Below are 44,605 nucleotides of genomic sequence, written 5' to 3'. Positions count from 1 at the left end.
GCTTCTTTTCAATCGCATCAATCTTGGCCTTATCGGCCGGATCTCGTCTTGTCACAGTAGTCATTCTGGCTTATCTCCTTATGCGGGATCGGTTCCCACACACAAACCATCAGACACTCTCCCTTGCGGTGGGTGCATTGGTGGAACACCAAGCGGCTTCATGAAGCTTTGGACTACGCCACCCCACAGGAAGTAGAAATCGACTACTATCTCACGCAGCCCGTCAGTACGGGGTAGTAAAAGAAGCGGAACTAAACCCAGGACGCTTCATGCAGCTAAAGAAGATGAGCCAACAAGGACACCTCTTTGCCTACCTCGCCGAAGCTAAAGAAGGCCAACGGTTGGAACGCACGACCAACAAGCTAGAAGGCGGGGTGAACTCACAAATTAAGCAACTCCTGCACACCCACCGCGGACTGCGCGACGAACAACAGCGCATCGCCTGCGACTGGTGGCTGCATCTACATACGCAGCTGCCTGACGATCCTGTAGAGATCGCCAGGCAGCAAAACTGGGGCCAGGACGCACTCGCCAAAGCACAAACCCTAGCCAACCAGGAAAAACAAGCCACCAGCGGCCACGAAGACGGCCGACCAGCAACCTACGACAGTGCCATCGACACTGCCTACAACCACTCTATGGGAATACGCAAAGGTCATATACGCTAAACCCCACCAACACAAAATGTCGTTTAGCCCGACACGCCGCAAAACAACACATTCTGTCGTTTAGGCCGAAGGCGCTGGTGCGCCTAGGCATAGAAAAAGCTCGCCCTCTACATCGCGGTAGAGAGCGAGCTTTATTCGTTAAGATTAATCGACGGAGAATTCGCCCATCTTGTCCCAGATTAGGATGGTGTGCACGGGTGCATCTATGCAGATTACGTGCAGGAATTTGAAGTCTTGGCAGGCGCCATCCATGACTATGACGCGTAGATTTTCCGTAAACTTTTGACGCCTGCTAAGCAGCGGATGTTCCCAGAAATGTTTGAACAACAAACCATGCCGTTGTCTTCGCTTACGAAAGCGGTCCCGGGGCTTTGATGGATAAAGAGGTCTTCTTGCTTTTCCTAAAACATCGGGGGCAACCTCCAGATACGGTTGCCAACATTGGTTACTCGCACACCGGGGCGAATCTTCATCATAAAGTTATCGTCTTCGGGCGAGCGCGGGACATAAGCGAAACCGGGGCCGTTAACCACACCCGGTATCGGGGGATAATCAGGGTCAAAGTCAATCACCTGATTGTAGACGGTTAGACGCTTAACAAAGCTTCGTACCTTGCGTTTACTAGATGGAGAGTTAACGAAAGCTTTTTCACCTTCGAGGTTATAGGTGGCGGTCAACCGGAACACCTGATACAAGGTGTTCTCTTGGTATTCCGAAGTATCAAACTCCCACGGTAGGTGGTCGTTAATGATGGTCATGCTGGAAACGTATCCGCCCTGCTTAGCTAGGCGGTTAACGTACTGTCGCGTTACACCGTACTGCCTAGCAATATCAGACTGCCTCATACCTTGGTCAATGAAATAGAGTACGAGCTCTGGGGTTAACCTCATGTTGTTTAGTGGGGCTCACCTAAACCCCGCTATCCTTCCTGCTAAACGGGCAACCGGTTTACATCTTCAGTTTATCGTGCGAGCTACCCAACAAACAAAGCCAGCACACCAAAGCTCGGTAAAGCGAATAACACTCCAGCCCGTGCTGCTAGACCATAGTTTCTACCGACGACGATACAGTAGCGCATAACAACGGAGAATCCGACCCTGTTTCGTGCAAACATTCAAATCATCGGTAACCAAGGCTGCCAAACCTGGTAGTGGAGTCTAGAATCTGGCCGTCACAATTGGCGTCATGGGGCCAGTTCACATGAATTGCTCCCCACTAGTAGGTAACTGATTTCTCAGCCCAACTAATGGGGAGCAGTTCAATCGGGGGGCGAGGTTTTTGCGCTCACCTTGAGTTATAAGAAATTTATACTTGATACTCAGCCATCTTGTCCCAACCGGTGCGGCCTTCGATGTGAACGTTAACGATGTCCGGGGTTTCCACGAGGTACTTCGGGAATTCCTCGCAGGAGCGCTGGAAGTGCTCGCTCTGGACGTGCTCTACGTCCTTGCCGTCTGCGTAAGACTCCAGCAGCAGGAAGCGCTGGCGGTCTTCTGGATCGCGGAACCACTTGAAGTCGATGCAGCCCGGCTCCGCATTGCAGGCCTCGGTGTACCAATTGATTTCATCGAGGAAGGTCTCTGCGTATTCAGGCTTGACGTGGAACTGTACGTTGATCAAAATCATGCCCCGATTCTACCGGTACCGTGCAGCTTCGTCATCGTCGCAGATGGAGGCCACGAGTGCGGTGAAATCGGGGCTGGTGGAAAGCGGTTTAGTTGAGGAAGAACTCCGCAACGTAGATGTAGGTTCCGTCATAAGCAGTTGCTACGCCAAAGCCGTGTGGGGAACCAGCGTTGACTGGTACATCGCGATTGAACCAGTTCAGGCGGTCTTGTGCCTGTTGTTCGGTCAGGCGGTGAACAGAACCTTGGCCTTCGTCCTTGTGATTCAGGCCATGGGCTACCCCGCCCTTGTAGTCGAGCTTGCCGGCGGCACCCTGGTTGGCCCATTCCTGGGCGATGGCGGTCGCGCGGGCGTCCTTACGGTGCCCAGCCTTCTCGAGGTGGGCGGTGGTGGCGGCCCCCAACTCACCAGCGACCTTGGGCGCGTGGCCCGCCGGCTTGGCCAAGAATTCTGGCAGCGAGATATTGAACTTCTCGGCCAGCTCATAGGCCTGCGGTGGCAAGGTGACGCGGAAATCCTTCACAGCAGCGAAAGGATCAGAAGAAAGCTGCTGAGCCTGCGAAGAAGCCTGCTGAATCTGCGGCGGCAAGGCCGGCTGAGCAGAGGCCACGGTGGAAGTACCAGTAAGGACAAGAGCGGTGGACAGGGCGGCTACGGTTGCACGGTGAGAAAGCTTCATGCCCTCCACCGTGCCATAAGTGGCCGGCAGTTCGGAAGGAGTTTCCGGGCTGCGCAGGCAATTCGATACAACTTTGTTATGGTCCCTGTGTTCTTGAGCAAATACGGATGGTGGGACAATATCCTCACCGCGCATTTTTGGAGTACTGCGAAAGGTTGTTGACTGTTGCTGGACGTATTGACCGGGTTTGCGATTATTTTCGTAGTCATCGGCGTCGGGTTTGTGCTAGCCCACAGGGGTGTTATTGGCAAGGGCGAGGCGCGCTTGCAATTCAATCGCACGGCCTTCTGGGCGGCCACGCCGGCACTTATCTTCTCCAGCGTGGCTACATCCGATACCTCCGCGTTTGCGTCCCCAGTGGTGGCCGTGATCGCCGCTGCGTCCGTCGCCACCATGCTGTTGTATTGGCTGTGCAGCCGGCTACTCTTTCCACGCAGCGGCGCCGAAACCATGGCGGGTGCCGCGGCGGCGAGCTATTACAACTCGGTCAATATTGGCCTGCCCATTGCCACCTATGTCATTGGTGATGCCACCTACGTCATCCCGGCATTGGTTCTCCAGATGGCGGTGCTCTCCCCGTTTATCATTGCGGGGCTTAATGCGCAGGGGACGAGCCTGCGATCGATTTGGAGTTCCGTGGTCTCGGGGGTTACCGCGCCGGTGGTGTTGGCTGCGGTGGCCGGATTTATTGTCTCCGCGGCGCAGTGGCAAGTACCGGATGTGGTGATGAAGCCGCTGGAGATTTTGGGTGGCGCCTCTATTCCTATGATCCTGATGAGCTTTGGTGCCTCGTTAAAGGGCGACGGGCTATTGGAAGAAGACCGTCTGGCCACCATTACCGCGACGGTGTTGAAGTTGGTGGGCATGCCCGCTTTTGCGCTGGCCGTGGGCGCAGCGCTGGGCCTCGACGGCGCGGAGCTATACGCGGCGTTGATTTTGGCGGCGTTGCCCACGGCGCAGAATGTGTATAACTATACCGCCACCTATGAGGTAGGAGAAACCGTGGCCCGAGATACGGTCTTTCTCACTACCTTCCTGTCGCTGCCTGCGATGCTGGTCATCGCTGCCTTATTTGGCTAAACACCTAGTAGATGCCGACGTCGAGCGCGGCAAATTCGCGCTGCAGCTCATCGGGGTCAATGGCTCCCGCCACGTCCGGACCAGCGATGGCGGCAAAGCCGTCGAGCACAGATGCCCCGTAGTTATGACCGCGACCATCGGGTACGTCCTTTGCGCCGGGCAGATCGGCGGCTACTTGGAGGGACGAGATGATGGGCATCCACTGCATCACGCGCTCGGCAGAGTACGGGGTCCGCTCGCGCATCCAATCCGGCTCCTTAAAAGCCATCTGTGGCGACCACCAGGCCACCGGGTCCGAGGGGTGTTGGATATAAAGCATGCGGGTGCGCCCCCACTCCTCTTCTGGCACCGTGCCCCATTGGCGCACCTGCGCGTCATCGTTGGCAAAGCGCACGACGAGGCCGCCGGCGTATTCAGGGGAAATTTCAGAAGAGCCAGGGTCGCGGCGCTCCACAAACTGAGTGCGCAAGCGATTAAAGTGCGGCGGCCCAGTCAATAGGATGCCGTCGACGGAATTGGCGATATCGCGCACCCCGGAAAAGGCCGCTTCAATGCCCGTGGTGCCTAAGGATTCGCCGTACAGGTAGAGCTTCGGGCGCTTGTCCTCCGGCAGGCCGTTCCACCAGTCCACGATGGGGTTGATGAACTCCTGCCCGGCGCGTTCTACCTGACCACCGCCGGACAGGAAATGCAGGGCCGAGGGCATGGCGGAGTATTGGGCGGCCGCGATGGCGGTGTCGCCGCCGTAGAGCAGCTCGAAGGCCTGGGCGGAATAGGACGACACCCATCCCGTTCCGGTAGTCATAATGAGAAGCAGGGCCTTGCGGTCTTGGGCGTGGGTGCGCTCGAGTTCGTCGATAAGCAGCTGCGCTCGCTCCTCATTGGAGGCGCGATTGCCCAGGCCGGCATAGGCGCGAATGGGTTCTTTAGCGGGCTTTCCGGTAACCTCTTCCAATTCCGCGCGGTGCGCACCGGAGGAGAGGAAACGCGAGCCTTGCAGTCCCACCCCATTCCAGTCCACGCGGGAGTCTGGGGAGCCACTGCGCTCAGCAGACGTGGGACGCTGCGTTGCGGGATCGGGTTCGGCGTTTTGGGCGGTAAAGATCCTCTCGCCCACGCCCACAATGGCGCCGGGGATGAGGTTTTCCACGGTATACGTGCCCACCAAGGCCACGATGAGTACCGCACCCACAACGCGGTAGGCGGCGCGGAAGCGCTGGGGGAAGTGGCTGGAAAGCCAGCGCACGCAAAAGCGCAGCACGCGCAGGATGAAAAGGAAGGCGGTAAATACCGCAAGTGCCAACGGAACCACCAGCACATAGCTGGCAATGGTGGGCGCCGGTGCGGACAGGGCATCTGCGAGTTGGCGTTGCCACCGCACGGCAAAGACCGCAAAACCTATCATCCACACCACAAAAGCGGCGGTGGCGATGCGGGAGACGAGGCGGTAGCGCCGAGCTGGCCACGTGGTGGCATCGAGCCAGGCATGCCGGGGCGCCACATAGCGCACCACCAGCCGGTACCACACGAGCTTGAGGGCGATGCCCAGCGTATAGCCAAGCCCAGCGGCGATGCCGGAGACGAGCCCTTGGTAGAGCCAATCGCGCGGCAGAATGGATGGGGTAAGCCCCAGGGTAAAAAGCGCTGCGGCGCCGATAATGCCCCACAGGTCAAGGTGGCTGACAATATCGGCGATGCGGGCTTCTACCCTTCGAGCTTCTCCCCCAACTCCAGCCATTCCATCTCCAATTCCTCGTAGGCGCTGCGGTTTTCCTTTAGCTCTCCATCCAATTCGGTCAAGGCCTGGGTATCAACCTTTTCCGCAGCGGTGGCCATCTTCTCATTGATCTGCGCGGCCGCCTTTTCCAGCTTCTGCATCTTGCGCTCAAGGGCGTTCATCTTTTTGGTAATTTCGCGCTCTTGCTGAGACGAGAGCTTCTTTTCTGGCTTCGGTGCAGCGTTGTCTGCCTTCTTTTCTCCCAGGTTGAGCACACCGGAACTCTGCTGGGCCTCAAGTGCGGCGCGCTTGCGCAGGTACTCGTCGATGCCGCCGGGAAGGTTGGTGAGCTTGCCATCGCCAAAGAGCGCGTAGGTATTATCCGCGATGCGCTCAATGAGGTAGCGATCGTGCGAAATGACCACCAGGGTGCCTGGCCAGGAGTCTAGGAGGGACTCCAGCTCCTGCAGGGTATCGATATCGAGATCGTTGGTGGGCTCGTCCAGCAGCAACACATTGGGCTCGGCCATCAGTACGCGGGTGAGCTGCAAGCGGCGGCGCTCGCCGCCGGAAAGGTCGCCTACCGGGGTGCGCTGACGCTTGGCGGAAAATCCTAGGCGTTCGGCCAGCTGGGAAGCGGAAAGCTCCTTCTTGCCGAGCTGAACGTAAGTGGCGACGTCCTCGACGGAGTCGATAAGCCGGCGCTGCGGATCTAGGTCATCGAGCTCCTGGCGCAACCAGCCAAGGCGCACGGTTTGGCCTTCGATGCGCTTGCCGGCCGCCAGCTCGTACTCGCCGGCCAGGGTGCGCAGCAAAGTGGTCTTTCCGGAGCCATTAACACCCACCAAACCGATACGCTCGCCGGGGGCTAGGCGCCAAGTGAGGTGATCTACCAAGGTGCGACCGTCCGGGGACTGCACGGTGGCATCCTCTAGCTCGATGACCACCCGGCCTTGGCGCTGCTTGGAAAAAGCCATGAGCTCGACCTTATTGCGCGGCTCCGGGACGTCAGAGATCAGCGCCTCGGCGGCCTCGATGCGGTAGCGCGGCTTGGAGGTACGCGCCGGTGCGCCGCGGCGCAGCCAAGCCAGTTCCTTGCGGGCGAGGTTCTTGCGGCGCTGTTCCATGGCATCGGCCTGGCGGGCACGCTCGGCGCGGGCAAAGGTCCAATCGTTGTAGCCACCCTCGTAGGTATCGACCACGCCATCGTGTACCTCCCAGGTCCACGTGGCCACGGTATCGAGGAACCAGCGATCGTGAGTGACCACGACCACGGCCAGGTTGCGCTTGAGCAGGTGGTCTGCGAGCCACTGCACGCCTTCCACGTCGAGGTGGTTGGTTGGCTCATCGAGCACCACGAGGTCCAAATCTTGCACCAGCGCGGCGGCCAGGTTCACGCGGCGGCGCTCGCCACCGGAGAGCGAACCCACCGGAGTATCGAGCCCCAGATCTACGATGCCCAGCCCGCCTAAGACATCGCGCACTTTGGCATTGGAGGCCCACTCATAGGTCTCCAATTCCAGCGGCTCAATGATCACTTGGGCAATGGTGAGCTCATCGGGCAGGTCAAAGCGCTGCGTAACCACAGCCATGCGCAAATCAGAGGTATGGGATACGCGGCCGGCGTCGGGTGGCTCGATGCCGGTGAGCACCTCCAGCAGGGTGGTTTTGCCACCGCCATTAACGCCGACGATGCCGATGCGATCGCCGCTTTGCACACCTAGGGATACCCCGTCTAGGAGGGTTTTTAATCCATAAGTTTTGCTGACTTGCTCGAGGTTAATCAGGTTTGCCATAACGAGTGTCCATCTTAATACCTCCCTGCACATACCCCCGCATTTCTCCAAACTATTGCTATTGATTTTCACGTCCAATAGTGTGTCTATGTATGAAGTATTACACACTTTCCCTCTGCGCGGTGCTCTCTGCCGCGGCAGTAGCCATCGCCTCCTGCTCTGCTCCTACCGAGGAAGAAAAGGACTCTCTGCACTCCCACGAGCACGCGCACAGCGAGGAGGACCACGCCCACGAACACGACCATGAGCATGACCACGAGCACGGCCATGACCACGCCGGACACTCGCACGAAGGCTTCGAAGCCGAAGAGGGCGAGACCGAGGTAGCCCAGCTGCCCACCCGCATTGTCATTTCCCACGCGGACGGACTGCGCGCCTATGACGCCAAGACCGGCAAGGTAATCGGCGAGGACAAGATGAATGCCTTCCTGCGCTTGAGCGATGCCGGCGATAACCGCCATGTCATGGTCACCAAAGGCGATAGCTTCCTTACCTACGACACCGGGCGCATTACCAAGGGCCACGGCGATCACAACCACTACTACACCGCTGAGCCCTCGCTTGGCGACGCCCGCATCAAGGCCCCGCACGCCGGCCACGTGGTCCACCACGACGGCTTTACCGCACTGTTTTCCGATGGCGATGGCGTAGCGAAAATTTACAAGACCGAAGACATGGGCAAAGACGATGCCGAGCCGGTCAATACCGTAGACACCGGCGCCGCCCATCACGGCGTGGCCGTACCACTGAAGGATGGCTCGGTGGTTATCACTAAGGGAACCGAGGACGAGCGCCACACCATCCAGCATCTGGATAAGGAGGGCAAGGTCCTTACTGAAACCACCGAGTGCCCTGGCGTGCACGGCGAGGCCGCAGCTGGTAACGGCAATATCTTCTTCGGCTGCGAGGACGGCCCTGTAGTCTTTGATGGCACCAAGTTCCACAAGGTGGATGCCTCCGCCTATGCCGGAGCAGGCGGCTACCAGCGCTCCGGCAATGCTGCCGGTTCGGAGGAATCCGATGTCATTCTGGCCGATAATAAGACCGACAAGGACGCAGAGCTCGAGCGCCCCACCTCGGTGACCTTGGTAGATACCAAGGACTTTTCCGCGAAGAAGGTTGACCTCGATGCTTCCTATTGGTTCCGCTCCCTGGCCCGCGGCCCACTAGGCGAGGCGCTGGTGCTCACTACCGACGGCAAACTCAACATCATCGACCCAGATTCCGGCGAAATCACCTCCCAGATCGATGCCATCTCCCCGTGGAAGGAAAATAAGGAATGGCAGCAGCCGGGGCCCATCCTGCAGGCCGCCGATGGCTACGCCTTTATTACCGACGCTCAAAAGAAACAGCTCGTTGTCATTGACCTCCTCCAAGAAAAGGAAGTCAACCGCTTCGACCTCGACATCGAGCCCACCGAGATGACGGTGCTCTAGCTACAGCGCCACAGCACCACTAGCGGGTCCATGGGTAGCCACACCTTTGGTTCCGGAAATTTCCACCGTCACCTGGGAGACCACTTCCCTAGCCTCCTCTGCCCCGGCGCAGAGGAAGGCACAGGTCGGACCACTGCCGGAGACGATGCCCGCGAGGGCTCCGGCGGCCACACCCGCCTCCAGCGTCTTGCGGAGGTCCGGGCGCAGGGAAAGCGCTGCCGGCTGCAGGTCATTGTGCAAGTGCTGCGCCACGCGGTGCGGGTCGCCCGAGATAAGCGCCTGCGATACCGCCGCGGTATCCATGTGCGGCTCACCGCCGCGACCCTTTTCTCGCATCTCATCCAGCTTGTGAAAGACCTGCGGGGTAGATAGCCCTCGGTCCGAGGCGATGAGCGCCCAATGGTAGGTTCCGCGCGCCATCATCGGGGTAAGCTGCTCGCCGCGCCCCGTACCGAGCGCGGTGCCACCCAACAGGGTAAAGGGAACATCCGAGCCCAACGCCGCGCCCAACGCGTCCAGAATCGGCTCGCCCACCGAGTCGATGCCGTAGTAGCCGCCATAGCAGCGCTCAGCAAGGCGCAGCGCGGCGGCCGCATCAGCAGAGCCACCCGCCATGCCGCCGGCGGTAGGGATGGCTTTGTGGATTTCCAGCGCTACCTCCGGCAGCGCCTTCGGCCCATGGGTGGTGTAGAGGTACTGCATGATGCGGTTAACCGCGGTCCACGCCAAGTTTGTGTAGTCCTCTGGAACGCCCTGCGCATGAGGGCCCGTAACCTTTAAGCCTTGAATTCGCGGCTTATCTACCTCGGGATTACCCAAGTCCGTGAGCGTCACGGTGTCATGCAGCTCCAAAGACTGAAAGACGCTGGCGAGCTCATGGAACCCATCCTCGCGCGGTTCCTCCACGCCGAGGTGAATATTGACCTTGGAGTGAGCGCGCGCGGTATAGACGAATGGATCGCTATCTAGTGGTGCACTCATTTAGATCCCTGCCAATCGTACGAAGTCCTCCACGGCGAGTTTCTCGCCGCGCTGCTTCGGATCGATGTCCGCCGCTCGCAGGGCCTCCTCGGCCGCGGCACCCGAACCAAAGTGGCCGGACAATGCCGCGCGCAGGGTCTTGCGGCGTTGAGCAAAGGCGGCGTCGATAACCGGCCACACCTTAGCCCGCGATTCATCAGTAACCGGCCAGGGGGCGTCCGCAAAGACGTCGATGCGCACCAGCCCAGACTCAATATTGGGCGCGGGCCAAAAGACGTTCTTGCCAATCGTGCCAGCCTTGGAGACCTTGCCATAAAAGCCCGCCTTGACCGAGGGCACGCCATAAACCTTGCTGCCGGGCTGCGCGGCGAGACGATCCGCCACCTCGAGCTGGACCATCACCAGCACGCGGCGAATGGAGGGAAATGTCTCCAACAAATGCAGCAGAACCGGTACGGCGACGTTATACGGCAGGTTGGCCACGAGGGCGGTCGGCTCCGTGACGTCAGAAGCCGTCACGCGCAACGCGTCCTTTTCCACCACACGCAGGCGCTGCGCATACTCAGGGGCGCGCTCGGCCACGGTATCGGGCAGCTGCGCTGCCAGGCGGGAATCGATCTCCACCGCGGTAACGTCCCCCACTGCCTCTACGAGGCCAAGGGTCAGCGATCCCAATCCGGGGCCTACCTCGAGGACGCGATCTGTGGGATCCAACTCCGCCGCGGCGACGATGCGCCGGATGGTATTCGGGTCATGCAGAAAGTTCTGCCCCAGCTTCTTAGTGGGCACGATGTCGAGCTTCTCCGCGAGGGCGCGAATCTCTACGGGACCCAAAAGCGCGGCGCCGGTGGAATCAGTCATGCCTTCTAACTTAGTAGAAGAGACAAAAAGGCCGCACACCACAGTGGGTGTGCGGCCAAGAAGCGCTGCGGTTTAGCGCAGGCCCAGCTTGGAAGTACATGCCGGCCATGCGCCCCAACCCTGCGCTGCCTGCACCTTTTCTGCCACGGCAATCTGCTGCTCGCGGGAAGCCTGCCATGCCTCCGGTGCGTACTCGGTGCCACCGAACGCGGCCCAGGTGGATGGGGTGAACTGCAGACCACCGGAGAAGCCGTTGCCGGTATTAATAGCCCAGTTACCGGTGGCCTCGCACTGCGCGATGGAATCCCAGACGGAGCCATCGGCTACCGCTGGGGCAGCAGCACCGGAGTTGCCGCCCTCCTCCGGCTTTTCTTCCTCGGCCTTCTTGGTGCCGCGGGCAATGGTGGCAGCCTTAGGCTCGACGGTCACCTTTTCCTTGATGACGTCATTGGATTCCTTAGCGCCGTCCTTCATTACCAGCTTGTGGGTAATAACGCGCTTGCCCTTAACGCCTTCCTCGCGGACCTCTTCGGTACCCTCTTCCAGCTCCGGGTCATCGACAAAGTTGGGCTCAGCGTCAAACTCTTCTTCCGAGTCATAGGTAGTGGTGGACACCTGGTCCACCTTGATGGACATGCCCTCGGTAACCTTGGTGTCCTTGGACGGGAAGACGCGGTCATCGTCATCAACGTCGATATTGCGAGCCTTGAGGACGTCCTCAACGGTCTTAGCGGCAATCTTGGTGTAGGTTACCTTGCCGCCATCATTAATCTTGACGATCTTCGGGGACACAACCTCAAGGTCCATGCCCTCTTCCAGCTGGGCGTCCTCGTCCACGTCAGCATCACCGGACTTCACAGAAGCACCCTTGACTACGCCGTCGAGGTTACCCAGCAGGTCAGATACGGTCAGGTCGGTGGTGGACAGCTGCTGCTGCACACCATCGATGGTCACGGCTACTGGCTTGGCGGTGCGCACGGAAATCTCATCGCCGTCGCCCACGGATTCGGACGGGGCTGGTGAGACGATGTCCTCCTCGCTCACCTGCACGCCGGCTGCCTCCAGCGCGCCGTCGACATCCTTGGCAAAGGTAGCCAACTCCACCTTGTCACCGTTGATGTCCACGGTGACGTCCTTTTGTGCCGCAACGGCTACCACGCCGCCGACGGCCAGGGTGCCCAATACGCCACCCGTTGCCAGGCGCAGTGGCAGCGAGCGGGAGTTATTGAGGCGCTTGATCTGATGAGGTGACATGCTGAATAAATCTCCGGTTGTGCAGGTTTCAACAATTACAAGAGTTTAGGCCAGCAGAGTTGTCCACGCAGGCGTTTGCTCTACTGAGATCCGCTGCTGCCGCACCGAGGGTGGCGCTGCAGGACCCTAAAACCTAAACGAACGATTAATAACGATACGATAACAGCACCACAAAGTCGAGGACTAATCCACCACACGCCTCACTGGGCGCACAACCGCCACACCAAACACCCCCGCAACCCCTGACCAGCGGGTTTTATTTTTGTGAAAACCGTCACCTAGGCGTTAGCGCAGGCCGTAGACGCGATCAAAAGTGTCGTTTACCTCCGCTGCTAGCGCCTGCACCGTCTGGTGGCGCACGCGAGCGATGCATTCATATGTGTGCCCGATAAGAGCCGGTTCATTGCGCTGGCCCCGGTAGGGCTCTGGCGTCATATATGGCGCATCGGTTTCCACCAGAAGCTGACCAGCCGGTGCCTTCGCCGCCGCCTGCCGCAGCTCGGCGTTGCGCTTGAAGGTGACGTTGCCAGCAAAGGACAATACGTAGCCGCGCTCCAAGGCTTCCTCGGCCACCTTCAGCGGCGAGGAAAAGCAGTGCAGCATGACGGTGTCGGGTGAGGGGGCGTCGGCAAGAATGCGCATTAAGTCCGCATCCGCCTCGCGGTTGTGGATCATCAAAGTCTTGCCATGGCGTACCGCAAGGTCAATATGCCAGCGCAGGGATTCCTCCTGCTGGGCCATAGTCGCGGTGGTCTCCGGCTCGTGCTGCACCCAGTAGGCATCGAGGCCAGTCTCTCCCACCGCTACGCAGCGCGGATCCACCACCATCTCCTCCAGCGCCACCTTGGTTGGCGCATCCAACTCATTGGCGCACACCGGGTGAATGGCGCAGGCGGCATAGACATCCGGAAAGGAATGTGCAGTAGCCAGCGCCGCGGCCGATTCACGGCGGTCATCGCCCACCGTCACCATACGGCTAATACCGGCGGTGCGCGCGCGATTGACCAGCACCTCATCGGTGTCCTTGTGGGAAAACAGGTGCGTGTGCGCATCGATGAGGCCGCTTAGGCCTGGTGCCGGAACGGGAGTGGGACGTCGCTTCTTTTTAGCCATGTAGGCAATTGTAATATTGGCTGCCATGTTGATCAGACCCGCTGGCTTTGCGGATGTGCCCGCCATGACCGAGACCCTCAACTGGGCCATCGAGCACACCGACGTTATCTTCCGCACTACCCCGGCCAGCATCGCAGAGCGCGAGGACTACCTGTGCCACATCTGGGAAGAGGGCTGCCCGTGCCTCATCGCGGAGTCCGATTCTGGTGCCTACCTGGGGTGGGCTCTCTACCATCCTTACCGCGATCCGCAGGTGTGGACCGGCTGCTATGAGACCACCATCTATCTCTCCCCCGCCGCTCAGGGCCAGGGCGTGGGCACTGCGTTGCTTGGCGCCTTGGTAGATGCGGCCCGCGCCGATGATAAGGTCCATTCCTTGCTCGCCCTTATCGTTTCCACCAATGTTGCATCGCTAAAGTTGCATGAAAAGTTCGGGTTTGAAAACGTGGGTACTCTTAAAGAGGTTTGCTACAAGTTCGATCACTGGTTGAGCCTCACCCACCTACAACTTCTGGTGTAAAGGAATTTCTATGCATATCCGTCCTGCCGAGCTTGCCGACGCCCCCGCGCTCACCGCCATCTACAACGCCGGCTCCGCAGCGAAACCCGCCGCTAACCTGGTCACGTGGCAAGAAGATGTCTCTGACCGCGAAGAGTGGCTCAAGGAAATGTTTAAGGCCGGCTCCCCGGTCTTTGTAGCCGTGGACGATGATGAGGTCATTGGCTGGGCGGCCTACTTCCAGTTCGTAACCCCCGCCATCTATTACGGCACCGTGGAAGACTCCGTCTACATTGCCCCCTCCGCTCAGGGCAAGGGCGTGGGCTCCGAGCTTCTCGACGCCCTCATGGACGTCGCCGCCGACGACACCTACGTACAGACGATTATTACCTATATCGTCGATACCAACGAGGGTTCCATCGCCCTACACAAGAAGTTCGGCTTTACCGAGACCGGCCGCATGCCGAATATCCATACCAAGGATGGCGTCCGCCTCGGCTTGGTACACCTCCAGCGCGATTTCGAGCGCTAAACCACCCTTCCGGGCAAGGATTCGGGTATTTCGAACTCCTTCCTTCCACACCGGAATATAGAAACGGCCGCGTTACGCCCTCTTCTTTGTTGGAAAAGAGCAATAACGCGGCCGTTTTAGGTGCTATTACTTAGTAACAGGCGCCCACTCCGGGCCAGTCTCGCCCAGCTCCGGGTCGAGCTTAGAGATGAGCGGCTTCGGCTTGGCCAAGGCGGTGCCCGGCTCTACCTGGATGCGCTCCCACTTTGCCTGCTGCTGGGTGTAGTCACCCATGATGACCGGATACTCGTGGCCCTCTGGCGGCAAGCCAGCACCGACGAGCTCTACCGGGATATCGTCCTTGACGTCATGGACCTCTGGCTGGGCCGCCCACACGCCCTCGCGGCCCAAGGTTTCATGGACCTTCTGTGCGGTAAACGGCAGGTACGGCGTGAGCATGACATTGCAGTCAGAGACCACCTGAAGAGCAGTCCACAGCACGGTAGCTAGACGCTCGCGCTGGGTCTCATCCTTGGCCAACTTCCATGGCTCTTGGTCTGCAATATAAGCGTTGGCTTCGCCGACGACGTGCATGATGGCGGTAATCGCCTGCTTGAACTTGGACTGTTCCAGCAAAGAACCGGCGGTCTCGAAGGTCTCTTCCGCCAGCTGCAGGATTTCCTTATCCTTTTCTTCCAGCGCTGCCGGTGCTGGAACCTCACCGAAGTTCTTAAACGCCATAGAAACGGTGCGGTTGACCAGGTTGCCCCAGCCATTGGCCAGCTCATTATTGATACGGCGGACAAATTCATCCCAGGTAAAGTCCGTGTCGTTGTTTTCCGGACCGGCCACGGCGATGAAGTAGCGCAGGGCATCTGGGCCAAACTCCGCCAAGAAATCCTTGACATAGATGACAACGCCCTTGGACGAAGAGAACTTGGAGCCGGACATGGTCAAGTACTCAGAGGAGACAATTTCCGTTGGCAAATTCAGCTCGCCGTACTGGTGAAGCTCACCGCCCTTGTTGCCCTTGCCGGCATAGCCCAAAAGCTCGGCGGGCCAGATCTGGGAGTGGAAGGTGATGTTGTCCTTGCCTTGGAAGTAATAGTGGCGGGTCTCCGGGTTCTGCCAGAAGTCCTTCCAGGCTTCAGGCTGACCAGTGCGGTATGCCCACTCGATAGAGGAAGACAGGTAACCGATGACCGCATCGAACCACACGTAGAGCTTCTTGGCGTTATTGTCCTGCCAGCCCTCAACGGGGATCGGAATGCCCCAGTCAATATCGCGCGTCATGGTGCGCGGGCGCATATCCTCCAACAGGTTTAGGGAGAACTTCAGGACGTTCGGGCGCCAGTCCTCACGGGTGGACAGCCACTTGTGCAGCTCATCCTTGATGGAGGGCAGATCCAGTAGGAAGTGCTCGGTTTCAATGAATTTTGGGGTCTCGCCGTTGATCTTGGATACGGGGTTGATCAGGTCCACCGGGTCGAGCTGGTTGCCACACTCATCGCACTGGTCACCGCGGGCCCCATCCGCGCCGCAGATGGGGCAGGTGCCCTCAATATAGCGGTCCGGGAGGGTGCGTCCGGTAGACGGCGAAATTGCGCCCTGGGTGGTCTCTTTGAGCATGTAGCCATTGGCATACAGACCCTTGAAGAGTTCCTGTACCACGGAGTAGTGGTTACGCGTGGTGGTACGCGTAAAGAGATCGTAGGACAGGCCGAGGTTGGCTAGGTCAGTGACGATCTGGCGGTTGTAGCGGTCTGCGAGCTCGCGAACGGACACACCTTCCTTGTCCGCTTGAACCAATAGCGGAGTGCCGTGCTCGTCCGTACCGGAGACCATGAGTACGTTGCGGCCACGCATTCGCTGGAAACGTGCAAAGACGTCAGAAGGAACACCGAAGCCGGCCACATGGCCGATGTGGCGCGGGCCGTTGGCGTAGGGCCAGGCAACATTTACTACTACAGACTCAGTCATGGGTTCTACTGTATCGAAGCCGGCTCGTGCCCACACGATTAGGGCAGACATTTACTCCGCAGGTGAACCGCATTTTCAGAACAAAGCGCCCACCGCTTCCCCACTGCTGAGGAAACGAGGGGCGCTATGAAAGCAACCGCAAAGGGCGAGAAATTACTTGCGCTTCATCGGGTGCTTGAGGCGCTCGTTGCGGCGCTTCTTGAGTACCTGCGTGCGCTGGTACTCACGGTGCAAGCGGCGCTCGCGGGCCATCTTGCGCTGGAACTGCTGTGCCTCGCGGTACTCGAGGTAAATAACATCCTCGCTCAGAGCCTTGTAGATGGCGAACATCAGGCCAACGACAATGAATAGGAACGGCAGTGCAGCAACGATCGTGACGTTCTGCAGGTTAGACAGTGCGTCTTCATTAGTCAGAAGCAGGGTCAGGCCCACCAAGGCAGTCAGTGCGCCCCACGCCGCGGAGAGCCACGGCTTAGCGGTAGAAGCACCATTTTGGGACAGGGAACCCATCACCGTGGATGCGGAGTCCGCAGAGGTGACGAAGAAGGTAGCCAGAAGGACCGCTGCAACAATACCGGCAACGAAGCCGCCCGGCATGGACTGCAGGAGGTTGAACAGCTCTTCCTCAGCAGACTCGCCGGTAATGGATTCGCCGTTTTGCTCCATGTGGATAGCGGTGCCGCCGAAGATAGCGAACCACAGGGTGGATACGCCGGCTGGAATAAGCAGGACACCCAGGCAGAACTCGCGGACGGAACGGCCACGGGAGATGCGTGCCAAGAACATGCCCACGAATGGGGACCAAGAAACCCACCATGCCCAGTAGAAGATGGTGTAGCCAGACAGCCACTCACCGGCGGCGCCGTTTTCGGACTCGGCCGTGCGGCCGATCATCTCGGTGAAGTAGTTGAGGTAGTTACCGATGGAGCCAGGAATCTGGTTCAGGATGGTAACGGTCGGACCCAAGATGAACACGAAGATGGCCAGCACTGCGGCGAGGACCATATTCGCATTGGAAATGTACTGAATGCCCTTGCCCACGCCGGACATCGCAGACAGGAGGAATGCGAGGGTAAGGACCAGAACGATGCCAATAACCACGGAATTGGTGGGGTTATCGATGATTCCGGATGCCTTCAAGCCGGCCTGAATCTGCAGGGCGCCCAGGCCCAGGGAGCAGGCGGTACCGAAGACGGTGGCGAAGATGGACAGGACATCGATGAACTTGCCCACCGCACCGTTGGCGTTACGCTCGCCGATAAGCGGCACGAAGGCCTGGCTTAATAGCTGCTTGCGGCCAATGCGGAAGGTGGAGTACGCGATGGCCAAGCCAACGATGGCGTAGACCGCCCAGGGATGCAGCGTCCAGTGGAACATGGCATAGGCCATGGACGAACCCACGTTGCCAGTGCCCTGGCCTGGGGTGCCGTCACGGTAGTTAGCCAGCGGCTCGGAAGCGCCGTAGAACATCAGGCCAATGCCCATACCGGCGGCGAACATCATGGCAATCCACGATGGCGTGGAAAATTCCGGCTCCTCATTAATGTGGCCCAACTTGATGGAGCCGAACTTGGAGGCGGCAATAAAGACAACGAACACCACGAAGACGGTGCCGAAGAGGATATAGGCCCAACCGAAGTTGTCCACGACCCAGGTCAGGGCCGAAGAGGAGAAGTTGGCAAAGTTATCCGGGGCGGCCAGGCCCCACACAACGATCGCGGCAATCAGCACGCCGGCAATGCCGACGATGGACCAATCGATTGGCATATTGTCACGATCGGCCGCGATTTCCACCTCAGGATCGTCATAGCGCTCCGGGTGGAAACCATCGGAGTGAATCATATCCTGAAGCTGGCCGGTGGCAGATTGTGCGTCCAGCTGTTCGTCTACAGTCTGATAATTCTCAATAGGCTGCCCGCTCGAAGAAGCAGAAGCCGGCTGCGCCTGTGCGCCGACCGGTTCCTTTCCTTCTTCTGGCACGCCTGTGCCCATATTTTCCGAGTTTGTCATGAGCTATACAGTGGTGCGGAACTACTCAATTATCAAACGAAGCACAGAGAAACCTCGCTGCTCAACGCCGTTTCCCAGGGATTTTCCACGATAATTTGAAAGGTTTTTACGCTTCATTTCCCCATGTAAATACCGCTTTAAGCCGCCCACACGCCCGAACACTATAACAATTCAATTACAAAGACCCCGTTAGTGAAACCGTCTAGGAACGATGCGGGGTATGACGTAATCGAAACCATCGGTGAGGCTAGGCCTTGCGTGCATCCAAGGCGGCGTCGTAAAGCTCGCGGTTGGAAACCTCAGTACCTTTGGCTACCTGCTTGCACGCGTCCTTCAGCCGCATCCCCGCCTCCGCTAGCTCGAGCGCCTTGGGCACCAAGTCTGCGGCGGTAGCGGCAGCGGCTGTACCGCCCTCGATCACCACGGTGATCTCTCCCCGAGCACCGTCTACTGCCCACTCGGCAAGCTCACCCAAATTGCCGCGGCGGATTTCCTCATAGGTCTTGGTCAGCTCCCGGCACACCGCGGCCGGGCGGTCGGCGCCGAGAATGTCCGCTGCCTCGGCCAGGGTTTCGGCCACGCGGTGAGGAGATTCGAAGAAGACGATGGCTCGCTTTTCGTTGCGCAGTGACTCCAGCCACGCCTTGCGGGGACCGGGCTTGCGAGGAGGAAAGGCGTCGAAAAGGAAGTGCCCCACGCCCAGGCCCGAAAGCGCCAGGGCCGTCGGCACTGCGGAGGGGCCGGGAAAACAGGTCACGGGAATATCGCGCTCGGCCGCCGCGGCCACCAAGGACAGGCCCGGATCAGAAATAATCGGCATGCCGGAATCGGTAACGACGAGGACGGTGCCCGACGCGGCGGCATCGATAAGCTGCTGGGCCCGGTCCTTTTCATTGTGATCAAAATTGGACACCACCCGTCCAGAAATCTCGATCCCCAAGGCCTGGGCCAGATTGCGCACGCGCCGCGTATCTTCGGCCGCGATGACGTCCGCATACTGCAAGGCATGCATTAAACGCGCGGAGGCATCTCCTACGTTTCCCAGCGGAGTGGCGGCGAGGATTACCCCGCGCGGTAGTGGATCCAGACCTAAAACAGACATGCCTCTAGCATTCCATACTCTCTAATGCGCGGTTGCGCTACGTTGTCGCCTAGACTCAACCAAGTGACTATTGCTACCGCTGCCCCATCGCGCACCACGCACGACACCGTGGCTCCGCCAGCACCCCGCGCCTATCAGTGGGGCAAGGCTGACTGGATAAGCACTAGCGTCGTCGGCGTCCTTGCACTCATTACCCGCTTTGTCGGCCTTACCGCGCCCGTTTCCAAGGGCACGCCCGTCTTTGATGAAAAGCACTACGTTCCCCAAGCCTGGGACATGGTGCGAAGCTGGGATAACCTTTTTATCGGCGGTATTGAAACCAACCCCGGCTATGGGCTGGTGGTACACCCACCGCTGGGCAAGCAGATCGTGGCACTTGCCGAATGGGTCTTTGGTTATTCCCCTCTGGGCTGGCGTTTTATGACGGCGCTTTTCGGAGCAGCCACCGTGCTCTTGACGATGTCCCTGGCCCGCCGGGTCTCTTCATCCTGGCAGGTAGCAACCCTAGCTGGCCTCATCGCCGTATTTGATGGCGTGCTCTTGGTCTCCTCCAAGTTCGGCATGCTGGATATCTTCCAAGTCTTCTTCGTGGTAGCCGCCGCCTGGGCGCTCGCCCGCGATCATAATCAGATGCGCGAGCGCCTCCACAACGCGTTTGTGAAGGACCGGATGGGCTCTTCCGCCTTCGGACCGCGCTTTGGATTCCGCTGGTGGCGCCTCCTTGCAGGTGTCTGCCTGGGACTTTCCCTGGGCGTCAAGTGGTCCGGCCTGTACTTCATCATGTTCTTTGGCCTGATGTCCGTCTTTAGCGACCTTGCCTTGCGCAAGCGCTATGGGGTACGCCGCTATATCCTCGGCACCCTGGTGCGCGATACCCCTGCTGCCCTGGCCTCCCTTGTGCTCGTGCCGGTACTGCTCTACGCCTGGACCTGGCGGGCTTGGTTTGCCTCCGAAACCGCCGTGTACCGCCATGCCAAGGTGGATGGCACCATCGAGGATGGATCGTGGCTGCTGAACCTGCCCGATTCCTTAGCCGGCTGGTTCTACTACCACTCCTCTGTCTTGGAATTCCATGCCAGCCTGACCTCTTCCGGCGGCCATCATCACCCGTGGGATTCCAAGCCCTGGGCCTGGCTCGTTGCCGCCCGCCCGATCCTGTACTACTCCTCCACCGACCTGCAGTGCGGCGATGGCAGTAGCGAATGCCGCAAGATGCTCTACCTCTTTGGCACCCCGGCCATCTGGTGGCTAGTCATCCCGGCCGTGCTGTGGGGACTGTGGTCGCTCGTTATTCGCCGCAACCGCGCCTTCCTTATCCCCTTGGTGGGCTTTGCGGCAGGCTTCTTGCCCTGGCTCGCGGCCTTTGACCGCCAGATGTACTTCTTCTACGCCACGGCCTTCATTCCTTTTGTCATCGTGCTTATTGCGTTAGCTTTAGGCCAGCTCATCGGGCATGGCAGGCCTGTGCGGTGGGGATGGCTGAAGAGCTTGGCCGGCGGCCCCGTACGTTGGGGCACCATCGCCGCCGTGTTCTACTTAGCCCTGGTAGTGGCGATGTTCTTCTACTTCTCCCCCATTTTGTACGGCTACAAGATTCCAGATTCCTGGTACCACTCCATGATGTGGCTGCCGAGCTGGACCTAACCGCGACTGAACGAAGCTTATTGTGGCTGCGCGTTGAGGGACTTCCACCACGCGCGCACCAGGTAGCCCTTTTCCGCCGCCCAGGCCCACGCCAGGCTAAGAGTTGCCAGTGCGGTGGCGATAAGGAAATACACCTGCTCAATGGTTACGGTACCCAGCGCTATATCGCGCATGCCAAAGCCGAAGAGGAAGGCAAACATCGTGGCCGATACCGGAAGTAGTCCGGTGACTGCCGCGGGGCGCCAGGCGCTGAAGAATAGGCCACAGGCCATGCCAAAGCGCACTGCCGCGCCCTCCATCAGCAGGTTGGCTCGCTCCGGATCCGCAGTGGGATCCAAAATCTTTCCTTCCTCGCCCAACGGTACGAGCCCGGAGGCGTGCACGATGAGCACCACTGCCCAGATTGCAAAGATTGCACCCATAAGAACCATGGCGGCACGCGCGACCGTGAGGTTGGCTTGGCGCGCGCTCGCGGTACGCCGCCATTCCGGCTCCACGCCGGCCAAGATGACATCAGAAAGATCCGTAGGCGGCGCCATTCCGGAATCCGCAGGCTCCACAAAGCTCAGTGAACGCGATAGCGCGGCCGCCTTGTCGCGAAAAGCGCGGCATTCGGCGCAGCTTTCCAGATGAGTATCAATGACGTCCTGGGACAGATCGGAGTGCTCTCCATCCATGTGCGCGGAGATAGCCGCTTGGACCTGACTATGCGTCAACATTGCTGAGCACCCCGTCCATGCTGGCTCTGCCGGAGCCAAAAATTACGATCATCAGCAGGGACAACAGCAATACCAGTGGGTATTCGATTCCCCCATCGGCAGCAAATAACCCGTGCCCCAAATGCACGAAATACAGGGCACACCCCATGAGCAATGCGAGTGCCCCGGCGACAAAGGTGGTGAGCAGACCAACGACGAGGAATGCACCGCCGGCCATCTCTCCTATGGCGGCGATATAGCCGGAAAGCTGTGGCTGCGGCACCCCCAGGGCGGAAAATTGCCCCACGGTTTCATCCATGCCGGTCATAAACATCTTGTCCACGCCGTGTGCGATAAAGATTATTCCGAGGACCGCTCGAAAGATAAGCAGTGCAGCATCGCGTACGGCAGGTCTATTCATGCTGAACAGATTACCCTGAACCCCTCACCCGATGCGAAGGCAATGGACTACACCCATACTCCTGGGAAATTCGCCCTTTGGCGGGGGAAGGAAAAGAACACAGCGGCGCGGGCTGTTTCAATGGGAACCACGCACAAAAGATAAAAGGAGAACACACCATGAGCGAACCAACCACGCAGTCCGAAGAGCGCACCACCTTGGTCTATGACGATGATGGCCTGGGCCGCCCGCCTTGGGCGATGTCCTCGCCGATCTTAAAGGAGTATTACGACACCGAATGGGGCCTGCCCATTTTCGATGAAGCTGGACTTTACGAGCGTTTGAGTCTCGAGTCTTTCCAGTCCGGCCTGTCCTGGGCAGTGGTGCTCAAGAAGCGCGAAGCCTTCCGTGCGGCCTTTTGCAACTTCGATCCGGACAAGGTCGCCCAATTCGGCGAGGCAGATGTGGAGCGTTTGCTTGGCGACGCCTCTATTATCCGCAACGAAACCAAAATCCGCGCCGCAATTAATAACGCAAAGGCGACCATCGCTTTGCGCGAGGAAGGCGGGCTGGCGGAGTTCATTTGGGCCTACCAGCCTCCGGAGAACCTCTACCCCACCGTGATGGAAGATATTCCGAAAAAGAGCTACGAGTCCAAGCTCATGTCCCGCGAACTCAAGAAGAAGGGCTTTCGCTTCGTTGGACCGGTTACCTGTTTCGCCCTCATGGAGGCCATCGGCATGATTGACACGCACCTTATCGGCTCCCATCGCCGCGGTACCTCCGGGGTGTGGTTGGAGAGCGGCGTGCCGAATTATGGCCTAGCGCAGGAATACAACGCGCTCGCGAACTCGCAGACAGCGAGCGCTGACGAGCTTCACGGCGCTGCTAGCTAGTCCGCCTTACGCGCTTATCCAGCGCGGCGGGCCGCTAGGTCATCGCGGCGGCCGTAGCCAACGGGCCCGGCGTGCGGGCCGTCAAAGTCGCCGTCCTCACCATCGCTATAGCTCAGCGGAAGGTGCACGAAGTCCGGGCTCTCGTCGTCGATTTCCACAACCACGGCACCTGGGCGGCGCAGGTTGCGCGGAATCTTTAGCTCTTCATCCTCGGCGTTGCGCACGCCCAAACGGGCGCGGCGCAGGTGGCGCACGCGGCGGCGCATCAGTGCCTGTTCCTGGCGGACCTGAGAGCGAAGGGCGATCAAGTAGGCCACGGTGAGCACGCCGGCGACGGCAGCCAACCACCAAGTCCAGCCACCGACCACGATTCCGAGGGCTACCGTGAGCACCACGGCCACGGCCAGCCCCAGCAGGGTGCGCTGACGGCGCTGGTAGCGCGTTGCAGACTTTTCCTTTTCCGCTACCGGGTCCCAACCACCGCGGCCCAAACGACGCTGGGCGAATTCGACCTCGTCCTCGGACAGGTCGGTATCCATGCCGGTTTCGTCTGCTTCCGTGGCCGCTGCTTGGTTCTCGGAGCCTTCGGCCTCGTCTGCCTCGTCCGCGCCGGCAGGATCTACGGAGTCATGCTCACTGACCTCGGCCTTGTCTACGGCCCCCGGATACATGAGGTCTACCGGCGAGGTATAGGTTTCGTCGTAGGCATAAGCATCGCTCGCCAAGCTAGAGACAGCTGGGGCGCTAAAGACCTCAGCCTCAGCGGCGGCAACATCGGAGGCTTTGTCCTCAGCGGACTCGTCCGCGGCGTCGTCCTCGTCCTCCAGCAGCACGTCATCGACATCGTCCGCCTCCGCGGTGCTGGCGGTGCTGGCTTCCTTGTCCACATCAGCCTGCTGGGAAGCAGGAACCGCAGCTGCCTGGGGCTCGACTGCAGACTCGTCTTCTTCTGCAACCGCTTCTTCCACCAATTCACCGTCGATGGTTTCGGCCTGTCCCTTGGATTCTTCACCGGCGGTGGAGGCAGACGCGGCAGTAAAAGCACGGCTACCGCTACCGAAAGGTTGGGCCTTGGCACGACGTGCGGCACCAGCAATAGTTACGGAGCGCGACGAAGACTTGGTGGCCTCGGCATCGGCATCGGATTCACTGTCGGCAGCGTCTGCAGCCTCGACGACCTCGTAGTCCGCCTCGTCCTCATCGTCACGGCGGTGGACGTCGTCGGCGCGCAGGCGCGGACGACGCCGGCCGGCGACCTTGCCGGAATCTCCTTCAAAGAGGACACGGGTATCTTCAAAGGCCTCACCGGTATGGCTCATTGGGCGATTATTCCTACCCAATAGCCACGGTGCGAGCACGAAGAGCCACACCACGATGATCGCGATAATCGGCACAGCTGTCGACACGAAAAGGACCTTCCCCTTGAATACAGATGATTACTCCACCTTAAACGGTGAAACCGCACCGTAGCACCCCAAATTCGCACAAATTACAATGTTGTGACTTATGTGAAAATTGAGGTCGGATTCCCAGCGATTGGGACGCTATTTCACGCCAACCGTCCAGCTTGGCGGAGGCGCTCCACCGCCGTAGAGGCAAAGTCTTCTTTCACCAACGCCACGAAGTGGTGGTCCTGCCACGCGCCGTCGATATGCAGATTGCGCCGCAAATACCCCTCATGTCGGAATCCGTTGGCGGCCAAGACGCGACCCGAGGCCGGATTGTGCTCCAGATAGGTGGCGGTCACGCGGTGTAAACCCACTCGCCCAAAGGCATGGTCCACGCCCAAAGCAGTGGCGGCCGTAGCCACCCCGACGCCGTGAACCGCAGAATAGACCCAGTAGCCAATCCAGCAATCGCGAATGCTGCCATGCTGAATGTTTCCCAGGGTTACCTGCCCTGCGAATTTCCCCTCCACCTCAATGACAAGCGGGACTACCAGCGCCTCGCGGGCGGCCGTGCGCAGGTACATCAGGTGATTCCACCAGGCCTGCTGGCTATGCGCTGCCGCCCACGGTGCGGCTTGGGTCGGCTCAACCGGGCGGAGGAAGCTTTCATCGTCGATGCGCTGACGCCGCCACTCATGGCCGTCGGAACGCAGCAGGGGGCGCAAGCGCATCCGCGCCCCCGAGGGAAAGACAGAAGAGGAGGGAAGCTGGACAATAGGAGTAGATTCCGGCCACCCCGGGTGCATGTCATCGGTGGGGCCGGTAGCAGGATGGCGGAACCTATCCGCCGCGTTGCCGAAAGGATCGAGCATTAGCTGCGCTGGGTCAAAAACAACACATCAACCACATCGCCTGGGCGGATTTCCGTGACCTCTTCCGGCACGCGAATCATGGCGTTGGCTTCGGAGAGGCCGGCCAAGAGGTGGGCTGGGGCACCCGCGGCACCGCCGAGGCCTTCCACCAAGTAATCCGCGGTTTCGGCATCGCGCATCAGGCGAGCACGGATGAAGCCGCGCCGGCCGGGGCGGGAATCGATGTGGTTCAACGCGCGCGCACGCACCACGCGGCGGTGCGCATTGCGCTTGCCCAGCGCCAAGCGGATGAGCGGGCGGATATATACCTCAAAGACCACAAGCGCAGACACCGGATTGGACGGCAGCAAGAAAGTAGGAATGCGCTCCTCGCCCATCAGCCCAAAACCTTGGACGGAGCCGGGGTGCATGGCCACGCGCGAGGTATCAATATCACCAAGGTCGTCGAGGATCTCGCGAATGGCCTCGGCGCCAGCGCCGCCCACTGCGCCAGAGATAACCAGCACCTCGCTGCGGGCAATGTGTTTTTCCAACGCTTCGCGGATGCGGCGCGGCTCGCCCTCGGCAATGCCTACGCGGTGCACCTCCGCCCCGGCTTCACGGGCCGCGGCAGCCAAGGAATAAGAGTTCACGTCAAAAACCTGGCCCAGCGCCGGTTCTTGATCCAAGTCCACCAACTCGCGGCCAAAGGAGATGATGGTAATCCGCGGGCGCGGATACACCAGCACCTTAGAGCGGCCCACCGCGGCTAGAAGGCCAATCTGAGCTGGACCCAAGACGGTGCCGGAAGATACGGCGACATCGCCAGGCTGGATATCGTCGCCCACCCGGCGCACAAAGTCACCAGAGCGCACCGGGCGGTGGGCGGTAACGCGCTTGCGGCCGCGATCGGTCCACTCGAGGGGAAGGACGGCGTCGGCAAGCGTGGGCAAAGGCGCACCCGTATATACGCGCACCGCTTGCTTAGGTTGTAGGCGCAGCGGCTGCTTGGAGCCGGCCGGAACCTCACCCACCACGGGCAGGGAACGCTCTACCTCCGGCTGCGGGGAATCCGCATCCTCTTCGCCCTCTGCGGACTGTTCTTCCTGGTCCTTGTGGCGGCGCACCCGCAGGCCCCGCTCGCCGCCAATATCCACGGCGCGCACCGCGTAGCCATCGATGGCCGCCTGCGGAAAGCCCGGCAGGGGCTGATTGGCCTGTACCTGCTCGGCGCACATCAAACCCAGCGCGTTGGAAATACCGATGCGCACCGGCTCCGGCGTCGTCGCCGCATCCGTTACCAGCGCCAACTGGTCATCAACTGAACGCATAAGGTCTATGCCCGCCCTTTCTTCGCTTCCACGTCCTTGGCCCCTGGGAAAATCCCCCTAGGCTAGGCCGTGCTCGTCCTCATACTCGGCCATGATTTTCTTAATCGCTTTATACAGCGTGGGACCATACTTTTCATCGCGCAGGCCAAAGTCCACGTTGGCGGGGATATAGCCGCCAGGATTGCCCAAATCATGGCGCTTTCCTTGGTGGACTACCACGTGGACGGGCTCGCCTTCCTCAATGAGGAGCTCGATGGCGTCAGTAAGCTGCAGTTCGCCGCCCTTGCCCGGCTTAATGCGGCGCAGGGCATCAAAGATCTTGCGGTCCAAAAGGTAGCGGCCGGTGGCCACGAGGTTAGAAGGCGCATCCTCTACTGCCGGCTTTTCCACCATGCCCACGACCTTCTTCACACCAGGGGTGTCGGTATCTTCCACGTCAAAGACGCCGTAGTTGTAGGTCTGCTCGCGTGGGACTTCGAAGGCGCACAGCACGCTGCCGCCCAATGCCGCGCGCACACGCGCCATATCCGCCATGACGGTGGCGGGCAGCACAATGTCATCGGGAAGCATGACGGCGAAGGAATCCTCGTCTTCCCCAAGCACCTCTTCGGCAAGGCCCACCGCGTGGCCCAAGCCCAGCGGCTTTTCCTGCTCTACCGCGACGGGGTGAATGATCTGGTTGGCGCGCTTGACCTTGGCCACCTGCTCGTCCTTGCCGCGGGATTCAAGGGTCTCTACCAGCTCGGGGAAAGCCTCGAAATGGCGCATGACTTCTTGTTTATCGGGCGCGGTAATCACCGCAAGGCGGCGCGCGCCGACAGAGGCCGCCTCCTCTGCGATGAGTTCGATGCCGGGAGTATCAACAACGGGCAGCAGTTCCTTTGGAACCGTCTTGGTGGCGGGCAAAAATCGGGTGCCCATACCTGCCGCTGGAACTACAACCGTGGTGATTCCGCGGGCGGAATCTTCGCGTTCTATAGCCATGCACAATAGCGTACAACGCCACATTATTTTCCCGTGCACCGCTACGCCGCGGGGTTATGATTTATTCATGACCTCTTCCATCACCGCCAAAAACGAGCTGCGCGCCCGCTTGGTCCAAGCCCGCCGCGAACTTTCCTCCGAGGACCACGATGCTTTTACCGCCGCCGTGCGCAAGCATCTCGAATCCGAGCTCACCGAGTCCATGACGGTGGCCGCCTACTGGCCTTTGGGCTCTGAGCCCGGTGGTGCGGACTTTGTGCCGTGGCTCAAGGAGCATGTCTCCCGCGTCCTCCTGCCGATTTCCGGTGAGAATGGCACGTTGACCTTTGCCGAATACCGCGGCAAGGAAGCCATGCACACTAGCCCATTGGGTTTGAATGAGCCTCAGGGCCCAAGCTTTGATAGCAGCGTGCTGGCCGAGTGCGATCTGGTGCTCGCCCCCGCCATGGCGGTAGATGCCAAGGGCAACCGCATGGGCAAGGGCGGTGGCTACTATGACCGCGCGCTAGAGCCGCTTCCCCACGGCAAGCCGCCGGTTTTCGCCATGGTCTACCCTTCCGAATTCCTAGACGAGCTGCCTACCGAGGACCATGACCGCAAGGTTGATGCCGTCGTCACCGCAGAGGGCATCACACGCTTCTAGTTTTAGGGTGCGGGAACCATGCGCGGTTTCGGGCAGTCTAAAAAAGTATGTCCACTTCGCGTATGCCCCGCCTCATTTCCACCCTTCGCACTCCTGGCCACCGCCGCGGCGTTGTAGTGCGCCGCGCCATTGCGGTGGCCCTTCTTATTGCCGCGCTGGCTTCGGCCTTATCTGCGGCCAAGGAGCTGCCGCGCGTTCCCGTCTTTAGCCGCGATCTGCCTGCGGGCGCGGAGCTGGCGCTTGCCGACGTCGACTTGGCCCGCCTTCCTGCCTCCTCCATCCCCGATTCCGCAGTAGCGGCAAAGCCAGAAGAACTCACCGGCCGCGTTATTACCGCCGCAGCCGGCAAGGGTGAGGTGGTCACCGATGCGCGCCTTCTAGGAGAAGACCTCGTCTCCAGCTTGGTCGGTGGCTCCGACGCCGCGGCTGCGCGGATGATCCCGGTGAAGCTCGCCGAGCCAGACATCATCCCCCACCTGCACCATGGCGATACCGTGGACGTGGTAACCGCCGTCGACGCCGCATCCGCCCCAGCCGCAGAGGGGTCGGCTCCCGCAACGCCCACCGCGCGCGTTATCGCCACCGGCGGGCGCGTAGTGTCGACCTCCAGCGCCGAAGGCGAGGCCTCTTCCTCTACCGTTTTGCTCGCGCTGCCCCATGACCACGCCAATGATGTAGCCGCTGCGTCGCTAAGCCAGCCACTCACTGTAGTTATCGTGGGTGACCGCGCTCACCCACAGCAACGCTAGACCCTTTCAGCCACAACAGTTGTGGTTGGTTAACAGCTGCACTAAAGTTTCGCGATGTCCATGGTTTATACCAACCCTTAGTTATTCCCAGAAAGGTTCGTGCATATCACCATGCTCAAGGGTTTTAAAGACTTCATTATGCGCGGCAACGTCATCGAACTTGCCACCGCAGTCATCATCGGCTCCGCCTTCACCGCGATCGTCACCGCCGTTACTGACTCCATCATCCAGCCGATCATCAATTCCCTTGGCTCTGCTGAGGTGGACGGCCTAGGCTTCCAGATCACCGACAACAAGAACACGTTTGTTGACTTCGGCGCAGTAATCACTGCTGCGATTAACTTCCTCATCATCGCCGCGGTGGTCTACTTCCTCATCGTCATGCCACTCAACAAGCTCACCGAGGCCGCTAAGCGCCGCCACGGTGTAGACCCTGAGGCCCCTGCCCCAACTTCCGAGGAACTGCTCGCGGAAATCCGCGACCTGCTCGAGGCCCAGAATGTCTCCGATAAGGACATCCCGGGTACCGGCATTGACGGTTCCACCCGCGGCGCTGCCGACGCCGATTACGGTTCTACCGGCGGCGGCCGCCACCAGGCCTAGTTCCCCTTCGCTGCATATACAGCGCAAAGCCCGCGGTTTTACTTCTTCGGAAGCGAAACCCCGGGCTTTTTAGGCACTAGCCGCCATAGTGTGGGGGCTGATTCTCTCGGTAAAACTGTTCATCGCGCTGGCCGGACTCCCCCTCTGCCGCCGCTGAATCCGCGTCATCGACGGTAACGATTCTCTCCTCATCGGCACCATCGGCAGCGTGTGCGCCGGGCTTATCAGCACTACGGTCATAATCGACAGCAGCAGATTGGCGGAATACTCGCCGGCGATTTCTCCGCGACGTCATAGAAAATACCCTGCGTTTACTGGACGCTAGACTGCTGCAGCTGGTCAATGAGGTGGTGCACCAGAGGCGCCAAGGTAGCCATGCCATCGCGGACGGCAGCGCGCGACGAGGCAAGGTTGACCACGACGGTAGAGCCCGAAACGCCCGATAGGCCGCGAGACGTGCAGGCATCCACCGCGCCACAAGCTTGGCCAGAAGAACGCAGCGCCTGGGCCACACCCGGAACCATCTTATCGATCACGGAGCGGGTAGCCTCCGGAGTCTTATCGCGCGGGCCCACGCCGGTGCCGCCGACGGTGAGGACCAAATCCACGCCACCGACCACAGCGGTCTCAATGGCCTGGCGGATCTTGGATTTCTTGGAACGCACCACGATGGCGCCATCAACGCGGAAATTAGCCTCCGCGAGCAGCTCGCTTACCAGCTGCGAAGTGCTATCGGATTGCTCACCGGGATGATCGGTGACAATAACGATGAGCCCGCGGCGCGGGGCAGCAAGGCTATCCTCCTGCTCGCTTGCTAACAAGAAGGCATCATCGGGTTCGGCTAGATCCATCAAGGAATCGCGCTTATTCGCGCCGTCGGGCTGCGCGGAGTCGGTCACATCGTGCTGCGAATCTGGCATTTTTCTCCTTAAGTTAAGGCAATACGGCCTTGTGGCGGGGTGAGGTACGGCGCATTCAGCACCTAATGAGGTCTTGCACAGTAATTTACTCGCCTGAGAGGGTTACCTCTACCTGACGGGTTTCTTCCGAGTCTTCGCGGGTAACCTCCAAGGTCACCGTCGCACCAAAGTCTTGCGATCGCGCCGCCGCAATAAGCGCATCGGCGTTTTCAATCAGGCGATCGTTGACGCGGGTGACAATGTCGCCATCCTTTAAGCCCGCCTTATCTGCCGGGCCGCCCGACTCTACCTCGGCGATGCGGGCACCATTGCCGTCGTCGCGCGCTAGCACCTTCACGCCAAGGGTCGGGTGAGAAACTTTGCCGTCATTGATGAGCTCATCTGCCATTCGCTTGGCAAAGTTGGATGGAATGGCAAAGCCCAAGCCAATGGAGCCGCCCTCGCCGGAGGAACTATTAGACAGCGAAGCAATCATGGAGTTCATGCCCACGATATTGCCGTCTCGATCCACCAACGGACCGCCCGAGTTGCCAGGGTTTACTGCGGCATCGGTCTGAATGGCGTCAATCAATGAAGATTCGCCGCCTTCCTGGGAAGCGCGAACGGGACGGTTCTTTGCCGATACGATACCGGAGGTCACGGTCGCGTTTAGCCCCAAAGGAGAGCCCACGGCCACTACCTCTTGGCCCACAGCAACGGAATCGGAGTCACCGAATTGCAAGAAGGGCAGGTCTTTGACGTCCTTGATTTTCACGATGGCCACGTCCGTATTCGCATCCGAGGCCACCACCTCAGCATCATGCTTACTGCCGTCATTCATGGTCACCTGCATCATGCCACCGTGCTCAGCACCGGCAACCACGTGGTGGTTGGTCAAAACATAGCCGTCTGGGGAGATGACAGAACCAGAGCCTTCAGCGCCACCAGTACGAGTCATCGTCTGGATAGAAACCACCGAGGGCAAAACCTTGGAGGCAACTTCTTCAACGGAACCCTGCTCCGGTTCCTTACCGGTGCTATTGTTCGCCGGCTCAGCCTTAAGGGCTTCATTGACCACGGAGGTATCGTTATTGCCTCCCCCGGAACTCATGCCGACCACAGCGCCGGCGATCGAGCCTGCGGCGATGGCAGCGACGGCCGCCAGAGCGGTGGCGGCGCCCAAGCCAATTTTCTTCTTTTGCTCCGGCTGCGGAGGCAGCGGGGTGACCATCGGGCCTTCCTGTCCCTGACCGCTAAAGTTTTGGGCCTGTGGGGCATTCGGATAGGGCCCCAGCGAACCTAGCGTTCGCTGGTCATTGCCTTCAGCACCGCCGCGCGGTTGATTCCAGCCTTGCGAATAGGAGCCGGTCTCTTGTGCCTGCGCGCCAGCGTCGCTGTGAAGACCAAATCCGTCACTGTAGGGGCCAGCGTTGCCAGCCACGGCATCTTGCTGGTTGGTTTCTCCAAAGTTCGGACCACCCTGAACCGGATCGGCCCTATCCGGGCCTTCCTGGGACGCTCCCTCCGGGGAGTTCCCATCAAAGCCTCGGTAATCGTCATTCCTCATGTTCATGAGAAAACTATGCCTCACTTCGCTTGGTCAAGACTGATACTGATCTGCCAACCTACTAGGAATTCCTGAAAGGTTGCTGTATTACCTCACCAGTATAAACGCTTGTACGCTAGCTCTGATTAAACCAGCGCTGCGCAAAGATTTCACCGCGGTCGATCGAGTCTTCCTTACCACCCGGCAGCCCCTCTTGCGGCTCTGCCAAACCGTCCACGAAAATCTCCCCCGTCACAGGCTTGCCCGGCAAGATGATTTCCATGCGGGTACCACCATCATTAGACTCGCGGATCTTGATGGTGCCATCGTGACGTTCAATCACCGATTTCACAATGGCCAAGCCCAAGCCCGAGCCCGGCATGGAGCGCGCTTCTGCCGAACGATAGAAGCGCTCAAAGACCTTCTCCCTTTCCTCCGGTGCAATGCCAGGCCCGGAGTCATCAAAGCGCAGGCGCACCTCGTGGGTGGATAGCTGCTCCATAGACACGCGCACCGTGCCAGTAGCCGGCGACCACTTAGCCGCATTATCCATAAGATTAAGCGTGGCACGGCCCAATGCGAAGGGGTCGCCGTCCAGCTCCCACGGGATAAAGCGCACCAAGAACTCCACATCGGGACGGCGGCGGCGCGCACGCTCCAGCGAAGCCATCATGACTTCACACAGGTCCACCGGCTCCGGTTCGCGCTCATTGCCGTCCTCACGCGCCAAATCAACGAGGTCTCCAATCAAGGTGGAGAGCTCATTCATCTGGGACATGACGTCATCTTCGAGGTCCCTGCGGTCTTCATCGCTCATACCAAAGCCACCACCGGCCCGATTGAGCATCATCAAAAGCTCAATATTGGTACGCATAGAGGTCAGCGGGGTTTTCAGCTCGTGCCCGGCATCGGCTACGAACTGAGACTGCTGCGAACGGGATTCCTGCAGCGCCTCCAGCATCTGGTTAAAGGAGGTGGTCAACTGCGCCATCTCGTCGTTATTAGAGACCTCAATAGGGCGCAGGTCGTTGGTCTGCGTCACGTAATCCACCGCTCGCTTCAGCCGGGCGATGGGTTGCATACCGGTTTTGGACACGATGAGGCCTGCAAAAATGGCGAGCACGATGCCAAGGGCAACGATAATCAGTAGCACCGTGCCCAAGATGGCGATGAGCTCTTGCGTAGGAGCGAGAGACTGAGCGACGACCACGGTAGAACCAAGATCATGACGCTTGGCCAGCACTCGCTCGCCGCCCACGGTACGCACGGAAGTTTCCGTGTAATCCTCCGTCCGATGGAAGTCCCCGCCCACAGGAATGGTGTCGCCGTAGGAAAAGCTCATGGAGGGCGGTGATAGGGCTACGCGGGTGCCAGGGTTATAGGACTTAAAGTCCTCGATCTCCTGGTCCACGTTATCCATGAACCGTGGATCCTGGCTTTGCCGCAACAAGACATCGGCCTTGGCCTCCAGGCGGTCGTCGACGGAGGCAGTAAGGGACAGAGAAACTACCCAATACGTTGCCAACGTCATCAAGGCAACGGCTACGGCCACCACAAGGCCCGTAACAGTAGCAAGGCGCCACCGCAGTGGCGCCCGTGAAGCCCAACTCCCCTGAGGCTCAGAGAACTCGGTAAGAGGGGTGGACTGTACTTTCCCGGAAGCCACCGCAGGGGAAGCGGGCTTCCTTAAAATCACGGATTAGACCCCCTCAAGACATACCCCACGCCACGGACGGTGTGGATGAGGCGAGCATCGCCCTCGCCCTCCGTCTTCTTACGCAGGTAGCCGATATAGACCTCGAGAGCATTGCCGGAGGTAGGGAAATCGTAGCCCCAGACTTCTTCCAGGATCTTGCTGCGAGAGAGAACCTTGCGGGGATTTTCCATCAGCAGTTGCAGCAGCGCGAACTCGGTACGCGTCAAGGAAATGGCCCGGCCACCGCGGCTGACTTCGCGGGTATCGGCATCAAGTTCAAGGTCCTCGAAGCTCAGCTTGCTTTCCACTGGGGCTTCAGCTGCGATGGAATCTGCGGAGGCGCGGCGCACCAAGGAGCGCACACGGGCCAAGAGCTCCTCCAATGCGAACGGCTTCGGCAGGTAGTCATCTGCGCCGGCATCAAGGCCAGCCACTCGGTCCGAAACACCATCGCGCGCAGTCAGAACGAGGATCGGACGGTCCCAGCCCTCACTGCGCAGGGTGCGGCACACCTCAAGGCCATCCATGTTGGGCATCATGACGTCCAAAATAAGCAATTCGGGATTCTCAGCGCGCACCGTTTCCACAGCCTCCAAGCCGTCGTTAGCGGTCAGCACTTCGTAGCCGTTAAAGCGTAAGGAACGGCGTAGCGATTCGCGGACGGCTTGTTCATCATCCACCACAAGGATTTTCATAGTCCTAATTATTACTTATGGCAGTCAACTTCATGAAGTTAAGGGAAATATTTACCCCCACAGTCCCCCAAATACGGTTAAAACATGCTTATAGGACGCTTCTAAAGCTAAAAATCCCCGCCCAGCCCTCTAATCGAGAGCGGACGGGGAGATTAAAGAGCGAGCTTAGAACTGCTCTACGTCAACCAGACCCAGCTTGGCAGCCTTAACCAGGCGGCGCGGGATGCGGACGGTCTGGCCGTCGATGGTGACTTCCTGGAGGGCCACATTGTCAGCCTTCCACTGGGAACGGCGTGCGTGGGTGTTCGCACGGGACTTCTTAAACTTAGGAGTTGCCATTTTCTACTCTCCTCCTTACGCGTTCTTCTTCTTGCGGCGAGCCATGCCACCGAAGCGCTGGTTGAAGCGCTCGACGCGGCCGGCGGTATCCATAACGCGCTGTGCACCAGTCCAGAACGGGTGGGACTCAGCGGTAACGTCAACGACGATCAGTGGGTACTCGTTGCCGTCTTCCCACTCAACGGTGCGGTCGGAGGAAGCGGTGGACTTGGTCAAAAAGGAGTGACCGGTACCAGCATCACGGAAGACTACCGGGTGGTAATCCGGGTGAATATCTTTCTTCATATATATTCCCTCAGGGTTGGACTACGGGTCGGTTCCACGCCCCTAGCGTGGATCGTGCCCGAGTTGGGACGTACAAATTTCACTCTGTTAACCGCGCGCCGCGTGGCACGGGTCAACAACCTGAATTATCCTACAGTCAACTGACCCATATACGAAATCCCCGACCAGCAGCGACCACTCATTTCACTCACGTTTCTTGCGCCACGCTAAGCGACGCCCCACAGGCAAACACCACCCCAGCACGGCAAATGGCCCACTTGCCGCAGCAAGGCAGCGATTAGGTAATTCGCGTCCGAGGCTGTAAGATTTCCCCTTGCTGTTGTCAAAATATACGTTTTACGCCCCGTCTACTGGTGTTTGACGATGGCGCCGCACCCGCTCACACCTCACTTTTGAGCACTGCCACCCTCACACGGCAGTCGGCGCTTCATTGTCTATAGCCATGATGTGGGCGGCTAGGAGAAAGAAGACCCATGTCGGCTATTTGCCAGGTAACGGGCCGCAAGCCGGAATTCGGCAAGCAGGTCTCGCACTCGCACCGCCGCACTTCGCGCCGTTGGAACCCCAACGTGCAGCGTCGTCGCTACTACCTGCCCTCTGAGGGCCGTACCATCACCCTGAATGTTTCCACCAAGGGCATGAAGATCATCGACCGCGATGGCATCGAGTCCGTTGTGGCTAAGATTCGCGCACGTGGGGAGAAGATTTAAGTATGGCACGTAACGATATCCGCCCAATCATCAAGCTTAAGTCCACTGCGGGCACCGGTTACACCTACGTGACCCGTAAGAACAAGCGCAACAACCCGGATCGCATCACCTTGAAGAAGTTCGATCCGATTGCCCGCAAGCACGTCGAATTCCGCGAGGAGCGATAATCAATGGCTAAGAAGTCCAAGATCGCTAAGAACGAGCAGCGCAAGGAAATCGTCGCCCGCTACGCGGAGCGTCGCGCTGAGCTCAAGAAGATCATCAAGAACCCGAACACCCCGGATGAGGAGCGTCTAGAGGCTCAGTTCGAGCTGAACCGCCAGCCTCGTGACGCTTCCCCAGCCCGCGTACGTAACCGTGACGCTGCCGATGGCCGCCCACGCGGTTACCTCCGCAAGTTCGGCCTGTCCCGTGTCCGTATGCGCGGCATGGCTCACCGTGGTGAGCTGCCGGGCGTTCGTAAGTCCAGCTGGTAAAGGGGTAATTGCACAATGGCTAATAAGCGCAATAACCAAAAGAAGTTCCGTATGGAGCAGAGCCGTCGCCCAAAGAAGAACCCTTTGAAGGCTGAGGGCATCGAGAAGGTGGACTACAAGGACACCAAGACTCTGCGTCTGTTCATCTCGGATCGTCACAAGATCCGTTCCCGTCGCGTCACCGGTCTGACCCCGCAGCAGCAGCGTCAGGTTGCTACCGCAGTCAAGAACGCACGCGAAATGGCTCTCCTGCCGTTCACCACCCGCTAAACAGTAGCTGGGTATCAACAGCGCACTTTTGCCGCTGGCAAGTGTGACACGGTAAAAGAACCATAAGCTTTCGCCGCCTCCCTCCTCGAGGGCAGGCGGCGAAAGTCGTTTTAGCCCTCCCATCCCTTCCACTCGACCCACATGCCCGGATCACAGAACCGAAGTGTTAGATTGAAAGCATTCGTGCACCCCGCAGCCGGCGGGGAGGCATCGGCCCCGCACTAGTGAAAGGCAGTGAGCAATGGCCCTGCACCAATCCCTACTCGATCTTTCCGAGCTCGCCCCGCACTGCCAGTCCCGCGCTACGGCCCGCGGACTGCTCGAAGAGGCCCAAGATATTTTGCGCAATGCGGTCGCCCACCAGGACAATGAGATTGAATTGGCCTACTGGTATTCCCGGCTGATTACGGATATTGTTCGCTCTCCTGGGGTCAACTCCCCGGTCCGCCTTACCGGCGCTGCCTCCCGCGGCGACCAGCTGCCGTCCATGCCTGTGGAGTGGATGGGCCAGGATGACGACCTCCAAGAGGTCTTCGCCGATGTCGGTCTCCAAGCTCACGGAGCCGCCGATTCCATCGCCGCGCGCGTCGACGCCGGCCTGCCCCTTGGAAACGGCGGGGAACAAGCGCTACTGGAAGAAGCCTTGGGCCAGCGCCCTCCTGCCCTCAAGATGGTCGATGGCCTGCCGGACCGCGATGCCGCGGTGGATATCAAGGCCACACTTCTCTCCCCCATTGCAGCTATCGCGCGCTGGGCGGCACCGGGGCCGCGCCCCACGGTAGATCGCCTAGCGATCGGCGTGGAACGCGATCTCCTCAGCGCCGCTGATGCAGAAGCTTTGGACCTAGCGTGGCGCACTGGCTATGCGTTAGAGTTGCGCCGTTGGTACGAGGGCGTTAGTGATCACTCGGCAACATTGCGCGATCTCCCGCCGTTGGACCGCACTGCTTATGGCTCCGCGTGCCGCATTGTCTCGGCGGCGTTTGAGTCTATTTCCCGGCGGGCAGAAGAATATAAATAGTCTCTACGGTGCGGATTCGGAAGCAGTACCTAGTCGGGCATAAGATTGTACAGTTGGTTATTAAAAGTGAATTCTCTTTTGTGAAAGGAGTCGTCCCACCGCATGGCAGGCAATGTCGGTAGGCCGCGCAAACACAGTCCGCGGCGCAGGGGCAATAGCGCCCGTGAGGAGATTTTGGACGCCTCCTCCGAGCTTTTCACTACTCAGGGTTTTGCTACCACGTCCACGCACCAGATTGCAGACGCGGTAGGCATCCGTCAGGCGTCGCTGTACTATCACTTTCCGTCCAAGACGGAAATCTTCCTGACGCTGCTCAATTCCACCATCGAGCCTTCCTTGGAGTTGGCCGATGAGTTGGCGGGCACCGACGCGGCCCCGGCACAGCGCCTGTGGTCTTTGGTCGCCGCAGAGTCGCGTCTGCTGCTCACCAGTGGCTGGAACGTGGGTCGCTTGTATCAGCTGCCGGTGGCTAATTCTTCAGAGTTCTCCGAGTACCACGAGTCGCGCGACCGCCTGCAGAATCATTTCCGCTCCACCGCCGCAGCCATTGTGGGCGAGGATGACCCCCGCGTGGAGCTGCCCTTCCACATCGCGCTGTCTGTTATTGAAATGCGCCCCAATAACGGCACCCCGCCGTTCGACGCTTCCCAGTCGGTTCCGGAGACTGCTGCCATGCTTGCCGACGCCGCCTTGGCCGTCCTCGGCGCCTCCGTCCCCGACAATGCCGAGGAAACTACTTTGGAGTTGCTGAAGAATCGCAACGACTCCATCTCTGCGGCCGCCGCCGCAGCGGCCGACCGCAAGAAGAAGTCGCGCTAGCCCCTCGTTTTCCGCGTTAGCGCTGCCACGACTCCGTGAATTCGCCCGTGGCGGCCAATCCGCCGCCCTCGCGCACGCTTACGCCACTCGGCGTCACCACAATGATCGACGGATCCGCATTGACGTAGTAGTTATTGCCGTCTTGGGTAACGTCACCCGATTCAAACTGGCCATCAAACATCGACGAGCGATAGAACTTGTAGCCACCTCCGGTCTCGCAAATGATAACCCTGCCGTCGGGACCAGAACCGGCAAACAGGGCGCGTTCAAACCGGTTGCAACTTGCGTAGCCACCATCGAGCCATCCGTGCCCATTGAAATCAGAAATATAGTTTCCTTCACCAGACTTCTGACCCCCACCGGTGGAAGACGGGGCCTCCTGCTTTTCCGTCTGCGTGACCGTGACTACCGGCGGTTCCTCCGGGGCTTCCTCTTCCTTGGTTACGGTCTCTTGCGCGGGCGTGGATTCCTCGGCGTTCTCCTCTTCTTTGTCGGAGTTATTGACCGTGGTCATTCCGCTGCCCTTACCTTTGAAGCTCGGGGCGGATTCGTCCGAGGAGTCGCTGCAACCGCTCAGCGCGAGGCTGGCGGCCACGAGCGGGAAGAAGCCTGCGGCGATAAGCGGGCGGAGGCTTAAGCGAGAAGTCATGAGTTTTCCTTTCTACTGACAGGCTTAGCAGGCAGGGCTGGGCCACTGGGTTTCGGCCTGCGCTAGGGCTTCGGCCATGGAGGTAAGCACCGTTTGGGTGGAGGCGTACTGGCCATCAGGAGACGAGGCGATTAGTGCCACGGCGACGTCGTGCCCGCCCAGCTGCACAATGCCCATCTGCCGCACGTCGTAGGCGCCGGCGGGGCTCGGGCCCCAGCCGCCCTTCATCAAGGCGCCCGGCAAGGTGCGCAGGCCGTAGGCTTGGGCGGGATCGGCGACCCCCATGGCGTCGATAATCGGCTGGGCTCCCTCAACGCAACGCACCCCGGCCATGAACTTTGCTTGGTTGCCCACGCTCCACATGGTTTGGCCAAAGGCCGTAAATTCCGGCCGGGTGACCTGGGATTGAACCTGGGTGGCGGTATCGCCCGCCTCCGCGATGACGCTTTGCGCGGCCTGCGCGCCAGCGGTCCCCTCCCCTAGCCCCGCCCACGCGGCCTTGGCGGCCTCGTTATCGGAGTAGGTGATTGCAGAGGAAACCAGCTGGCTATCGGCCGCACCCATGCGATTCGCCGCGATGAGCACAGGCACCTTGGAGGTTGACCACGCGGCCTCGGGAGCGGTGCGCCCCGCTTCAATGGTGGTCGTGCCATCGGATACGGCGATGCCCACATCGCCGTGTTCGGCCACGATGCGGTCAAGCACGGCTTGGACGTCACTGGAAGGGGCCGCGGCCGATGGCTCCGAGGAAGAGGCGGGCGCAGACGAGGCGGCCGGCGCTGCGGATGAGGCCGCGGGCGCTGCGGACGTGCTCTCTTTTCCGTAGAGGGGATCGGCCGTGCCGCGGGCCTCGGTATTGACAAAGGTAGGGGAATTATTCGCCGCGTCCTCGTCGCCGCAGGCGCTTAGGGTGAGCGCGCAGGCGATAAGGGCGGCTGCCGGGCCCCAGGCCCGGCGGATAGGGAATGTCATGGCATTTAGCTTAGGCTAGTGCGCGAAGTGGCGGGTACCGGTCAGGTACAGGGTGACGCCGGCTTCCTTTGCAGCAGCGATGACTTCTTCGTCGCGGATGGAGCCGCCGGGCTGGACAACGGCCTTAACGCCGGCGTCGAGAAGCACCTGCAAACCATCGGCGAACGGGAAGAAGGCGTCAGAAGCGGCGAAGGAGCCCTCGGTGCGGTTGGCACCATCGGCCAAGGTGTTGGCGCGCTCGACGGCCAGCTTGGCGGAGTCAACGCGGTTAACCTGTCCCATGCCCACGCCCACGGTGGCATTGTCCTTGGCCAGCAAGATGGCATTGGACTTCACCGCGCGCACGGCGCGCCAGGCGAACTCGAGCTCAGCCAAGTCGGACTCGTTGAGGGCCTCGCCCGCAGCCAGGGTCCAGTTGGCCGGGTTATCGCCCTCGGCCTGGTAGGTGTCTGGCTCCTGGGTGAGAACGCCGCCGGAGATGTACTTGCGCTCCTCGTGCTGGTCTTCGTGCTCTGCCTGCAGCACGCGCAGGTTCTTCTTGGCCTTAAGCACCTCGATGGCACCATCCTCATAGGAAGGCGCGACGATGACCTCGGTAAAGATCTCCTTTACCTGCTCGGCCATCTCTACGGTGACCTCGCGGTTGACGGCAATCACGCCGCCAAAAGCGGACATTGGGTCGCACGCGTGGGCGGCGCGGTGGGCGGCGGCGATGGACTCCTCGGACACGGCAATGCCGCATGGGTTGGTGTGCTTGATAATCGCAACGCAGGGGCGCTCGTGGTCCCACGCGGCGCGCCACGCGGCATCCGCATCCTGGTAGTTGTTGTAGCTCATCTCCTTGCCATTGAACTGGGTGGCATTGGCAAGGCCCTTGGAGCCGATGCGGGTGACGGTAGCCGCCTGGTGAGAGTTCTCGCCGTAGCGCAGCGGGGTGGTTTGGCCCTCCTCGCTGAGCTGATCCACGAACCAGGCGGAGACGGCCGCATCATAATCCGCGGTGTGCAGGAAGGCATCGCGGGCCAGGCCACGGCGCTGCTCTAGGGTGAAGCCACGGTTGTTCACGGCCTCCACGGCTTCACCGTAGCGGGAAGGATCTACCACAACGGCGACAGACGGGTGGTTCTTGGCGGCTGCGCGCACCATGGATGGGCCGCCGATATCAATCTGTTCCACACAGCCATCAAAGTCCGCGCCCGAAGCCACGGTCTCGCGGAAGGGATACAGGTTGACCACGACGAGCTGGAAAGGCTCTACCTCGAGCTCGGAGAGCTGGTTGAGGTGATCTTCCTTGCGGGTATCGGCCAGGATGCCGGCGTGCACGCGCGGGTGCAGCGTCTTAACGCGGCCTTCCAAGCACTCCGGGAAGCCGGTGAGCTTTTCTACCGGAGTGACCTCGATGCCTAGGTCCGCGATCTTCTTCGCGGTGGAGCCGGTGGAGACGATTTCCACGCCTGCCTTATCAAGGACGCGGGCTAGATCCTCCAGCCCGGTCTTGTCGTACACGCTGATAAGGGCGCGCTTTACCTGCTTGCGGTCTTCGCTCATGAGGAGGATTAAGCCTTTCGAAAAGTCTTAGTCTGCGAGTTGAATAGATAGTTTCTCGTCGTGGACGTTAGCTGCACGCAGCACCTCCACGATGAGGTCGCGCTCTACTTGTTTAATACGCTCGTGGAGGGTGGACTCGTCATCGTCCGCATTGATGGCAACGGGGCGCTGCGCGATGATGGAGCCGGTATCCACGCCCGCGTCCACAAAGTGGACGGTAGAGCCAGTGATCTTCACGCCATAATCTAGGGCGTCGCGCACCGCGTGCGCTCCCTTGAAGGCAGGCAGAAGCGCCGGGTGGGTATTGATGGTGCGGCCTTCGAAGCGGTCCAGGAATTCCTGGCCCAGGATCTTCATAAAGCCCGCAGAAACAACAACGTCTGGCTGCGCAGCATCTACTGCGTCAACCAGACGTTGATTCCATTCGGCGCGATCCGCCCCCAGCGCCACGACCTCGGTATCAATCCCGTGGTCCTGTGCGCGCGAAATACCGTGGCATTCCTTATCCGCCACCACCTTCATTACCTGGTAGTGCCCGGCTTGGGCATCCACGATGGCTTGCAGCAGGGAACCCGTTCCAGAAACGAGCACCACCACTCGGAGGCGTTCAGAGTCAGCGGTATAGCGCGGAGGCATCGGTGAAGTCACGCGCTATAGCCTAGCCCCTCTCCCCCTCCTCGGGGGAATCTTCGCTTGAGGAGTCCTGCTCACTCTCCCCCATTTGGTCCTTGAGCTGTTGGCTCAGCGGCTTGGCGACGCCCCTTTCATCGCCCTCCTTAGCCTCTTCCGGCCGCTCCGCTACTTCGTCGGCTGGAGTGCCCTCTTCTTTCTGCTCTTCTTCCGGTTCCTCCGCGGCCGCGTCAGGTGCAGTATCTTCGGGCTCGTCCTCGACTACCTCGGCCTCAACGATTTCCGGATCGGTGATGGGCTCTCGCTCCGGTTCGGTGGGAGCCTCGTCGGCATCAGCAGCGGGTTCGTCGGCGTATTCATCGGCGGGGGCCGCACCGGGTGCCGTGCGGGCCGCGCGCCAGGCCACGAAGGCGAAGCCTGCGGCAACGGCGCAACCAACGACGGCCATCCACAGGGCGGTAAGGCCTGCGGCAGTCCACAGCTGCGGGCCGGTCGCGCCGTAGTAGCCAAGGTCACCGCTAACAAGGAAGCAGGCAACCAGCATGATTACTGCGGCGGCCACCGTAGCTACTAGTACGTCCTGAAAGTTCGGACGCTTCTTATACAACGAATAGATTGCAGCACCGAGGGGGACAATTAATAGCGCCACCGCCCAGCTGGGCGCGGATGCAGGAATGCCGCCGGTAATGGGGAGCGGTGGCAGCGGCACGAGGTGGGCGCTAAAGAGGCTTACCGAGCCTTCTCCTACGGAAAACTCCGATCCCACCAATACCGCCGCGGTGCTCACGATGGCATTGGGAATGTAGAGCACACTCAGCAGCACGAGACCGGCAATGCCTAAGCCGGAGATCGTGGGATAGTCATTCATCATCTCGCCCTGGCGGGAGACGTTGACAAGGAAGACCACCGCAAAGACTGCGGATGCGCCAATGGCCAGGTAGGTGAGGTAGCGAAGGGCGATCTGGGTGGCGTCGACAAGCGGGCGCGGCACTCCATAACGCTTGGCCAACGCCCGCCACAAGCGCCAACCCATACCGGCCGCCATGGCGGCCAGATGCAGAACAATAACGCGCAGCAACGCCTGCGCCAGATTAGGCGGAGAGACGTCATAGACCTTGCCCGCATCCCACAGCATCAGCCACGCGATGATGGTAAATACCACCGGCACGCCAAGCACGCAGGCCAGAAGAGTCAGCAGGTCCTTGACGCTGACCTTGTGTTTTACCGCGCTGCGCACACGAACCGCTACCACCACGGCGAGGATGAGCGCTGGCAAAGCCGGTAGGAAGGAAATATTCACATCGGCCGCAGAGACCGGGGCAAGGTTAAAGACCATCCAGGCCTCCGCCACGATGGTGTACCACCACGCCATGGGAGAGCCGGCGAGCATGAGACCGCCAAGCGCGATGGCCATAATGATAAGGACAATAACCACGTTGGGCACTGCCGCCGTAATAAGCATGCGGCGAATGCGCCCGGCTTTGGTCAACGGCGCGGGGGTACGGCGCGCCTTGGCCTTGGAGCCGGCCTTGCGAGCGACGCGCTGCGCCGATCCAGAGGACTGGCGTGAGCCACTGGGATGAGGCGCGCGTGGGGTGCGCTGCGCGCGCACCATACGGCCCCGCGCCTGGCTACGCGGGCGGGGCGTTGACCGAGATTGGGGGCTGGTGTTTTTGTTCATCGGCGTCCACTTTGCCACCTTCCGGAAGTGAAATCGGGGTGGCGCGACGAGGCGCTCGCAAAATCACCGGCGGCAACCCCTGTACCTGGGCTACACAAATATATAAGGAGTTTAAAATCTACCCTGGTTTCACACCCTTAACTCTGGCTGTAATACTATTGAAGGCAAAGGCCGCTAGTTTTGCATGACGCACGCGGAGATCGCGTGGGATCTTTATCGCACTAAAATTATTCTGGGGCCACATGTTGCCTGCTCGTGGACAATTTCCCCGAGAGGGGCCTGAAAGTTTCTTAATTTGGGTTGCTGTTATCTTTTCGAGACGCTACTGTTACATCTCGTTGGTAACAAGAAGGTCACAATCTCGTAACTAACTCGGCGGGGACGTAACACCCGTTCTGCGCAGATTGTGAAAATGACGAAAGAAGACCTAATGCGAAGCAAAGTTCAGCGTAGCGCCGGCCGCCATCGCAAGATTGTCACCTCGCAGACCGCGAAGGGCCGCATTGCCGTAATGACGGTTGCGGCAGGTGCAGTTTCCACCGCCGGCGTTGGTGGCGCAGCCGCCGCAAACATCCAGTCCGATGACGCAGCCACCACCAAGACGCAGTCCGTTGACTTCGAGCTCGCCTCTGACTCCACCCAAGTTGAGGATGCCGCTGCGAATCCTGTTGATACCACCCCGCAGATCCTCAACGTTGCCGAGGCAAAGCCAGTTGCCGATCTAACCGATCAGCTCAATAAGGCCATCCAGGCTTCTGAAGAGCGCGCCGCTGCCGACGAAGCCTATGTTTTGGTTCGAAGGGGGGTGGCGGTTGATTGTTTTTCAGGGGGGGGGGGGGGGGGGGGGGGGGGGGGGGGGGGGGGGGGGG

At 60.1% G+C, this 44,605-nt stretch carries 45 protein-coding genes and 2 pseudogenes; 17 read left to right on the top strand and 30 right to left on the bottom strand.

Going from position 1 to position 44,605, the window contains the following annotated elements; translation table 11 throughout:
• Positions 1-302: 302 nt before the first annotated feature.
• Positions 303-668, top strand: a pseudogene (locus MHX61_RS09690) (transposase); the annotation flags it as partial.
• 401 nt (positions 669-1,069) lie between these two features.
• Here the strand turns inward: MHX61_RS09690 and MHX61_RS09685 are convergent.
• The 3 genes from MHX61_RS09685 to MHX61_RS09675 form a co-directional block, all read right to left on the bottom strand.
• Positions 1,070-1,426: a hypothetical protein gene (locus MHX61_RS09685; RefSeq protein ID WP_239194429.1), complete on the bottom strand. Its 357-nt coding sequence runs from the start codon at positions 1,424-1,426 to the stop codon at positions 1,070-1,072.
• 547 nt (positions 1,427-1,973) lie between these two features.
• Positions 1,974-2,294, bottom strand: coding sequence for a putative quinol monooxygenase (locus MHX61_RS09680; protein WP_239194427.1), 321 nt, complete (start codon positions 2,292-2,294; stop codon positions 1,974-1,976).
• An 88-nt stretch (positions 2,295-2,382) separates the two neighbouring features.
• Positions 2,383-2,973: a hypothetical protein gene (locus MHX61_RS09675; RefSeq protein ID WP_239194425.1), complete on the bottom strand. Its 591-nt coding sequence runs from the start codon at positions 2,971-2,973 to the stop codon at positions 2,383-2,385.
• Positions 2,974-3,138: 165 nt separating this feature from the next.
• Here MHX61_RS09675 and MHX61_RS09670 point away from each other — a divergent pair, with 165 nt between their 5' ends.
• Positions 3,139-4,053, top strand: coding sequence for an AEC family transporter (locus tag MHX61_RS09670; RefSeq protein WP_204609741.1), 915 nt, complete (start codon positions 3,139-3,141; stop codon positions 4,051-4,053).
• A 4-nt stretch (positions 4,054-4,057) separates the two neighbouring features.
• Here the strand turns inward: MHX61_RS09670 and MHX61_RS09665 are convergent, their stop codons facing one another.
• Entirely contained in the window at positions 4,058-5,791 is a 1,734-nt protein-coding gene (locus tag MHX61_RS09665) for an alpha/beta-hydrolase family protein (protein ID WP_204609743.1), read from the bottom strand.
• Positions 5,758-7,566, bottom strand: a complete 1,809-nt coding sequence (locus tag MHX61_RS09660) for an ABC-F family ATP-binding cassette domain-containing protein (RefSeq protein ID WP_239194423.1) — start codon at positions 7,564-7,566, stop codon at positions 5,758-5,760. Before MHX61_RS09660 ends, MHX61_RS09665 begins: the two co-directional genes overlap by 34 nt.
• A gap of 92 nt (positions 7,567-7,658) precedes the next feature.
• On the opposite strand from MHX61_RS09660, the gene MHX61_RS09655 reads away from it, so the two are divergent.
• Positions 7,659-9,002, top strand: coding sequence for a hypothetical protein (locus MHX61_RS09655; protein WP_239194421.1), 1,344 nt, complete (start codon positions 7,659-7,661; stop codon positions 9,000-9,002).
• Here the strand turns inward: MHX61_RS09655 and MHX61_RS09650 are convergent, their stop codons facing one another.
• The 4 genes from MHX61_RS09650 to MHX61_RS09635 all read right to left on the bottom strand — a co-directional run bounded on the left by MHX61_RS09650 (position 9,003) and on the right by MHX61_RS09635 (position 13,238).
• Positions 9,003-9,983 (bottom strand): 4-(cytidine 5'-diphospho)-2-C-methyl-D-erythritol kinase, encoded by a 981-nt coding sequence (locus tag MHX61_RS09650; RefSeq protein ID WP_239194419.1) that lies wholly within the window; start codon positions 9,981-9,983, stop codon positions 9,003-9,005.
• The gene (gene rsmA, locus MHX61_RS09645; RefSeq protein WP_239194417.1) at positions 9,984-10,844 is read right to left on the bottom strand and encodes a 16S rRNA (adenine(1518)-N(6)/adenine(1519)-N(6))-dimethyltransferase RsmA; all 861 of its coding nucleotides are present in this window, start codon (positions 10,842-10,844) and stop codon (positions 9,984-9,986) included.
• A 72-nt stretch (positions 10,845-10,916) separates the two neighbouring features.
• Complete coding sequence (locus MHX61_RS09640; protein WP_200435991.1) at positions 10,917-12,098, bottom strand: resuscitation-promoting factor; 1,182 nt, start codon at positions 12,096-12,098, stop codon at positions 10,917-10,919.
• 285 nt (positions 12,099-12,383) lie between these two features.
• Complete coding sequence (locus tag MHX61_RS09635) at positions 12,384-13,238, bottom strand: TatD family hydrolase (RefSeq protein WP_239194415.1); 855 nt, start codon at positions 13,236-13,238, stop codon at positions 12,384-12,386.
• Between MHX61_RS09635 and MHX61_RS09630 the strand changes: the two genes are divergently transcribed.
• Complete coding sequence (locus MHX61_RS09630) at positions 13,237-13,731, top strand: GNAT family N-acetyltransferase (RefSeq protein ID WP_239194413.1); 495 nt, start codon at positions 13,237-13,239, stop codon at positions 13,729-13,731. The two genes, MHX61_RS09635 and MHX61_RS09630, sit on opposite strands and share 2 nt — an antisense overlap.
• 10 nt (positions 13,732-13,741) lie before the next feature.
• Positions 13,742-14,242, top strand: coding sequence for a GNAT family N-acetyltransferase (locus MHX61_RS09625; protein ID WP_239194411.1), 501 nt, complete (start codon positions 13,742-13,744; stop codon positions 14,240-14,242).
• Positions 14,243-14,368: 126 nt separating this feature from the next.
• Here MHX61_RS09625 and metG read toward each other — a convergent pair whose 3' ends face one another.
• From metG to rsmI, 3 genes are all read right to left on the bottom strand, one after another.
• Complete coding sequence (metG, locus tag MHX61_RS09620; RefSeq protein ID WP_239194409.1) at positions 14,369-16,201, bottom strand: methionine--tRNA ligase; 1,833 nt, start codon at positions 16,199-16,201, stop codon at positions 14,369-14,371.
• A gap of 153 nt (positions 16,202-16,354) precedes the next feature.
• Positions 16,355-18,211, bottom strand: coding sequence for a BCCT family transporter (locus MHX61_RS09615; protein WP_304504378.1), 1,857 nt, complete (start codon positions 18,209-18,211; stop codon positions 16,355-16,357).
• 247 nt (positions 18,212-18,458) lie between these two features.
• The gene (gene rsmI / locus MHX61_RS09610; protein WP_239194407.1) at positions 18,459-19,313 is read right to left on the bottom strand and encodes a 16S rRNA (cytidine(1402)-2'-O)-methyltransferase; all 855 of its coding nucleotides are present in this window, start codon (positions 19,311-19,313) and stop codon (positions 18,459-18,461) included.
• Positions 19,314-19,337: 24 nt separating this feature from the next.
• On the opposite strand from rsmI, the gene MHX61_RS09605 reads away from it, so the two are divergent.
• Complete coding sequence (locus tag MHX61_RS09605) at positions 19,338-20,957, top strand: dolichyl-phosphate-mannose--protein mannosyltransferase (RefSeq protein WP_239194405.1); 1,620 nt, start codon at positions 19,338-19,340, stop codon at positions 20,955-20,957.
• 17 nt (positions 20,958-20,974) lie between these two features.
• Here the strand turns inward: MHX61_RS09605 and MHX61_RS09600 are convergent, their stop codons facing one another.
• Positions 20,975-21,676 carry a zf-HC2 domain-containing protein gene (locus MHX61_RS09600; protein WP_204609773.1) on the bottom strand — a complete coding sequence of 234 codons (702 nt, stop codon included), beginning with the start codon at positions 21,674-21,676 and terminating at the stop codon, positions 20,975-20,977.
• Positions 21,663-22,076: a DoxX family protein gene (locus MHX61_RS09595; protein WP_239194403.1), complete on the bottom strand. Its 414-nt coding sequence runs from the start codon at positions 22,074-22,076 to the stop codon at positions 21,663-21,665. The genes MHX61_RS09600 and MHX61_RS09595 overlap by 14 nt, the downstream gene beginning before the upstream one ends.
• A gap of 158 nt (positions 22,077-22,234) precedes the next feature.
• Between MHX61_RS09595 and MHX61_RS09590 the strand changes: the two genes are divergently transcribed.
• Entirely contained in the window at positions 22,235-22,951 is a 717-nt protein-coding gene (locus MHX61_RS09590; RefSeq protein WP_239194401.1) for a DNA-3-methyladenine glycosylase I, read from the top strand.
• Positions 22,952-22,965: 14 nt separating this feature from the next.
• Here the strand turns inward: MHX61_RS09590 and glpR are convergent, their stop codons facing one another.
• From glpR to MHX61_RS09570, 4 genes are all read right to left on the bottom strand, one after another.
• Positions 22,966-24,357, bottom strand: coding sequence for a gephyrin-like molybdotransferase receptor GlpR (glpR, locus tag MHX61_RS09585; protein ID WP_239194399.1), 1,392 nt, complete (start codon positions 24,355-24,357; stop codon positions 22,966-22,968).
• Between the two features lie 143 nt (positions 24,358-24,500).
• Positions 24,501-25,211 carry a GNAT family N-acetyltransferase gene (locus MHX61_RS09580; protein ID WP_239194397.1) on the bottom strand — a complete coding sequence of 237 codons (711 nt, stop codon included), beginning with the start codon at positions 25,209-25,211 and terminating at the stop codon, positions 24,501-24,503.
• Entirely contained in the window at positions 25,211-26,521 is a 1,311-nt protein-coding gene (gene glp, locus MHX61_RS09575; RefSeq protein WP_239194395.1) for a gephyrin-like molybdotransferase Glp, read from the bottom strand. The genes MHX61_RS09580 and glp overlap by 1 nt, the downstream gene beginning before the upstream one ends.
• Before the next feature lie 57 nt (positions 26,522-26,578).
• Entirely contained in the window at positions 26,579-27,505 is a 927-nt protein-coding gene (locus MHX61_RS09570; protein ID WP_239194393.1) for a UTP--glucose-1-phosphate uridylyltransferase, read from the bottom strand.
• Between the two features lie 67 nt (positions 27,506-27,572).
• Here MHX61_RS09570 and MHX61_RS09565 point away from each other — a divergent pair, with 67 nt between their 5' ends.
• The 3 genes from MHX61_RS09565 (at position 27,573) to mscL (ending at position 29,500) form a co-directional block, all read left to right on the top strand.
• Complete coding sequence (locus MHX61_RS09565; RefSeq protein WP_204609784.1) at positions 27,573-28,148, top strand: 5-formyltetrahydrofolate cyclo-ligase; 576 nt, start codon at positions 27,573-27,575, stop codon at positions 28,146-28,148.
• A gap of 62 nt (positions 28,149-28,210) precedes the next feature.
• The gene (locus MHX61_RS09560) at positions 28,211-28,897 is read left to right on the top strand and encodes an SAF domain-containing protein (RefSeq protein WP_204611455.1); all 687 of its coding nucleotides are present in this window, start codon (positions 28,211-28,213) and stop codon (positions 28,895-28,897) included.
• A 111-nt stretch (positions 28,898-29,008) separates the two neighbouring features.
• A complete protein-coding gene (gene mscL, locus MHX61_RS09555) occupies positions 29,009-29,500 on the top strand; it encodes a large conductance mechanosensitive channel protein MscL (protein ID WP_239194431.1) in 492 nt (163 codons plus the stop codon).
• 76 nt (positions 29,501-29,576) lie between these two features.
• Here the strand turns inward: mscL and MHX61_RS09550 are convergent, their stop codons facing one another.
• From MHX61_RS09550 to MHX61_RS09520, 7 genes are all read right to left on the bottom strand, one after another.
• Entirely contained in the window at positions 29,577-29,795 is a 219-nt protein-coding gene (locus tag MHX61_RS09550; RefSeq protein WP_239194391.1) for a hypothetical protein, read from the bottom strand.
• Positions 29,796-29,811: 16 nt separating this feature from the next.
• A complete protein-coding gene (locus tag MHX61_RS09545) occupies positions 29,812-30,420 on the bottom strand; it encodes a molybdenum cofactor biosynthesis protein B (RefSeq protein WP_204609787.1) in 609 nt (202 codons plus the stop codon).
• An 85-nt stretch (positions 30,421-30,505) separates the two neighbouring features.
• Positions 30,506-31,972: a S1C family serine protease gene (locus tag MHX61_RS09540; protein ID WP_239194389.1), complete on the bottom strand. Its 1,467-nt coding sequence runs from the start codon at positions 31,970-31,972 to the stop codon at positions 30,506-30,508.
• A gap of 109 nt (positions 31,973-32,081) precedes the next feature.
• The gene (locus MHX61_RS09535) at positions 32,082-33,497 is read right to left on the bottom strand and encodes a HAMP domain-containing sensor histidine kinase (RefSeq protein WP_239194387.1); all 1,416 of its coding nucleotides are present in this window, start codon (positions 33,495-33,497) and stop codon (positions 32,082-32,084) included.
• A gap of 140 nt (positions 33,498-33,637) precedes the next feature.
• Positions 33,638-34,336 (bottom strand): response regulator transcription factor, encoded by a 699-nt coding sequence (locus MHX61_RS09530; RefSeq protein WP_239194385.1) that lies wholly within the window; start codon positions 34,334-34,336, stop codon positions 33,638-33,640.
• Positions 34,337-34,501: 165 nt separating this feature from the next.
• Positions 34,502-34,675 carry a 50S ribosomal protein L32 gene (gene rpmF / locus MHX61_RS09525; RefSeq protein WP_005279913.1) on the bottom strand — a complete coding sequence of 58 codons (174 nt, stop codon included), beginning with the start codon at positions 34,673-34,675 and terminating at the stop codon, positions 34,502-34,504.
• A 15-nt stretch (positions 34,676-34,690) separates the two neighbouring features.
• Entirely contained in the window at positions 34,691-34,960 is a 270-nt protein-coding gene (locus tag MHX61_RS09520) for a type B 50S ribosomal protein L31 (RefSeq protein ID WP_005323793.1), read from the bottom strand.
• Between the two features lie 473 nt (positions 34,961-35,433).
• Between MHX61_RS09520 and rpmB the strand changes: the two genes are divergently transcribed.
• The 6 genes from rpmB to MHX61_RS09490 all read left to right on the top strand — a co-directional run bounded on the left by rpmB (position 35,434) and on the right by MHX61_RS09490 (position 38,256).
• Positions 35,434-35,670 carry a 50S ribosomal protein L28 gene (rpmB, locus tag MHX61_RS09515; RefSeq protein ID WP_005279911.1) on the top strand — a complete coding sequence of 79 codons (237 nt, stop codon included), beginning with the start codon at positions 35,434-35,436 and terminating at the stop codon, positions 35,668-35,670.
• A 2-nt stretch (positions 35,671-35,672) separates the two neighbouring features.
• A complete protein-coding gene (rpmG, locus tag MHX61_RS09510) occupies positions 35,673-35,837 on the top strand; it encodes a 50S ribosomal protein L33 (protein WP_005279910.1) in 165 nt (54 codons plus the stop codon).
• 3 nt (positions 35,838-35,840) lie between these two features.
• Positions 35,841-36,146 carry a 30S ribosomal protein S14 gene (gene rpsN, locus MHX61_RS09505; RefSeq protein WP_005279906.1) on the top strand — a complete coding sequence of 102 codons (306 nt, stop codon included), beginning with the start codon at positions 35,841-35,843 and terminating at the stop codon, positions 36,144-36,146.
• A 15-nt stretch (positions 36,147-36,161) separates the two neighbouring features.
• Complete coding sequence (gene rpsR, locus MHX61_RS09500; protein ID WP_005279904.1) at positions 36,162-36,416, top strand: 30S ribosomal protein S18; 255 nt, start codon at positions 36,162-36,164, stop codon at positions 36,414-36,416.
• A 241-nt stretch (positions 36,417-36,657) separates the two neighbouring features.
• The gene (locus MHX61_RS09495) at positions 36,658-37,437 is read left to right on the top strand and encodes a putative nucleotidyltransferase substrate binding domain-containing protein (RefSeq protein ID WP_239194383.1); all 780 of its coding nucleotides are present in this window, start codon (positions 36,658-36,660) and stop codon (positions 37,435-37,437) included.
• A gap of 102 nt (positions 37,438-37,539) precedes the next feature.
• On the top strand, positions 37,540-38,256 hold the full coding sequence (locus MHX61_RS09490; protein WP_204609795.1) for a TetR/AcrR family transcriptional regulator: 717 nt from the start codon (positions 37,540-37,542) through the stop codon (positions 38,254-38,256).
• A 16-nt stretch (positions 38,257-38,272) separates the two neighbouring features.
• Here the strand turns inward: MHX61_RS09490 and MHX61_RS09485 are convergent, their stop codons facing one another.
• Genes MHX61_RS09485 through MHX61_RS09465 form a run of 5 tightly spaced genes read right to left on the bottom strand, consistent with a single transcriptional unit; the run spans position 38,273 to position 43,670 of the window.
• A complete protein-coding gene (locus MHX61_RS09485; protein ID WP_204609797.1) occupies positions 38,273-38,905 on the bottom strand; it encodes a hypothetical protein in 633 nt (210 codons plus the stop codon).
• A 24-nt stretch (positions 38,906-38,929) separates the two neighbouring features.
• Positions 38,930-39,877: a hypothetical protein gene (locus tag MHX61_RS09480; RefSeq protein WP_239194381.1), complete on the bottom strand. Its 948-nt coding sequence runs from the start codon at positions 39,875-39,877 to the stop codon at positions 38,930-38,932.
• 15 nt (positions 39,878-39,892) lie between these two features.
• Complete coding sequence (gene purH, locus MHX61_RS09475; RefSeq protein ID WP_239194379.1) at positions 39,893-41,425, bottom strand: bifunctional phosphoribosylaminoimidazolecarboxamide formyltransferase/IMP cyclohydrolase; 1,533 nt, start codon at positions 41,423-41,425, stop codon at positions 39,893-39,895.
• A 27-nt stretch (positions 41,426-41,452) separates the two neighbouring features.
• A complete protein-coding gene (purN, locus tag MHX61_RS09470; RefSeq protein WP_239194430.1) occupies positions 41,453-42,061 on the bottom strand; it encodes a phosphoribosylglycinamide formyltransferase in 609 nt (202 codons plus the stop codon).
• 22 nt (positions 42,062-42,083) lie between these two features.
• Positions 42,084-43,670, bottom strand: a complete 1,587-nt coding sequence (locus MHX61_RS09465; protein WP_239194377.1) for a DUF6350 family protein — start codon at positions 43,668-43,670, stop codon at positions 42,084-42,086.
• Between the two features lie 478 nt (positions 43,671-44,148).
• On the opposite strand from MHX61_RS09465, the pseudogene MHX61_RS09460 reads away from it, so the two are divergent.
• A pseudogene (locus MHX61_RS09460) lies at positions 44,149-44,605 on the top strand (hypothetical protein); the annotation flags it as partial.

The sequence above is a fragment of the Corynebacterium sp. ACRPF genome, assembly GCF_022347395.1.
Classification (GTDB): Bacteria; Actinomycetota; Actinomycetes; order Mycobacteriales; family Mycobacteriaceae; genus Corynebacterium; species Corynebacterium tuberculostearicum_D.
The sequence above is the reverse complement of the archived record's forward strand: the minus strand, read 5'-3'. Positions and strand labels throughout refer to the sequence as shown.

Excerpts from the sequence above, each read along its gene's own strand:
- MHX61_RS09685 (WP_239194429.1), bottom strand. The coding sequence starts at position 1,426 with ATGACCATCATTAACGACCACCTACCGTGGGAGTTTGATACTTCGGAA.
- MHX61_RS09680 (WP_239194427.1), bottom strand. The coding sequence starts at position 2,294 with ATGATTTTGATCAACGTACAGTTCCACGTCAAGCCTGAATACGCAGAG.
- MHX61_RS09675 (WP_239194425.1), bottom strand. The coding sequence starts at position 2,973 with ATGAAGCTTTCTCACCGTGCAACCGTAGCCGCCCTGTCCACCGCTCTT.
- MHX61_RS09665 (WP_204609743.1), bottom strand. The coding sequence starts at position 5,791 with ATGGCTGGAGTTGGGGGAGAAGCTCGAAGGGTAGAAGCCCGCATCGCC.
- MHX61_RS09660 (WP_239194423.1), bottom strand. The coding sequence starts at position 7,566 with ATGGCAAACCTGATTAACCTCGAGCAAGTCAGCAAAACTTATGGATTA.
- MHX61_RS09655 (WP_239194421.1), top strand. The coding sequence starts at position 7,659 with ATGAAGTATTACACACTTTCCCTCTGCGCGGTGCTCTCTGCCGCGGCA.
- MHX61_RS09650 (WP_239194419.1), bottom strand. The coding sequence starts at position 9,983 with ATGAGTGCACCACTAGATAGCGATCCATTCGTCTATACCGCGCGCGCT.
- rsmA (WP_239194417.1), bottom strand. The coding sequence starts at position 10,844 with ATGACTGATTCCACCGGCGCCGCGCTTTTGGGTCCCGTAGAGATTCGC.
- MHX61_RS09640 (WP_200435991.1), bottom strand. The coding sequence starts at position 12,098 with ATGTCACCTCATCAGATCAAGCGCCTCAATAACTCCCGCTCGCTGCCA.
- MHX61_RS09630 (WP_239194413.1), top strand. The coding sequence starts at position 13,237 with ATGTTGATCAGACCCGCTGGCTTTGCGGATGTGCCCGCCATGACCGAG.
- MHX61_RS09635 (WP_239194415.1), bottom strand. The coding sequence starts at position 13,238 with ATGGCAGCCAATATTACAATTGCCTACATGGCTAAAAAGAAGCGACGT.
- MHX61_RS09625 (WP_239194411.1), top strand. The coding sequence starts at position 13,742 with ATGCATATCCGTCCTGCCGAGCTTGCCGACGCCCCCGCGCTCACCGCC.
- metG (WP_239194409.1), bottom strand. The coding sequence starts at position 16,201 with ATGACTGAGTCTGTAGTAGTAAATGTTGCCTGGCCCTACGCCAACGGC.
- MHX61_RS09615 (WP_304504378.1), bottom strand. The coding sequence starts at position 18,211 with ATGACAAACTCGGAAAATATGGGCACAGGCGTGCCAGAAGAAGGAAAG.
- rsmI (WP_239194407.1), bottom strand. The coding sequence starts at position 19,313 with ATGTCTGTTTTAGGTCTGGATCCACTACCGCGCGGGGTAATCCTCGCC.
- MHX61_RS09605 (WP_239194405.1), top strand. The coding sequence starts at position 19,338 with ATGCGCGGTTGCGCTACGTTGTCGCCTAGACTCAACCAAGTGACTATT.
- MHX61_RS09600 (WP_204609773.1), bottom strand. The coding sequence starts at position 21,676 with ATGTTGACGCATAGTCAGGTCCAAGCGGCTATCTCCGCGCACATGGAT.
- MHX61_RS09595 (WP_239194403.1), bottom strand. The coding sequence starts at position 22,076 with ATGAATAGACCTGCCGTACGCGATGCTGCACTGCTTATCTTTCGAGCG.
- MHX61_RS09590 (WP_239194401.1), top strand. The coding sequence starts at position 22,235 with ATGAGCGAACCAACCACGCAGTCCGAAGAGCGCACCACCTTGGTCTAT.
- MHX61_RS09580 (WP_239194397.1), bottom strand. The coding sequence starts at position 25,211 with ATGCTCGATCCTTTCGGCAACGCGGCGGATAGGTTCCGCCATCCTGCT.
- glp (WP_239194395.1), bottom strand. The coding sequence starts at position 26,521 with ATGCGTTCAGTTGATGACCAGTTGGCGCTGGTAACGGATGCGGCGACG.
- MHX61_RS09570 (WP_239194393.1), bottom strand. The coding sequence starts at position 27,505 with ATGGCTATAGAACGCGAAGATTCCGCCCGCGGAATCACCACGGTTGTA.
- MHX61_RS09565 (WP_204609784.1), top strand. The coding sequence starts at position 27,573 with ATGACCTCTTCCATCACCGCCAAAAACGAGCTGCGCGCCCGCTTGGTC.
- MHX61_RS09560 (WP_204611455.1), top strand. The coding sequence starts at position 28,211 with ATGCCCCGCCTCATTTCCACCCTTCGCACTCCTGGCCACCGCCGCGGC.
- mscL (WP_239194431.1), top strand. The coding sequence starts at position 29,009 with ATGCTCAAGGGTTTTAAAGACTTCATTATGCGCGGCAACGTCATCGAA.
- MHX61_RS09550 (WP_239194391.1), bottom strand. The coding sequence starts at position 29,795 with ATGACGTCGCGGAGAAATCGCCGGCGAGTATTCCGCCAATCTGCTGCT.
- MHX61_RS09545 (WP_204609787.1), bottom strand. The coding sequence starts at position 30,420 with ATGCCAGATTCGCAGCACGATGTGACCGACTCCGCGCAGCCCGACGGC.
- MHX61_RS09540 (WP_239194389.1), bottom strand. The coding sequence starts at position 31,972 with ATGAACATGAGGAATGACGATTACCGAGGCTTTGATGGGAACTCCCCG.
- MHX61_RS09530 (WP_239194385.1), bottom strand. The coding sequence starts at position 34,336 with ATGAAAATCCTTGTGGTGGATGATGAACAAGCCGTCCGCGAATCGCTA.
- rpmF (WP_005279913.1), bottom strand. The coding sequence starts at position 34,675 with ATGGCAACTCCTAAGTTTAAGAAGTCCCGTGCGAACACCCACGCACGC.
- MHX61_RS09520 (WP_005323793.1), bottom strand. The coding sequence starts at position 34,960 with ATGAAGAAAGATATTCACCCGGATTACCACCCGGTAGTCTTCCGTGAT.
- rpmB (WP_005279911.1), top strand. The coding sequence starts at position 35,434 with ATGTCGGCTATTTGCCAGGTAACGGGCCGCAAGCCGGAATTCGGCAAG.
- rpmG (WP_005279910.1), top strand. The coding sequence starts at position 35,673 with ATGGCACGTAACGATATCCGCCCAATCATCAAGCTTAAGTCCACTGCG.
- rpsN (WP_005279906.1), top strand. The coding sequence starts at position 35,841 with ATGGCTAAGAAGTCCAAGATCGCTAAGAACGAGCAGCGCAAGGAAATC.
- rpsR (WP_005279904.1), top strand. The coding sequence starts at position 36,162 with ATGGCTAATAAGCGCAATAACCAAAAGAAGTTCCGTATGGAGCAGAGC.
- MHX61_RS09495 (WP_239194383.1), top strand. The coding sequence starts at position 36,658 with ATGGCCCTGCACCAATCCCTACTCGATCTTTCCGAGCTCGCCCCGCAC.
- MHX61_RS09490 (WP_204609795.1), top strand. The coding sequence starts at position 37,540 with ATGGCAGGCAATGTCGGTAGGCCGCGCAAACACAGTCCGCGGCGCAGG.
- MHX61_RS09485 (WP_204609797.1), bottom strand. The coding sequence starts at position 38,905 with ATGACTTCTCGCTTAAGCCTCCGCCCGCTTATCGCCGCAGGCTTCTTC.
- MHX61_RS09480 (WP_239194381.1), bottom strand. The coding sequence starts at position 39,877 with ATGACATTCCCTATCCGCCGGGCCTGGGGCCCGGCAGCCGCCCTTATC.
- purH (WP_239194379.1), bottom strand. The coding sequence starts at position 41,425 with ATGAGCGAAGACCGCAAGCAGGTAAAGCGCGCCCTTATCAGCGTGTAC.
- purN (WP_239194430.1), bottom strand. The coding sequence starts at position 42,061 with ATGCCTCCGCGCTATACCGCTGACTCTGAACGCCTCCGAGTGGTGGTG.
- MHX61_RS09465 (WP_239194377.1), bottom strand. The coding sequence starts at position 43,670 with ATGGTGCGCGCGCAGCGCACCCCACGCGCGCCTCATCCCAGTGGCTCA.